This is a genomic window from Acinetobacter sp. AG3, assembly GCF_022343575.1.
In the GTDB taxonomy this organism is placed as follows: Bacteria; Pseudomonadota; Gammaproteobacteria; order Pseudomonadales; family Moraxellaceae; genus Acinetobacter; species Acinetobacter guillouiae.
Genome location: NZ_JAKQZD010000002.1, coordinates 57,672 through 106,768, shown reverse-complemented (window position 1 = coordinate 106,768; position 49,097 = coordinate 57,672). Strand labels below are relative to the sequence as shown.

Genomic DNA, 49,097 nt, shown 5'->3' with positions numbered 1-49,097 from the left:
AGACACCGCCAAACGTCTTGATGCTGAAATTCGGGAAGGTTTTGATTACTTCAAAGACCTCGTGAGCGGCATTGAATGTGATGCTCAAGATGGTGGACATCTTTATATTGCTCATCGCGCAAAAAAAATGGCTTTCCTCGAAAATGAAGGCCGAGTCATGAAAGAAGTGTTTGGCTATCAAACTCGTGTGTTGAGCCGTGAACAACTACATGAGGAATATGTTGCGGATCAGGAAGCTGCAGGTGCTTTGTTGGAACCCGATGGAGTTGGCGTACACCCATTAAAATTAGCTTTTGGCTATTTAAAACGTGCCCGTGCTGCTGGTGCCAAAGTACACACTTCAAGTCCGGTACTTGGATGGGAAACGCACAATGGCATCCATTATTTACGTACTCCAAATGGTATTGTCAAAGCAAAACGTGTGGCGGTTGCAACAGGTGGCTATACGCCTAACGGCTTACACCCGCATCTTTCTGGAAAAATCATGCCGATTTTATCCAACTCTATTGTGACACGCCCTTTAACAGAAGCGGAACGTGCTGAGTCAGGCTTACATAGCACCACATTTATTACAGATACTCGAACTTTACGTCACTATTATCGCCTACTCCCTGATGGATCTATGCAATGTGGTAGTCGAAGTTCCTTAACGGGTGCGGATGCGGATAATCCAGTCCATCTCGAACGTTTAAAAGAAGGCCTTTACCGCAAATTTCCAAGTCTACGTGGCATACCTATTGCTTATTCTTGGTGGGGTTGGGTCGATGTGAGTCATGACATGATGCCTCGTATCGTACAACCCAACTCTGAGGAAAGCATTTATTACGCTATTGGTTATGGTGGTAATGGTGTGTCTTTCTCCGCAATGGCAGGACGCCGTCTCGCAGAACGTGTGATGGGAATACAACGCCCTCAATTTGAGCTTCCGATTTATCAATCCCCTTTGCCTTCACATCTGTTTCGACCATTCCGTCGACTCGGGCAAGCATTGTTATATCGCTGGTACCACTTAAGAGATGAAGTGCTTTAAGCGCACATTCAATCATCTGTAATGATTCGGTTATAAAATTATAAGAGGGAATCCATCATGTATGATTCAGATTCAAATCAAAGTTTAAAAAGTGCTTTAAAACCTCGTCATGTCCAAATGATGGCACTCGGCGGTGTTATTGGAATGGGGTTATTTGTGGGTAGTTCTGTAGTGATTCAAGCTGCAGGTCCAGCCGCCATTTTGTCCTTTCTGATTACGGGTGTGTTGATTATTTTAGTGATGCGAATGCTTGGTGAACTTGCAACCGCCTCTCCTGTATCAGGCTCCTTCTATGCATATGCACGCCATGCTTTCCAAGATTCGCCTTATTTATCTCGACTCGCAGGCTTCATGACGGGATGGATGTATTGGTACTTCTGGGTCATCGTGATTGCATTAGAAGCGATTGTCGGTGCAAAACTCTTTGCTTATTGGTTACCTGATACACCGCAATGGATCGTCAGTCTGGTTTTACTCGCCCTATTAACAGCAACGAACTTATTCTCAGTCAAATCCTTTGGTGAATTCGAGTTTTGGTTCTCATCTATTAAAGTTGCTGCGATTGGTCTTTTCATTTTCCTTTGTTCTTTATATATGTTCGGTCTTTGGCCAAACCATCAAGCTGCTGGATTTGGTGAATTGTTAAAGCATGGTGGTTTTATGCCAAATGGTTGGGGACCAGTCTTATCGGGTGCTGTTGCCGCAACAGGATTTTACTTTGGTGCTGAGATCGTTACTATTGCTGCTGCAGAAACCAAAGACCCCGAAAAATCTGTTGCCAAAGCAACTCAATCTGTAATTTCACGTGTACTTATTTTCTATGTTTGCTCAATTTTATTAGTGGTATGTATCGTCCCTTGGAATAGTCCAGAAATTGCGACGCCTTATGTAAGTGCATTAAAAATTCTTAATATTCCGTTTGTTGCAGACATTATGAATGTCGTAATTCTCGTAGCGGTGCTTAGTTGTTTAAATTCTGGTGTTTATGCTGCGAGCCGTATGTTGTTTGCGTTAACCCAAAATGGTGATGCACCTCGTAGCTTAACTAAACTTTCAAAAAATGGTGTTCCAATTCGTGCCATCCTATTCAGCACATTGTTTGGTTATCTATCAATTCTAGCTTCATACTTCTCACCAGATGCTGTTTTCCCTTTCTTGGTCGAATCTTATGGAACTGTAGCCTTATTTGTCTATATCGTGATTGCATTCTCGCAAATCCGTTTGCGTCGCCACTTAGAGCGTGTAGCACCTGAATGTTTAAAAGTTCGTATGTGGTGTTTCCCATACCTCAGTTATTTTGCAATCATCGGCATGCTTTCCATCTTTACTGCCATGGCTTTTATTCCTGGTCTTCAAAAAGCGTTCTGGTTCGGTATCGCAAGTGCAGGCATCCTGTTCTGTATCTTCATTATTCGTGATTACATAGAGCTAATTAAATTACGTCATCAAAGTACACAACTGAATACGCTCATCCCTGCCAAACAAACCAAAATTTAATCCTCAAACACAATGACCTGTACCAAGTACAGGTCATCCACGTCTTTAGGAAATTACATATGCTTTTAAAAGATAAACTTGCTGCCTTCGCAGTCGTGTTCATCTGGGGTATTAACTTTTATTTTATGAAAGTTGGCGTCAGTGAGATACACCCTATGCTCCTCGGATGTTTACGCTATCTACTGGTTTTATTGCCTGCCCTCTTTTTCATTCGTATTCCAAGCATCGGGTGGAAATGGTTATTACTTTATGGCTTTATTAGTAACTTTTCTCAATTTGCATTTATGTTCAGTGCAATTGCGACTGGAATGCCTACAGGTTTAGTCGCTTTGGTGGTTCAATCCCAAGCATTTTTTACTGTCATGATTGCAGCATTTTTATTACGTGAACAAGCCTTCTGGAACCAGTGGTTGGCCATAGCGATTGCCTTTATGGGCTTAATGCTAATTGCATTCGGTCAACAACATAGTCATGTGCCATTAATGGGGCTGGCATTGGTTTTATGCTCTGCAATTTCATGGGCCTGTGGTAATATCGTAGTCAAAAAAATGGGGCCTGTTAACCCAATTGGTCTGGTCGTATGGGGCAATATTCTTACCCCTTTATGGTTTTTACTTTTAGCAGTACAAAATATTGGCTGGCAAGGCGTCATAGCCGATTGGCATGCGCTGACATGGAAAGGATTTGGTGCTGCAGCATTTCTCGCTTACTTTGCCACTATTGTCGGATATGGCTTATGGATCTACCTACTGACACGTTATCCTGCTGCTAAAATTAGCCCATTGTCACTCTGGGTGCCTGTTATAAGTATGATTTTTGCCTATTTATTTTTAGATGAACAATTAAATACTTTGCAGTGGCTGGGTTCTTGTATTGTTATGCTGGGTTTAATGGTGCATTTATTGGGGCAAAAAATTCAATCACACATCACTTCACGTAAACTTGTCCGAACAACATAAAATAATTAAATAAGAGGCTTAGGAAGTTAAGCATATAAAAAAGTATGGTAACTTCCTTAGGCTTTATTGCATAAATATTTTGAAAGTTACTGATTTTTAATGTTTTTGTTGAATTTCAATAAAAATAAACATAATAAAATTATAGTGTTAGGTATTTGTGCAACAAAGCCTTATGAAATGTCAACAGACCTAATTTTAAATAAAAATATATAGCTTAGGCTATTTCCCATAGATAATCGTTTTTTATAGCCTCTAACATCAAACCAAACACAACACATAGCGTAATATTTTTCTCATTTCCGTCACGAAAACTCACCTTAATTTCACGGCTTTTCTGCTTAATATTCACTGGATAATTATCCGTTTTCAACTTGACGTTATCTGGTAAAAGTTGCTGAATGCCGATGATAAAATCCCCCATAATCCATTTCATTTTTGGTTTGTTATTCTCATCAAAACGATATTGAAAATGAATATAGTTTTTTCTTAGCTTGGTATGTTGAATTAAGATTGCTAAAGCAGACAAGGCTTTAGCTTTTAAAGGTTGCTCTAGTTCTGTGAATAGAACCAGTGTTTTTGGATCAAAATTTCTTTTAAGAGCATCATCGTAAAATTCAAGTAAATATTGCTCATCCATCGATTCTGTACTGTTTTGCTCCCACTTAAGTTTACTAAGTTTGGGTGACTTCCATTTCGCAGCTAACCAGATACAACGCTGAAGCCAAATATGCTCTTTATATTCTAAACGTTCAATGTAACAACGTATAATTTCATATGATGATGCCGTCATATCTGACTGGGTTTTAATTATAGGGAATGGTTGTAACTTCTTTAATGCTAAAGACTGGTGATAGAAGTCAAAGCCCTTATTATTTTGAATATACTGACGCAGATCTATCTCATCTTTAGTCTGTTGCTCCCCTAGTAATGTATTTACTAAAGAGTGATGGACTAGACACGGCGTATTGTAAATCCGATCAATCGCTAGCAGATCAAGCGTATGTAAATAGTGAGATGCTGTTTGTTCAATTGAGCTATGCCCCATCCAATCTGCTAACAGACGCCACTTATGTTGAATCACACCCTCATGTTCTATTGCACATTCTCCAAATAAATATTTACGCATCAATTTGGCATGATTCCAAGTATAGTCCGTATAAGTCATAACCATTTCCTTTGAACCACACCATGCGATAGCTAAATGATTTGCAGCACTATGGCGGAAACTATGAAAGCTATAATTGTGATCTTTACCTATAATTTCATTAAAGAGTATTTGTGTCATTTGAGTTATATATAACTCGCTAAGAATTTCTCCTTTACTCGAAAAAACGAGCCGCTTATCAATCGGCTGAATTAGATTGATATGCGAAAAATAAGTATTTAGATATTGTTTAATAAATTCCATTTCGTCTTTGAGTAAGACCGCATTGAGGTCCAATTGACGATTTGCATTTTGGCTTTTTAGTCTTCGATATACATTATTTTTTAAGGTGATCCGAATTTGTATATCTTGATTATGCTGTGAATTTTTCCAGATGAGCTCAGGGCAGATAATTTCTGCGAATGTAAGTCCTCGAATTTCATTGAGACGAAGTCCCAGTCTGTAAGCCAATAAATACATCAGTTGCAGCTGCTGCATATACTCTTGCTCTTGTAACGTTGAACAGGCGTTGATTTTCAACATCAATTTTTGTTTCAATTGATTAAAAATTTGTGGACTGACTAACTTTGCGTGACACAACTGTACTCGCTGAAAAGTATTGTATTTAAAGTTACTCACTTGTGGAGTTCCATATTTTTGTATACAGAATGTATGAAATGACTTGAGCCGTCCAAATGCATACTGAGCGCGACCTTGACGCATGTTCGGTTTCGATGTGCGTTGAATTTCATCACGATCGTCGATACCATTTAGGACGGATTCATACAGCTCTTCATAGTCTTGAGTATTCATTGTTTCAATCGCGTCTTCATACATATATATATGAAATAAATAATCTTTCGCCATGCTACTGAGATAACGCTCGATTGAACTCACTTTATTATTTTTCTCTTTTAAATCAAAAATCCAACCTAACAATCTCAGCTGGGCCTCAATAAGATTTTGTTCTTTGCTATGCACTGCTGTTTTTTTCTTTTGTAAACTTTTTTGGATATGCTTCCAACGCATCAATTTAATACTTTCGCTTTTACGTTGTCGCTTCTTGTTCTGTTTTGATTTTTCTTCATCACGTTCAAATAACATTAGGGCGTGTCCTCATTTGAAAAATTGGTTTTAAATACTTAAAATCCTCCTTTAAGCTCTTTTGATTTCTATATTTTTTCAATGGCACGTACTCTTCTCACCGATGATATCTGGCAGCAAATTCAAGATACTATGCGATTACACGGTTGTTACTGTTCAAAGAATAGTAGAAATATCATGGAAGCGATCTTATGGAAACTGCGTACAGGCGCCACATGGCGTGATATTCCCCAAGAATTTTGTCCTTGGCAAACTGCTTACAATCGCTTTAATCGTTGGGCAAGCAAGGGATTGTGGGATAAATTTTTTTTAGATTACGAGGCGTCTTGGATCAAGAATGGGTATTCATTGACGGAAGTTACATACGCGTGCATCAACATGCAAGTGGAGCTCGGCATGGTTTCGAAAGAGCAATTGGACAATCACGTGGTGGACGAACAACAAAAATACATCTTGCAACCGACGCGAATGGATTACCGATTGATTTTAAAATCACTGGGGGTGACGTCCACGACAGTCAAGTTGCAAAACAACTGATTGATACGGTAGACGAGGCAACTTATCTCATTGCTGATAAGGGGTATGATGCTGAGCACATTAGAATATATGCCAAGAACAAGAATATGATTCCCATTATTCCATTGAGATCAAACAGTAAGAGATCGAATAAGGAATTTGATAAATATCTATATAAATTAAGACATTTAGTTGAAAATGCTTTTGCGAGATTAAAACATTTCCGTGCTATTGCAACTCGATTTGATAAACTGGCACGCAATTATAAATCTATGATTCGTATAGCCTGTATATTTATTTGGTGCAAAGCCAAATGAGGACACACCCTAGTTCAAACGGAATTTCCTTAAGTTGTTGATGTGCCGTGATCATTTCTAACTGAGCCACTTCAGTTTGTAATGAGGGTCTTTGAGATGATGAAGTAAACGCATCATCTTTTGTTAAGGCCTGTTCCTTAAACCAAGCGGCCTTTTGATCTTGCGGTGTTAGTGACACGGTCTTAAGACGATTTTGCAAGACCTCACTTAAACACATATCCAAGCTTAAATCTGGATGAATTTCTAAACCTAGATTTACATGTTTGAATGTTTTTAAAGCTCCCATATCTATAAGTGCTTGATCGGAACATCGTAATATTTTTTTTAATTCTTGTATTTGTTCAGATACATCGACTTGTACACTGATCACATCAAATACAGCAATAATGGCTTCAATGACACAACGCGGATTTTGTGCTAGTACTCCCTGCCGTTTAATTCCCTCCATAAACATTTGTGCATAAGGATTGAACCACACGTGACGCCACTGATAAATGTTCTTTTCTTCAATTTGGTTGCCGTAATACCGATGTTGGGTGCGGTAATGTAGAACAAGAGGATTAGTAATCTTTTTATAGTCTGCGCGGTATAATTTCGAGCACAATGACGTTCTCGACTGCTGCATCTCATCAATCAAAGTATTACCAATTGCCGTCAGCTGACTCAAATCATTACAACCAGAGCAGTAGATTAAGCTTAGATAAAAATTCCCCCATAACTGTTGCGGTGTTTTCGTATCTACAGTTCTGCTCCGCCAATAAGTTTTAAGCTCTGCATTAATGTGAAAATGCAGTCGTCCCAATTTAATTCGCTCCTCTGTGGTTAATATCTGACGCTGTGGCGGGTCAATAAATTGAGTTTTCGGACGAAGTTTGATTAGGTACGCATTTTCGGTGTTCCTTTCGTAATTCTCACGGTGTTTTAAGAAACATTTTTCACTATGTTGGATATATGGTTTTCTAAGTACATTTCTATTCAATTTCTTTTGATCTAAGAAGCAAATTAATCCATCATAAAAATCTGTCCAAATTTCTTTAATCTTTGCATCTACTACCCTCGGCTCTTGTCTATATTGGTTAATAAGATTCAATATTTCATCAAAGATAAATCCTACTTGTTGCGTAATTTCATCGTAAATAGCATCACTCTTTTTCATCATTATCTATCCTTTATTGAATGGTGCTCTATCACGATAAATGTTCGATATTAAGGGCTTTGATCATGTCATCAATACCATGAGTCACCTGAACCATGTACTGATGTACAGAAGCTGAGGAATAACGATAAAATAACTCTTGATCACGTTGATCATGGCCATACAGTGCTTGAATAACATTAAATGTAACGCCTTTTTCCACTAACATATTCATATCAAAATGACGATGCCAATTGTTATAAAAACAATGAGAGAGATAACGGTTAACCCAACTGCGATCAAGTGAACATATTTTTATTTTCTTGCTTGCCCATTCTTGAGCCGTCACTGGCAATTCTTTAGGATAAACAATTACCTGGCCAAAGAGATCCTCAAGCAAGATACTTTTACTGAATACAAATTTTAATAAATCCGCATAGTTGTCGACAACACTTTGTAAAAAATTGATATAACGGTTGAATGCTTGAATAAAAAACTTTGGTAAAGGAATAAAGCGACCATCCTTTCGAGAATTACTATTTTTCTTATCGTTTACATACAATAATTTCAATTTGAGATCATAGTCACTCAATTGACCAAGTAAGTTAGCTATCGGGCGTCGTGTTAAGCATAGTAAACTGACATGCCACATCCAAGCACTATATGCATTGACTCGCTCTATCACATGCTGATGTAATTGTATTTTCTCATCACAAAATTGTTTTAACTGAACAAAGAAATCGGTAACGAAACGAGGGTTAAGTGCCAATTGACTACCAAAACGTGCATCTTCAGATAGAGCATATGTTTTGAATTGTTGTTGTACGTCTTGCATCTCTGCAGCAATATCTGGCGTGGTGAGTGTTTTTAAATAAATTAAATAATGCTCATTGATAAGATGCTGTGCGACACCATTATAAAAACTGCTTGGCAAGTCATGATGACTATCTTTTCCCGACAGCACGTGTGCAATATACTCATTAAATGTGCGATGAAAAACATGAAAATACAACTGTGCTTGTAATTTTTCAACTGTGATTGAACCTATCTGCTGTTTTGAACTCCACTTTTTCAAGTATCTATTCACGTGATGGACAGTAATTACCTCACGGTTAACACGTAAGTTTAAATAGTCAAACCAGCTGCTAGAAAGATGAAGATCGTGTGAGACCGTATGATTAAGCTGATGTTGTTTTAAAATTTCAATCTTCTGTTTGGTGATATCTAAGTGTAGCCTGAGACGATACTCTGGCTTCTTAGAATTCTTATTTTTAATAAGCACACCCTCTTCAATCAATTGTGAATAATCAAGTAGTGCAACTGGCGAAAGACCTGTGGTGAGGCTTAGTAAACACGCTGCAGCAATTGCTGCTTCATTCGAATGGCCATTATTCAACTCAAGATTTAAAATATAAACCAAATGCCGAATCACATCTTCGCTCATATAATGAGCATTGGTCACAAACGGTTGTAGTCGACGCTGGCGGTGTCGCAGTAAATGCTCTACATGTTGATCAAGTACTTGATTAAACCGCGCAGTACTTAGATCTGTTGTATGTATTGTAATGCTGGAGTCTAATACATCCAGATCTCCTTCTTCATCTAATACAGTTTCTTGTGTAGCTATAATTTCAGCTGGATAATCGACTAAAACTTGTTGCCCTTTCTTCTTTCTGCGATAGCTGATGAGTTGTTTTTTAGACGGCCAGTCTTTCGTATGCTTTTTCTTTTTACGTTGTCTATGCACAATTTTTTTCTGTGTGAGTCTTTTCAAAATGATCGACAGTGCACGTAAATGTTTTAAAACTTTTTTCTCTTTAAAATTTCTACTCTCAATGTACTTGCCCCAGGCACGATAAACATCTTTATCAAAATCTGCTTGATTGAGCATAAAACTTAAATACAACTGTAATAATAATTCACTTTCTTCTACTAATTGCTGATCTTGATCTTGCTCGAGAATGGGTTTGGCAATATACCGCAATAAATCACAAATCTCTTTTTGCTTTGCGTGAGAACCAGACAACTGAGCCATGGCTTTATAATGTGCGTAAAAGAAATAACTTACTTTTAATACAAGATATTGTGTTTCGCGAAGCTCTGAAGATAAGTAAACACTGAAGTATGTGAATGCAGCATATAGATAATCGGCTCCAATTTGGCGTGATTCAACAATATTTTGATAGATCTTAGCTGCGCCACTTTTAAGCAAATTAATTTGCTTTAAATCATCCTCACTTAATCCAGCAAATTCTTTCAACATAGCAGTTTGCTGGAATTTCAAATAATCTTCTAAAAAGTTTTCTTTCATGTTTTATTAATCTCAGCTCAAATTTTCTGCTTCATCAAAGTGTTGAAGAAAAGATTATGATCGATATTTGAAAATTTCTAAGACTTGTTTTTTGATATCTTCATTACGAAAATCAAAGAAAATTATAAAAAAATGAGCATTTAATATTTTGTCGTCACCAAAAATTTCTTGATGGAATAGTGGATCGATAAATGTATCAAGTCTTAGGATTAACTGTAGCTGTGGGACATAATTCACACTTGCACGTACTTCTCGCTCATTTTTTAAAATAACTAAAATTTGCTTCCAGATCTTTATGTAGAGTTTTTTGAAACTGGACTGCTTACTTTTACTATTTCGCGGTTGAAGATTTTTTAAGCGCTTAAGCTGCGCTTTCACAGTAGTCAACTTGTCAATTTTAGCAGCGAATGGAAACATAAATTGATAAAGAAACACAGTTGTATTTGTTGCAAGCTGATCAAAAATCATACTCAAATAAATCTAAAATCATATACAAACTTTTATACCATTTTTTTTATTTAATTTTCTAAAACTTTAAATAAATTGAAAAATAAATCTCAAATTATTAATATTAAACATATTATTTTTTTTATTAATTAAAAATTCTTCCAAAAAAGTGGTGTTTATCGTTATTCCAACTGTATAACGCCCTTTCCCTTCAAGGGCATCTGAATGGAATCTTACGAAAATCCCATAAATATCACCAATAGCTATGCTTATTGCCCTTCTGCTTCTTCAAACACATCTTTTTTGTTTAAAAGCATATGTTTGATCGGCCGACCAGTTAACTGAGCAATATCCAACAGATCACAAACCATCTGTTGTCCTAGCTGTTCACGTCGAGCAGCTTCAACGATTTCCTGCATGTTTTTAAATTCTTCAAAGCTTAGAACAACAGCTTCGGGCGTATTGTTCGTACAAACAAAAACAGGTTTATGGCTATCTTTGACAGCTTGAACAATTTTACTCCAAGATTTGCGAACATCAGTCGCAGAAACAGTCGCACCATTAATAAAAGTTAATCCCTTCATATCTAAGACCTCATACTATATGGTAAGAATTGCATCATATTTGCCATATAATTTGACCATATTTCAAGCATGCAATATCAATATTAATATTAACTATGTAATTTAATTCTTGATAGCCTACTTGGAACAGGAATGACAGGTAGAGTGAAAATTGGAATAGTTCTTAGGCTTACACAGGGATAGGCTATTTCGGCAAATCTGCTGAAAGTAACTTTGCATACTCCTCAGGTGATAACTGATCTTTGATCGCTTTGATGATCTTATCATCCACAACATTTGGTCCTAAATAGTACAATGCAGAGATCGCCATACCTACTTTTTGTAAAGGGTATTGAAGCAGTCGTTGATCATCCGTGTGATTCAGTACCACATCTACACCCGCCAGTTTGAATCGCCTTGAACGGCCATTGGTATGCAAGACATGATATAGAGGCACTTGAGTACTTAACCCTAAACGATTGGCACAATAGCCGCCATCATATTGAAACGTCTCACCAGTTAATCGGGTTATCGCGGCTAATACTTTGGAGAGATCAGGAGATAAAGCTCTCGGCGGATTAAAAAGATTTGAGAATTTAACTTTATAGTAAATATTAGGGATAACCTGACTGACCTCCCCTTGATCCAGATAAGGAGATAAAAAGCTTAATAGCTGCTTCTTAGAAAGAGCAACACTGATATCTTGAACAGAAAACACGGAGCCTGCTGCTAAGTTTTTCAATTCAGCTTCTACTAAAAGTCTTTTAATATTGTCATCCATAGGCACAATCCGTCATCTTGATCTACTTATTTCAGACCAAATTTTTCTAATGCAGACTCATTAAAATCCTCATTAAACATCTGCTTCACCCGATGCTCTCTTTTTAACGTTGCGACAGTAGCGAAGAAGCATGCCTCACATAAATGCAGTTCATACTGTTCTCCAACATGCTTCGACCCCTTGCCCCATTTGGCAGACAGTATCCCATGGTTCAGCTGGGTGGCTTCCATGCAAACGCCACATAAAACATCTGCGGGTTGTTCTAGGTCTTTGTGTTGTTCTAAATCTTTGTGTTCTTTACTTTCCACATTGGTCTCCTTACTTTTGATCCATCTGAGATTTATATCAGTGCCTGAACCAAAGCAATCAGGATCTCTCCCTCTTGGCATTCACTGGGTGGAGGTAACAGACGATCCTCTTCACGATAAAAATCCACACTGGTGAACAGCGCATCTTTGGCCATCTGTAGCGCATCATCCCAATCATCACCACAAGTCATTGCCTCGGGAATATCCCGAAAAGAGACGTTGTACGCTTGCCCTTCTTGTTCAAATTTTGCTGGATAAAATACTGGACTGCACACCATGATCGAATTCCTATAAATACTGATTGAATCATTCATTTCTTGTTTTAAAGGCCCCTGCCTCAGCAAGGGCCTGTCTTGACCATTGTTTTAATGGTCTTATCTAAAATAATAACCCAGCGTATCGTCTTTTGAGTCTCCCCACCCTGTCCAGATCTGAGTGAGTTCTACATAGTGCTGATTGACGCTTTTGACTTTGTATAAAAAGCTACGGGGCGGCGAAGTCTCATTGAGGCGTACTTTTTCGATTAAAATAAAGGTCTTGTCATCCAACCATCTGACCCTAAACGGCATAGGATCCTGACACTGTCCCAGTTCTGCATACATCGCCGCATCTTTGCCATTTTTGGAGAAAGACAAACCGGCACATTGAACATCAGGGATGTCCATCACCAGACGTTTTCCCACAAGGTTTTCTTTGGCACCGGCACAAGCCCAACTTGAAAGGCTGAGACAGAGCCCTGCTAAAAATATTTTTTTCATGATGCTACCCTTTATTTATTCAGTTGAAGTGGTTTAGAACACATTGTCAATAAAGCCACACTGTAAAATGTGCTGTGATGGATTCATGGGATGGTCATACAGACTGATATAGGCAATCATGTCGGTCAGATCAGAAACATCCCGTTTATAGTTTTGGGTATAGATGTAAATCTGTTTAGGGCTGTAACGCTTTCCGTTTTGAAAAACCTCTCCGTTAAACACCTTTAAATGCGGATATTGTTGAAAGACCTGCTGGGTCTTGGTTCGTTTTTCATTGTCATGTGCTAAGGCTTGATCCCACTGCTGTTTAAAGCGTTTAAATTGCTGCCCGCTATAGTGACTGAACTGAATCTTTAAACCTTCCTCTAGCTTTCGCTTGGTTTGGGCCATATCATCATTGCGATAAATCGAGGTACTTGCCCCAGCCACACTGACCTGCATCAAAGCCTCGATGCGCTGGATCGGATTGCGTTTATCTTTGGGCAAATAGACCTCAATTTCAGGACAATCCTCACAGTAGTTTTCATCGTCTGGATCATCCACAACAGTTGATTTTTGCTGGGTGTATTGCTGCTTAAATTGTTGTTGCAGCGTTGTTCGCTTAGAGGCTGCGGTATGCGTCCAATCTCCCGTGGCCAATTGATTGCTAAACGACTGTTCTTGCTTGGCCCAATCCAAACAGTTTAAGCCCTGCGCTAATGTCACAGGCTGCACGGTCACTGCCTTGGCGGTCGAAACCGGCTGTGCCACCGCAGTCTGCAATGCCAATAATGAAGCGCTGGTGAGTAAAAATGGTTTTAGCTTAAATCTCATTGGATGATTCTCCTGCTGAGCGTTGTTCTCCTGATAAGTGCTGTTCAGCAGACTGATCATCGACTTTAAACCAGTAGACATAGTCCTCCGCTTTTCCATCTACCAACACGTTCTGCACCTGAACGTCATAGATCACGTTGTATTGCATTGCGCTAAAATGAAATTGCAGATTATTGGCGACTAAACCATAGCTGATATTGTCATACTGGATGTTGCTGATCGTTTGGATGTGCTGATTATCCCGTCTAGTCACGACCAGCTTCGCCTGTGAAAAATCCACCGTATTATTGGCATAGGCATTTTCTGGATTGACTAATATCGACAAGGATAAAGGTTCAGCTTTTGAAAAGAATTTCTTCGGATACACATGATAAGGATAAGCAATCACCCCTTTCGGCATCGTAGTGCTTAAGGTTTGCGATGCATAGGGATAGACCACTTTCATTGCAGCGCCTAAGATGGTCGATACGCTTTTAGCCTCAGTATTGGAGACTTCACCATAGACGGTTTTGCTCAGGAATGGACTCAAGATATGACGTCGATGTCCGATGCTGCTCGAGTTTTTTTCAATCAACCAATTGATCAGATGGGTATCTGCACCATAGCTGGCTAAAGGCTGATAGGCTTGAACAAAGTTCAAGTTCGATGTTGAAGCCCCTTGATAGCCAATATCACTAAAACAGCGCCATGTTCCATCTGGATAATGTGAAGTCTTTTCATTCACTGCCAACAGCATGGAGGCTTGCATCATCTGATCTTCATAGGCTTGGTCATAGCGAACTTTCGGCAGATGGTGTAAGGCACGGATCTCATTCAGGGTATTGATAAACAGCTGCCGCTCCGCCTCACTGGGTCTCCCTGCCTGACAGGCATTCAGATCTTTGTGCTGCTCTGCATCATTCTCAATGACATCCACCACCATCGTGCTATTCACAGGCAGAAGCTGTGAGGTTCCCGCCTGTGTCAGTTTTAAACTACATTTGCCTAAATCTAAGGCTTTTAACTCGCCTTGTTCGAAGTCACAAATACTCGGACTTTCACTGCTAAAACTGAGGGCCAGATCTTGATCCGTCTTTAGGTTCAACTGATAGGCCTGACCTTTGAGAAAGCGCTGGAGCTGTAAGGGTTCAAAGCGTTGTGCTGTCTTGTTTTTACAGATCCCTTCTTGGAGATATTGCGTTTCAGAACACGTGACAGGCTGAGGTGAAGTACCGCCATCGTTTGCTCCATCCGTTCCACCACTATTGGAACCAGTGCTTCCGCCTGAACCACCACCGCCACATCCGGCCATCGCCATACTGATGACCAGCATCAAGGTGCTGGTTCTAATCGATGCTATCCCCGTTTTTGAATGTTTTATCATTTTATTCGCCCTCTTATTCTTAGTTTTTATTGGTAATGATCAGCCGATAGTAATTGGCGGATTTCACTGGCCATTTTTGGGCTACGCCAAGGAAACAACACTTTAAGGCAGTAATGCGGTTTGAATGGGTCGCGTGTTCCAATATTGACTTGGTATTCTCTTTTGACTGGGCTGCGATGTTCGTGATGGTGGATATGCGTTCCCGTCATCGGATTGCTGGTGATTGTGCTGGAATAAGAGACTTTATCTTCAACTAAGTTGAAGTGGCCAACCGAAGTAATATAGTCAAATGGGTATTTCACTAAACGCTGTTCAGGTTCATCAAACAGAATAATGGTTTTATCCTGACTGTTAATCCAGACCCCACGATTGTGATAATTAAACTGTTCACCTTGACGGGTCAGTTGCTCCGTCATGCCTGCAAAGTAAGTATTGCCATATTCATAGAAGTAATAAGTGATCACAAACCACAACAGCCAGATGCCAAAGAATAGAGAGCCAAACCATCCAAAGGAAAAGACTTTAGCCATAATTAAAAAGATGACGATCGGCGCCACAATGCACTTTATAAAGACTTTGGACTTTTGTGGGCGATTTTCGATTGGAATGATTTTTGGTTGAGTGAATTCAGACATCATTGTTCCCCGCATGTTCAATGCAATTGACAATCACAAGGGGATATAAAAATAAGTATTTTTTATAGGCGTGATTGAGCCATCCACCTTAGAGATTGTTCGTGTAAAAATGTTTTTTTAATACCGCTTAAAAATTAAAATCAGTGCTGTATGCCTTGTTTAATGACACAACAAGGTTGAACGAGTGCGGAGGTACAGGGAAGAATAAATAGAAATGACATAAGAAATTCCTTTGTTTAGAACAAGAAATTCTGCCAGTTACTGCTAAATAATGGTGGCAGAACGAAAGAGGGTTAGCAGACTGGTAAACAAAGAAACCAGCACGTACAAAGACGTCCCCCTTCCGCCCTACCATAGAGAAAAGGGGGACGAGTGGGTACAGCAGAATATAAAGTCAAACTTTATATTCCTTCTTTGTTTACAGGGTCTGCTAAAACCCACTGGCAATGTAGGCCAGCGAGCTCATATTAGATTTATCCAGCGCTTTAGTCAATTTCGAAATACGATAAAATTCACATTATTCGATTAAATGAATTTAGTTGAGTTGCTGACTTCAGCGATAAACCCAAAATTAATACAATCCATTAAATGCTTTTGATATTCATATATTTTTTTCATTTCTTCTTGGGTAGTTATAAATATTACCGAAATCATGATCCATTCTTATAGATTAATTGTACCACACTCGACACACTATAACTTGATGATGGAGAAAACATACTAATCTTCGAATTCTCACCTAGAAAATGGTGATAGCCTTCGCCTACTAATGAATATAAAGCACTAGTACTCAATGTTTAAGGTGTCTTAATAAGTGCAAATTATAACTAAAAAGTACCAATCTAAATATCATCTCCAAGTTATAGGGGATTTGAAACAACACTCTTTAATCATAATAATGTGAAATTAAAAGCTTTCAAGATCAAAAGAAATGAATCACATGAAATTCATAAAAAATTCTTGGGAAGATCTATTTATAAAATATTCACTCTATCACCATCTCAAGAGGATTAAAGCTAAGTGTCATAGAATTAAATCATTTGTGATAAAGTTAAAACAAAGAACATTTGGAATCGAGTCAATCAAGTGCATACTCATATATCCCTTCTTAATAAACTTACAGAATGAACCAGTCCTTGCACTCAAGTTTATTTAGATAGAGTAACCCGAATTATCGTATTGATGAAAAAGTGTAGCAAATTGCTACACTTTTTCATTTCTCTCTACCAGCTCTTTCAATAAAATTTCAAGTTTATCTAGACTAGCATTGTCAATACTCGAAATATTTAGAGAAACCTTTAACTGCTTATCATTGAACTTGATATTACCAGCGACTTTTCCAGCGTACTCAATTTTTTTTACCACCGATGTTGATGCTGTTTCTTGATTACCCTGTGTAAGTATTTTTTCTGCATGAGATACGGCTTTCGTTTGTTCAAGCTTCCCAAGCTTAACTTTATTCCAAGCATTAATTAAAGCTTCTTCTGCCAATTCTTTTAAGTCTGCATGATCAGATAAAAATTTTTTAAACGCTGTAGCTGCAGTTCGACCAAGCAGTTGCGGATCTTGAGCTAAGTCCCCCAGAACTACCTCAGGCAATTTTTCAAATGCCAAATATTTATACATATCTTCACGATTTAGGCCTAAAGATTTGGCTAAACGTTGCTTATTCTTTTTTAAACTCTCATCCAAGCCATTCAGTCCGATATAAATTTCAAAATCGGTTAAATCTTGGCGTTTTAAATTTTCTGCTAATGTTAGCAAAGATGCTTCTTCGTCATTAGCATCTATGATAATCGCTTCAATTGTCGATTTTTTCAAAAGTTCATGAGCGCGTAATCGACGTTCACCAGCAATCAGTTCAAATTTTAAATTTTCAAGCTTTCTGACTGTAATAGGCTGGAGTAATCCAACTTCATCAATAGACTCAGATAGTTCTTTAATCTCCTGCGGATCAAATTTTTTTCGTGGCTGGTACGGACTCCGTGAAATGTCTTCTATAGGGACATTTCTTCTGAATTCCTTCAACTCTTTAATATTATCTTTTTGAGCTAGCTGATGTTTTTGAGTATTTTGTTTTAGCTTTTGAGCTAAAAGTTCTTTTGCAGTGGCCATAAATATCCCAATCAGTTAACTTTTTTTAATATTTCTTCTGCTAAACGTTCGAAAGCTTTGCGAACTTTCCCGCTTTTATCTAGTTTTAGAAGTGATTGTTGCATAATAGCTGCTTGATTCACTTTTGTGCTTTGTGGAATTGTTGTTTCCAGTATATGACCTACTTGTTTATATGCTTCATCACGGATCAACTTACAAACATTTTGGCGTTCATCATGTTTAATTAGTAAAGCTCCTAAAAGTTTAAGTTCAGGATTAATGCGTTTGATTTTTTCCAAATGATTTAACAGGTCGGTAACACCGTATAATCCATACTGTGATCCAGATTCAATTGGAATAACTACATGAGTAGATGATGCCAAAGCATTACTAGTCAAAAGTTTTAAACTTGGAGGACAATCAATTAAGATAAAATCATAAAGATCTTTTAAAAACTCAAGTTTAGTTGCTAATTCTTCTGAAGGTCTTGGCGCATCTTCTTTAAGTTGATCTTCCGTTTTACCTAAATTAAGTGAACCATAAATAAGTGATACATTTTCAAAATTTGTATCTTCTTCAAGGGCATCGGTAAGTAATGAAACATCACCTATTAATAGTTCCGCAGTTGTAACACCAACTTCACTTGGATGACGTAATCCTATATGCAAACTAGCATTAGCTTGAGGATCTAGATCTATAACTAATACTTTTTTACCAAAGTTTGCCAGTTCAGAAGCTAAATGAACAACTGTTGTTGTTTTACCACAGCCGCCTTTGTGATTTGCAACAGCAATAATTTTTGCAGACATACTTGTCAAGTCATTCTATATTTCAATAACTAACTAATATAAATAACTTTGCCCTAAGTTACTATACCTTTTGAATTTATAAAATTTGATTGTATGTATGCAATACAATTTTTAAATTTAAAATTTTACATAGCTAGCTTATTAATAATTAAAGTTAATTTATAATTAAGTTAATTTATAATTAGAGTATTTTTTATTATTATATTTCAATTGGTTATATCTGTAAAGGTGGAGGTTTTGTCATTGATAAGTGGAATACATGTCACTAATAAGTGGAGTATTAGTCATTGATAAGTGGAATACTTGTCACTAATAAGTGGAAACAAAATCACCTAAAAGTGCGGTGTATGTCACCACAGTGGAATACTTGTCACATATTTTTATTAATTTGCATAATTTTCATATTAACTTCCAGTAATTCAATATTTTATTTTGTGGATATTTTTTAAAATTCAGTCTTTATAGTGGAATATTTGTCACTTTGTAATATTTATCTGTGGGTAAAAAGAAGTGTTATTTAATTGTAAGATTCAGTTTTATTGGCTATTAGGGAAAAACGTGGAAAACTTATCATCTATGCTTATAACCTTGTCTAAAATTTAAGCTAAACAATTAAGTTTATTATCAATACTAAATTTCTAACATATTTAAAGGTGGAAAACTTGTCATACTATCGAACTTTAAGTGAATAATAAAAAATCATCTAGCAATCCTAGTGATTAAACTTTACCTAATTTGAAATCCTAAATCTATTAAAAGTGGAATGTTTGTCACTATCAGTATAATAAAATGACATTATGGTGGAATAGTATATATATTTTCCACTTTATGGTGACGATTATTCCACTTTAAAGTTTTAAGGTGAAAGTGTTGAAAATTTTTCCACTTTTGTATATAAAATTACCCATACACATTAAAACCGCTATTTTGATAGCGAATATGCTCTATGACTGAAGTACATCAAATCAATGAACAATTGGATTCAATCCCATATTGCATAGGCAATATTCGTCAAAACGGTGTTGTAAGCACAAGTAATCGCTTGATAAGGCCTATTGAGCTTTCAGCAAATGAATACAAAGCATTGCTTTATGCAATGGCTGTTGCAAATTATGGGGAAAAAAATAATGCGGATAAAGAAATCACTGAACAAACATATATCTATTTATATAAAGATGATTTAGCAGATCTATTAGGTTTGAGTAAGCGGAATTCTATAAATGTCGCAATTGACCGTATTTATAAAGAATTATCCTCAAGAGTAGCGCACTTCGTTATTGAGGAGCCCGTTGATGATGGGCGAAAAAAAACAAAAAAAGTGCATTCCGTTGTTCCAATAATACGCGAACTTCGATGGGAGGATGATTCTAAGAATGCACTTCAGATTCGATTCACAAGTGAGGTGCTTCCATACTTTACCCAACTGGCTGGAGGAAACTTTACAACATATCAGTTGAAGCATTTGTTTGCACTTGATTCTGTTGCTAGCATGAGTCTTTATACTTACTTTATTAAAAACGAATTTAAATTTAATACTCAGGAAACATACGAAGTGCCACTCCTCTTAGAAAATCTTAAGGCACTTATTGATATTAATGAAACTAAGTATGATCGCTGGGTAGACTTCAGAAGATATGTATTAGATAAAATTGTTGCAGAAATTAATGAAAATACTGACCTACAGTTGGAATATGAAACAGTAAAAAAAGGACGACCAATTGTAGGTGTTAAATTTAAACTGCATCATAGAGGTTTTGATAAGAGTGAAATTGAAGATAAGAAGACAGAAAAGCTTAAAATTTATTTAGATGTACCTTTCGAAGATAATGCAGAAGTTAAAGAATTAGGTGCTAAGTTTGATACTACGGTTCGTTCCTGGTATATCTCAAATGATGATGCTAACTGTATGCAATTAAAAAAATGGTTCAAAGCTATAGGCTGTTTAACGGACTCTCAAGCAAATGTTGTAATAAATGATTCATTATTTCAAATGGATTTTGCGGAAGTTGGTATGAGCTTGGCTGATTTCAAGCGAAAGATGAAACATAAGCTTAAAACAGATCGTATATTTGTTGAAAGTATCAAAGAACGTTTAAATGAAATCTTTGGTAAAAATGTTATTTGAAAGTGTAGCAAGTTGCTACACTTCTTTATGTTCAGGTTTATTGCAATATTTGGTGTAATGTGAAAAAAGGGGTTCCATTTATACTAGATTCACTGCACTATCGTATGAAATATTTATAATTGAGCATAAAGAAGTATATATTTTATTGAAAACTGAATAAGTACACTAACAAATAAAATGAATAGTTCTTTAACATATGAACGGTCTAAGTTTTTTAATTTACTAAATCAAGGTAAGTTCAAGCACTTATCGCTAAATTTTAATTTGCATTTTCGAAGGTACAATATATGAGCGTATTATCTTTTTTACAGTCCAATTTTTTGTAAAGGTAGGGTACTACACCTAAAGATGGATAAAAATTTTTAAGAACTCTAATTAACCCGAATAGTGGATAAGAAATGGACTTGAAAAACAGAAGGACTAGAGCCATCAGTTGAGTTACCACACAAAACTCACAACTCTAGTTCTGATGTTCAATAGTACCGAATTATTCTGTGTAATTGATGATTTCTTTCTTAAATTTTAAGCAACTTATTGGAAATTTCTCAAGCAAAACAATCACTGCTTAAGAATCCGAAAAGTGCAACTGAGTATCTCTGAAATCCTCTTTATCGCCATTTGGTATAAGTGTTCTCACTTCAATAATTTCAAAGCATTTTTTTCATGGCTGAAACAGCATAAAAGTCATTTATTTAAGAGCTTACCTTGTTATCAGCGCATGATTCACCTGATTAATATGCATCAATTAGCACTACATGCTTTACATGTAGTTGTAATGAAAGCTAGAGGTGGTCCCACATGTTTGAACAACTAAAAGCTTATTTATAAGTGATACTCTGCTCTAGTTAAGCTACCTTATTTTGTTGTGGTAGCTGGTCATAGTAAAACTCATCTGGAGTCATTTTGTCCAGACTCGAATGAGGTCGTTTCAAATTATAAAATTCAAAATATGCGTTTAATTGCTTCTTCGCATCCAAAACATTGCTGTAGGCTTTGAGATACACCTCTTCATATTTAACGCTCCGCCATAATCGTTCAACCATCACATTATCAACCCATCGACCTTTACCATCCATGCTGATTTGGATGTCATTTGATTTCAATACATCAATAAATGCATCACTGGTAAACTGACTGCCTTGGTCTGTATTAAATATTTCAGGTCGACCATATTTTTCAATAGCTTCATTTAATGTTTCTATGCAAAATGTAACCTCCATACTAATCGATACTCTATGCGCAAGTACCTTGCGGCTATGCCAATCAATCACAGCACATAAATAAACAAAGCCTTTTGCCATAGGGATATACGTTATATCCGTAGACCACACTTGATTACTGCGCTGAATAGCCAATCCTTTGAGCAGATATGGATATTTGCGGTGAGCTTGATTAGCCTGGCTTAAATTTGGTTTGCAATATAACGCATTAATGCCCATTTTCTTCATTAAAGTACGTGTATGACGTCGTCCTATATGATGTCCTTGACGATTCAACAAATCACGCATCATACGGCTACCTGCAAAAGGGTATTGCATATGTAACTCATCCATACACCGCATCAGCTTCAGATCTGATGCACTCACAGGTTTTGGGCGATAGTAATAACAACCACGGGAGACTTTCAGCAGCTGAGCTTGCTTAGATACTGAAATCTGAAGTGAGTCATCGATTAACTTTTGTGGTTGAAGCGGCCCAGTTTCTTCAACACACCTTCTAAAAAATCAATTTCTAATGCCTGCTCACCGATTTTTGCATGTAGTTTTTTTAGATCGATGGGTGGTTCTGTTGGAGCTTTTGATTGATCGAAAGCTTGCGAGGAAGCTGAAATCAGTTGATTTTTCCAGTCGATAATTTGGTTTTGATGAACATCAAATTCAGCACTCAATTCAGCAAGTGTTTTTTCTGCTTTAATCGCAGCAAGTGCTACCTTAGCTTTAAAATCATTTGAATGATTTCTTCTTGGTCTACGTGCCATAAAATACTCCATATATTGATGTTTATAACATCATTTGGGGAGCAAAATATCACTTATAAGTGTTGTTCAAATTTCCTGATCCACCTCTGCTCAACATAGCCAATATTTATGGATTGATTCAACGACTCTACCTGCCTGTAAAAATCAGCATATTCAGCGTCATAAATCATTAGCCAAGATCGCATCTCGAGGTAAAAGTTCAATGGGGTGGTTTTATGGCTTTAAAGTACATATCGTGATGAATCAATTCGGAGAGATCGTTAGCTCAGGCTTATCCAATGGGCATGTTGCTGACATTAAAATGGTTGAACAATTAGCTGAATGTTTACAGGGGCTTTGTTGCACAAACCTATCTGTAAAGGGTTTTTCAGCGATATAATTTTCAAATGAAGAAGCCTACACACAAAATCTACCGCACAACCAATTGGCCCGCATATAACCGAGCACTCATGAGTCGCGGAAATATTGCCATTTGGTTTGATCCTGCTACGCAATGGTATGCGCCATCAAAAGGCAAACAAGGGCGAAATCAAACCTACTCCGACGCAGCCATCCAATGCTGCTTAATGATTAAATCCTTATTCCGTCTGTCTTTACGTATGGTCACTGGCTTTGTGCAAAGTCTGATTAAACTTTGCGGATTAAATTGGATAGCTCCAGATTACACCACGCTTTGTAGAAGACAAAAGCATATTGATATTGTAATCAGCTACCAAAAAAGTAGCGATGGGCTGCATCTACTGATGGACTCTACAGGCATGAAGTTTCTAGGCGAGGGCGAATGGAAACGCAAGAAACATGGACCTGAATATCGTCGCCAATGGCGTAAACTTCATATTGGTATAGATGCTAAAACCCTACAAATACGAGCAGTTCAGCTTACAACCAATAATGTCAGTGATTCACAGGTGCTTGGTGATTTACTTAATCAGATTCCACAAGATGAGCAGATTAACTCTGTTTATACCGATGGAGCTTATGACACCAAGCAATGCCGTCAGGTCATTGCAGATCGGCAAGCGCATGCGGTGATTCCACCTAGAAAAAATGCGAAACCATGGAAAGATACAAAGAGTAGCTCGCTAGAGCGAAATGAATTACTTCGAACAATTATACGTTTAGGCAGGACACTATGGAAAAAATGGTCAGGCTATGATCGGCGAAGTTTGGTTGAAACTAAGATGCATTGCATCAAATTATTAGGAGATAAACTCAGTGCAAGGAGTTTTGATAGCCAAGTGAATGAGATCCATGCACGTGTAGCAGTCCTTAACAGATTTACGGAATTAGGTCGACCACTTACCCAAGTTACGCCTTAAATTTGGCTCAATTAGGGGCGCTTTGCATTTCAAATCTTTGTGCAACAAAGCCCTCAAGTTATATCAACTGAAGATTATGTTAGCTAAAGATTAAGATTTTAATATTGTACTTTATTTATAACTTTTATTATAATAATCAATATCATAAATCAAATCATGATAGAGTTAAGCGCTCTATCATGGTTTTTTGTTACTTTGACTCACCTAAAACAAGTTGCCTAACTTTAACTGCTTTCTCGAAGTGATCTAATTTGTGTTTCATAATCCACCACTGAGCAGCCTCCATCAATAGTTCTGGGTTATCGTTTTTGTTCTTGAAGAAAGCGTAAAATGATAGACCAACATTTTCCCCTTTCTTCTCAATTTTCTCGTTGCATCCACGAATAAAAATTTCTTTTAATTCATCTCTCATTCCCGATGTATCCTAATTTTTCAATATCTTTAAAAACCGCTTAACGCCAGATCGATTTAGTTCACCGTTCCCAACACTGGAATCATTCTAGGTCCAGCCTGTCTCGCCTTACCAATAATTTCCACCAGTTCATCATAAGTCAGCTCAAACTTATCCTCACTGTCAAAAACATAGACCATATTCTTGTCTTTGAATTCTTCAGGTGTAGGCGGTACAAAACGCTTTGGAATTAAAATCTGCGCCAATTGTTCATTTGAAAGTTTATAAATATGCATTGTCTTATCTCACTCTAACGAGTTCATTCCATTCGGTTAAGTAGTTCGGGGATTTGCGTTCTTGATTCATTTGCCAGTGCTCTTCTTTGCGCCCGCATAAACCCAAGGACAGCGTGTTCTTGCCATACTTGTGGGTGATGTGATTTAAGGCGTCGGAGAGCTTGGCTCGCTTAATCTGTAGCGAATAATCGGTAAATAGGTCAGGGGAGAATTTTGCTTTCGGGACAATCTCCATCAGGATGATTCCCGCCTTTTTATACTTAAAGCCGGGTTTGAATATTTCATCAATGGCCTGCATGGCTATACGGGTAATCTCTAAAACATCGTCGGAGTGCTCGGGCAGCTGCATAATCACGTAAGGTGTGTATTTTGCACATTTATCAAAGCGACCTGTCTGAATAAACACCCCAATCATCTTGCATAAGGACATATCATCACGAAGTCTTGAGACAGCTCTCTGCACGTATAAGCGCACTGAAGATTTGATGTTTTCAATGTCGTAAATGGGTTGGCCATAAGATTGGCTGCTGATGATTTGCTTTTTAGCAGGTGAATCGCTCTCTATATCGATGCATGAGATCCCATTCAATTCGCGTACGGTCTTTTCCATGATAATGCTGAACTGCATTTTAATTTCTGCCGGGTGCGCTTGAACTAAATCCAAAACTGTACGGATATTCATTGCATTAAGCTTTTTACAGTTCTGACGCCCAACACCCCAAACCTCGCCAACGTCGATCTGTGCAAGCATGGCCTCAGTAGAGCAAGGATCCATATCGACTAGATTGCATACCCCATTAAAAAACTTATTCTTCTTGGCTAGATGGTTGGCAATTTTTGCTTCAGTTTTTGAGCGTCCAATGCCCACACAGCAGGGTAAAGTGAGCCACTGCCAAGCAGTTTTACGAATGTCTTGGGCATAGTCGGTTAAATCAAATAAATGCTCATAGCTGGTGAGATCCAAGAAGCATTCATCAACTGAATAAATCTCTTGTTCTCCTGGTGCAACATACATCCCCAGTAAAGTCATAAAACGACGAGACATGGCTCCATAAAGGGCAAAGTTGCTGGAGAACACCTGAACATCATGCTTCTTGATGATGTCTTGAATTTGGAATACTGGCACACCCATTTTAATGCCAATATCTTTGGCTTCTTGGGAACGTGCCACGGCACAACCATCATTACTCGAGAGAACAATGACCGGACGATTATTAAGGGACGGATTAAAAATACGCTCACAACTGACGTAGCAGTTATTCACGTCAACTAACGCGAATATACGATTTTCAGCTTTCATTTTTTATACTTCTTATTTGCTGGTAGAGCGTCTATAAAATTGCTTGAGGTTGAAGGTCACAACCCCTTGGATGGAGATAGACTGACTGTCTTTCGGAATTATATGCTCGTAAGCTGGGTTTTCAGCTCTTAGCCAAATAGGGGGAAGTTCATAGTCTTCATCCCCAAACATTTCTTTGATTTCTTGTTTTGACATCTTAGCGGTCATCATTAACCGCTTAAGTGTTATTTCACGCTCATCGATGAGGGCTAAAACGATATCTCTATGCTGTGCTGTAATGCTCTTATCGACCAAGAAAGGGTCATCAATTTCAAAGCCAGCGTAAAGCATAGACTCACTATCAACCCGCCCCATGAACGTCGATATTGGGTTAAAAATAAGGAAGTCATTTAAGTCGATCGACTTATCGATATGGTCTTTGGTACCAAAAGCAGGACCAGCAGAAAAACGTTCAAGTGCAGACGGAATTTCGAGGCGGGTTTTGACTGAAATTTCTTTAAGATCAAACTTAGAACCTAGCTCATGCTCTTTTTGTATTTTTTCAAATACAGTATTGACTGTAGGACTTGGAGCGCCATCTGGGCCCATAAGTGTTTGAAGGAATGACCAGACGTCATCCGAGAAATAGATCGGTAGTTTCTTTGACATGTTTGACTCCTACGCTACGAGGCGTGTTTGGAACTGAACTCTTTTTTTAGGATAGTCGGTGGCAAATTAAATTTCAAATTTAAAAGCTGTGGATAATCAATGCACCTTCAAATTAAATTAGGTTGAGCACCATTTTCGGATAAGCGGGATTTAGGGAAGGAGATGTACTCATCCTGCATTTCAAAGAAGAATTCATGCGCCTCTTTAAAGCTGCAATTCAGCCATTCTTTGCGGTATTCATCAGGGATTACGATGATCGAACGCTTCTCATCTTTAGGCTTATGGAATTGCTTCATGAAAGGGTGTTTATCAGCATTGATAGTGAGCATACTCATCGATCGGATTTGCTCTCCATTGATGACAGCATTCTCGTATATGGCCGCCACTGTAAAGGGCATGCCATCTTCACGAGCAATCCCATACCAGTGAGATTTCCCGTCAATATATTTAGGTTCAAAGATGGTTTCGACTGGAATCAAGCCAAACTGAGACTTATGCCAAGCTTCCCTAAAACTGGGTTTCTCAGCGACCGTCTCAGTCCGGGCATTGTATGTGTACTTGCCGAAATTCTTTTCCTTGGCCCATTTGGGAATCATTCCAAAATTAACTGATCTCCATTCGATCTTGCCGTCATTGGAAAAGATCAAAGGTGAAGGATAGTTCGGGAAAATGTCTTCAGGGAACTCCAACTGATCAGGCTCAGGGAGATCTAGGAGAAATGCACGATTCTTTCTGATCGCTTCGAAATTTGCGCACATAGACTTATCCCTGTTTATTCTTTATGATCGTCGATCAAATAATAGCCCAAATAGAAATAAAAATTACTTTTAAAAAAAATCGTTAAAACAATATAGTAGCGGAAGTTTCAAAATTATTTTCTTATTGAAAAATACAGAGGAAAATGAAGAAGTTTTTAGAGGTATCTATTTGATGTGGTCACTGAAGAACAGCTTAATTAATTCATAATAAACTTAAAGTGCTAATTACTATAAAGGTAGGATTGCGTAACATATCTATTATTGATAGATAGAGCCTGATGTCATATCTATTATTATAGTATTTCACGTGATGGAACCGACATGATTAATAAGCAAAATCCAGAATCAAAACCTCAAAAAGAATCAAACGATGACAAGGGTGATCAGAAAACCTATCAGAATCCAGATCCTCAGAAAAAACCAAATGAAGAGCCTGAGAATCCACTTAAAGAGCAAAAGTAGATCAAAAAGCCCTCGTCGAGGGCTTTTTGAAATCAAATACTTACACTACTTTTAATCTCAAATAAATTCATGCTGGAATAGCTGCGACAACTTTTTCTCTATCCCACAAACGGTGATTTTGAATAGCTTGTTTGAATTGATCTTGGATCTCTTTAAAATTTTGAGTAGAGAATAGAGCTGCATCCTTCGTGAGCTGAAACTCATCTATTAAAGCGCATTTATCACCCAGGAAAACAATGGGCTTGAGATGTTTATATGTCTCTAATACATAATGTTTAGAAACTCCATCAGCCTTAAATACTTCTAAATTATTCCCATCAATCACGATTACGGCATCATAAGTCACTGAAGGCTCGCCATTTTGTCTTCCATCTACTGGTATTTCATTGCCATCACTAGATTTAACAGGGGCTGCGTTCGGTGCTAAAGTTTCCACAATAGCTTTTTCTGCTTCAGCCCATATTTTAATATCATCTATTGATGACGCATTTACACCGTTATGAACGAGCAAGGCAATTTTTCGCTGTTTAATATCAGATGCAGGAAAAGATGAGGTACTTAATCTTTTCGAAGATGCAATTACGGGTTGGTGCAGACTATCTTGCTGTTTAGGGGGAGTTTTAATACCTAACTCTTTCGCAACATATTCAGCTAAGTCCAAGTCAATATTAGCTAAGACAGCGTAAACTACACGTCTGCGGATATCTTCCGATTTAACCTTAGATAATTCAAAAGAATATGCATCCTTAATATGCTGTTGTTCATGTTTTTCCAAACTATGGTAGTGCATTGTGGCTTGCGAGAAATGATCAGCGAAACTTTCTGGTCGAACTCTTAGTTTGCTGCCTTGTACTTCTTCAGGATGTGTCTTGAAGGCACCACTGTCATTAGGTGATTCTCTTGGCCAATTTTCATCAACAGAATTAGGTTCATAATTTGCCTTTCCTTTATAAACTTCGTGATTAGCATAACCACCTCGTCTATTCGTATGAAAAGGACAAACGGGTTTGTTAATTGGAATTTGATTAAAATTTACCGTACCTAGTCTGTGTAAGTGAGTATCCGTATAGCTAAATAGCCGTCCTTGTAAAAGGGGGTCATTACTAAAATCTATACCTGAGACAATATTTGCAGGACTAAAAGCAACTTGTTCTGTCTCTGCGAAAAAATCATCTGTATTTTTGTTTAAAACAAATTTACCTAGTGGAGTGACTGGTACAAGTTCTTCTGGGATTAATTTTGTAGCATCTAAGACATCAAAGTCCCATTGTTTTGCATCTTCTTCAGAGAAAATTTGTGCGCCTAATTCCCATTCCGGGTAATTGCCACGCTCAATAGCATCCCACAGATCACGTCTGTGAAAATCGGGATCTTTGCCATTAATTTTTAGGGCTTCATCCCAGACGACTTGAGCTACCCCTTGCTTTGGAGTCCAATGGAATTTCACTAAGAATGCTTCATTATTCTTATTAATCAATCTAAATGTATGAACACCAAAACCTTGTATAGAGCGTAGATTTCTTGGAATTGCTCTATCTGACATTATCCAAGTAGTCATATGTGATGCTTCGGTGTTTAAAGAAATAAAATCCCAGAAAGTATCATGGGCAGATTGACCAGTTGGAACTTCATTGGCATCTTCTGGTTTTACTGCATGAACAAAGTCCGGAAATTTAATAGCATCCTGAATGAAGAAGACAGGGATATTATTCCCCACCAAATCATAATTTCCTTCTTCAGTATAAAATTTTATAGAAAAACCTCGTACATCTCGAACGACATCAGCCGAACCTCGCCCACCTTGAACTGTAGAAATACGGACAAAGATAGGGGTTTGATTATTTGTGTCCGTTAGGAACTTGGCTTTAGTCCATTTTTCATTACCGGTATAAGCTTGAAAGTAACCATGAGCACCGACCCCTCGAGCATGTACAACACGTTCTGGAATACGCTCACGATCAAAATGAATAAGTTTATCCCTTAGAAGAAAGTCCTCGAGAAGAGTAGGGCCTTTCTCATTAATTTTTAGACTATTTTGATTATCAGCTACGGGAACACCTAAAGAAGTGGTAAGAGTTTTACCTATAGGATCCACGTATGCTTCCTCAGAAAGCTGGTCGATTTTTGGTGTATTTGGTTCTTTCATATCACATTCTCTTATACATTTGCTTTATAACGTTTTATGAAAATAAGTATTTATTTTCACGTAAGTTAATGGCTTATTTGTTGACGGATATTTTGTGCTTATACAATTTAATAGGTTATCTACAATCGAATATGAGTTACTTGCCAGAAAACTCTTTTTTGGATCAAAGATACCCATATAAACTTTAAGTATTTACTCTTTGAGTAAGGTAAAGAAATGTGTATTTTTTGTTCGCTTAAACTATTCATTTTAAATAATGTTGAATTAATCTAAGTCAAAACAAAAGCTGATTAATTTTGATATTCCTCGCAATACAAACAGGATTTAGCCCATTTTGTATTTTGACAGCGTGGGCATTCTTCTTTTAAATGATTTAAAAGTTGGGTTTGGCCACATAACATACAAGAATAAAAGTGATCTACATTGTGATGATTTGCGATTTGGTATTCATCGGGAAACAAAGGAAGGCCCCATTTTATATTTTCTTTAGAATATGGGATCACGCTTAGGCAACCATCCGTCTCAAGCAGTGCCATTTTAACTTGTCCAAGATGCTCTATTTTCTTTTGGCGCATTTCGGCAAAGAACTCATCATATGAATACTTTTCTTGCTTAATATCCTCAACAATCAGTAAACCATTTTTGACGATGTATATTGGTCGACCTTCCAATAATGTCTCAATAGCATCGGATTTCATCATTAAGTAAGTTGTTAAGCGATATAAAGCCATAATTACTGCAAAAACGATGACAGCATGAATGATAGGAACTTCTTCATAGAACATAGCATCGCCAGCAGCAGATCCTAAACTAAGAATAATTGCGATTTCAAAGATGGAAAGTTGCCTAACACCACGTTTACCAGAAAATCTTAAAACTAAGATAATCAAGAAGTACATCAAGACACTACGAAGTACAATTTCTGCTGCAAAAGTAAATGTAGTATCAGCTAATAGTATTTTTATAAAGTCCATTTTACACCTATTTAATTATTATTTAGATGTGCTGATAATGAGCCTAAAAGGCTCATTATCATTATACTGGCTTACATTTTGTCCCATGCATCTTTAATCGCATGTTTGGCTTGTTCCCACTTTAAGCGTGATTCAGCCTTTAGTTCTTCCCATTTTACTTTTAGATCACTTTCTGAATCCTCAAATCGTGCATCAGTACCACGCTCATTTCGGGCATGCTGACCTAATTCATAGGCTGAACGAAGATCACGGTCATAATCTACATCAGGAAGTTCTCGTTGGATATCGCCGTAATATGGGCGGTTTGAATAATCCGTACGCCAATCATGCTTGATTGGGTTTTCGTCTTGATGGTCATTGATAGTCATAATGAACTCCAATTCTATCCAACTAAGAATTCAAAAAAAATTCTTAGTTGGATTTAATTAATGAATGAGTTTAAGAATTTAATAATATTATTCAACATGAAAAACTATTATTTCTGTTGAGCGTGTTGGTCATTTTTCTGGTTTTGGTTCGGTTGTTTTTGCTGATTCGGATTTTTTTGCGGTTGGTCTGGTTGCTGTTGCTGTTGTTGCTGATCTGGCTTTTTTTGCGGTTGATTTGGCTGCTGCTGTTGCTGATTTTTCTGCTGTTGATTTTGATTAGTCATTTTACTGAACCTCATAAGATTAGAATTAATCTACATTAATTAATCAGTAGATTTATTATTAATATCATAATTTGTGTTTTAAAAAACATCAGAGGTGTTACATTTTAATTTTTGAGTTAAATTGTGTTTGTTTTAAAAGTTTAGATGTTGATAATAAATGGAAATATATATTTTGTTTTTTACAAAAGGCTAACAATGTTAAATTTTATTCTTAATTCAGATTTATATCTATTTGATTGGATTTGTGTTTGTAATTTATTGATTTGTTTGAATTTAAAAAAACAAGAAAAATCCGTGTAGGATATCAACTGAATAACGACAGAAATAATAACAGTGCTTGTACTTTCAATAAATACAGTTAACAATTTTATAAATTAGATAAAATGCTTTTTCACTAATTTTAAACACCATATTTTTTTAACTTTAATGAATGTGATTGATATCTCATATAGTGAAATGTTTCTTTATTTCAAATATTATAATTATTTACTTAAATTTTTGTATTTTAAAACTAAATAAACTAAAGGATTACATTTGTTAACGTTTCTTTTCAAAGTTGTTAATTAATTAAGTACAAGTGTCAATTATGTTGGTATAAGTTATTTACCGCGAGAGAATTATAATGCCTACTGCAGTAAAAGAGAGAATTTTAAATTTAATAACCGATGCCCATCAGAAATATTTTGAAATAACACAATTTTTTTTAGATCCATCAATGTCACGTTCTGCAAAAGAGTTGAAAGCTTATCATTTCCTAGAAAACGAAATACTTCATTTGGATAGTGATTTCTCTGATTTTCCTACTAATGTTGATCAATTGGCAGTCTGGATGCAGAAACAAAATAAAACACAATGCTTGCATTACAAAGAGTACTTAGAAAGGCGTGAAAATGGGAGTGCAAGGGAGTTTTTTGGAACTACAAGTAAAGCTTATGAGTTTTTATACAAAGTAGCACCGACCAAACGAGTAGACGGGGCTTGGCTTTATAGCTTTACACAGTACTGGAATGATCCAGCTTTTAGAGACTTTATACAGATATATGTTGAGGAGTTAGGGTTAGGTTCTAGTCAAAGTAACCATGTAAAACTTTTCAATAAATTACTTCTATCACTTGGACTTCATCAATTTTCAATGAATTTACCTGATGAATATTATCACCAGTCAGCAATACAATTAGCTTTAGCTTATGCTCCATCAGATTTTATACCCGAGATTGCAGGTTTTAATTTTGGATACGAACAACTACCACTTCATTTACTGATTACAAATTATGAACTTAAAGAGTTAGGTATTGATTCCAAATATTTTAACCTACACATTACAATTGATAACTTTGATAATGGACATGCTCAATTAGCTACAAATGCGATCAAGTGTTTAGCCAAACGTTACCCAAATCAATCTGAATTTATTCGTAAATTAAAGATAGGTTTTTTATTGAATAATCGGGGAATTAGCTCAGTTCAAATAATAAAGAACTTAAATACTGAGCGAGTGGTCCTAGACATTTTCAAGAGCAAAGCCTTGGTTGGAAAGCACATGCATAATGAGAAATGCAAGTTTAATAATAAGTCTGTAAATTCATGGCTATCAGAAGAAGATCAGGTTGAGGAATTCATTATTGAGCTAATAAAAATAGGATGGATTACGCTTAACGAAGATCCGGAACGTAGCCGATTTTGGAAGCTGATCAATGAAGAAGATGGGAAAATGTTTGGAGTTTTCTCTGCTGCAGAAAAAACTTTTATTTATGATTGGATTGCTGGTGCTAATTTAAGTAGACGCATTAATCCAGTAAATTCAGAATATATAAAAAACTTTATAGAACTAAATGATTTTAGTTATTTGTCAGAAAAAGAATTATCGCTGTTACAGCAGCAAATTCAGATATCTACAAATACTGGGCATAAAATTAGCAAATTGATGCCATATTTAGCTCCACATCAACATCACCAAGAGATTGGTTTATGGGCTACGCAAAAAGTGGTTGAGTATATTTTCCCATTCTTAGGAAGTAATTTTAAATGATAGTAGGCTAACCTATTAATTTATATAAAATAGATGTAGTCTATGACAAATAGATTCCATCTACCTATTTTTACAAGTAAGAAATGAAACACCTTTGATTCAACGGACATTGCGACGGATTCGCGCTTCTTTGAAATTACTTACAAAGAAATAAAAGAGTACGACCAAAATCTAGTCGTACTCTTTATTTTAGAATAATTTAAATAGCTTGCCATTGTTGCTTAACTTCTTCTGAATTTTTAATCAGTACAACCTTGTCACCTTTTACTTCACCAATCCAGCCTGTTGGGATTAAATGATGTTGATCATTTTCATCTCTAGTAAGTTTTAATTGATTATCACCCTCAAGATGGTCAACTGTTCCGACTTTTGTACCACAAGAAGCAATAACATCTGAATGTTTTTTAATATCTGGAATATTTAAAGTACTCATTTCTTAAAACCTCTTTTATAAACATTACAATACGGAAGCCTTTAAGCTACTGCATATTTCCTCATAATTGTTGGATTTTAAATAATCCTTACATGATGATTTTATAGATTCACTTAAAAATACTGTTTAGTTAGCAATGAAACAAAACGAAATAAATAGTTAAATAAGTATGAATAATTATCTTTTCATTACAATTTATCTATTTAACTAAACGGATTGTTTCAATTATTATTTAAATAAACTCATTTGAATTAACATTTTAAGAATGAATAGCAAAATATTTATAAAAGGCTCAACTTTAGACATATTAAATCGCTTTGAGCAGTACTCAGCTGAAGAAAAATTAAGTCAACGTCCAATTGTGTTGAAACAGTTGATTCATTCTGTTGGACGATTGCCTGAACCTGCTTCGGGACAAACCTATCAGCGCTGGCAAATTTTTGCTCAGATAGCTGGCTTTGACCTAAGTTTAGCCAAGCTTTTTGAGTCCCATTTTGATGCTTTAAGTATTTTGCATGAACTCGGTTATCAACATGAAATCGATGAGGAGACATGGGCTGTTTGGGCTGCCGATGGTGGACCCGTGCCGTTACAGGTCGAAAATGGGCTTTGTCATGGAATTAAGCCGTGGTGTTCAGGCGCTGAATTTATTCATAAAGCATTAATCAGTTTTAAAGATCAACAGGGGCAATCTCAGCTCTGCATTATTGACCTCAACCAATCCTTGATCACCATTGATCTGGCTCACTGGCAAGCTGTAGGCATGCAGGGAACACAGACCGCAAGAGTCAATTTTCAGGAGATAGCAGTCAAACTCATTGGTCATCCCAATGACTACCTTGATCGGGTTGGTTTTTGGCATGGTGCTGCGGGTGTTGCAGCTTGCTGGTACGGTGCCGCGGTGCGGTTAGTGGATGAGCTACAACAAAGTTGCCTTAAAACCCCTAATCCTTTTAAGAAAATGTATTTAGGTCAGTTGGCAACTCGACTTGCTGTAACCCGACAATATTTCCAATATATCGCGCAACTGATTGATAGCCAACCCAAGCTTAGCCATGAACGGGATGTACGGATCTTGCGTGCGCAGGCAGAACAAAGCTGTTTGGAGGTTATTGAAGGGGTAGGAAAAGCGCTTGGAGCAAGGCCTTTTTGTGAACAAGCAACTTTTGCCAGCCTAATGGCTGATTTACCTGTATTTATTCGGCAAAGTCATGCGGCATTCGATGATGAGCAAATTGCTGAACGATGTTTACAGGAGCAAATATCATGGCAGCTCTAAAACATACTTTAGTCGAAGATCGTATTATTGAAGGGCAAGGGACCTCCCGAGAACAATGGCTGCATGCATTTGAGCAGCAGCCGCTTTCTCTACTCAATTTTAAAAAATTTCACTCTAAAAGAATCTTGATTGTCGCACCCCATCCAGATGATGAGATACTGGGGTGTGGCGGCTTGATGCAACAATTAATTATGTTGAATTGTCAGTTAGTGATCGTTGCCGTCAGTAATGGGACACAAAGCCATCCACATTCAACCAAATACAGCCCAGATCAATTAGATCAAATTCGCCCACAAGAAAGCTTGGCGGCTTTACAGTGTCTAGATATTTCTGAATATGTTCAACGTATTGCATTAAATTTACTAGACGGGCAGATTCATTTGCACAGGGAACATCTGTGGCAAGAATTAGACAAGTTGGTTAAAGCGGAAGATATTTTAATTTGTAGCTATGCACAGGATGGGCATCCAGATCATGAAGCGGTAGGAAAAACTGTACAGGCATTTGCTCTAGCTCATGACATGTCATATTTACACGTGCTGATCTGGGCTTGGCATTGGGCGCGACCACTAGATCCGCGTATCAACTGGCAAAAGGCTAGAGCTTATAACTTAACTCAGGCCCAATTAATCAAAAAACGTCAGGCCATCATGCAGTTTAAGAGTCAGATTGAAACTGATGAAAGTACAGGCAATGCTGCGATTTTATCTCCAGCAATCATCGAACGTTTGTTAATGCCTTGGGAGGTTTATCTTTGTGAATGATTCTAGTCAATATTTCGAAGCCTTATATCATCACAATAACGACCCTTGGGGCTATGATTTACATTGGTATGAAGCTCGTAAAAGGCAGATTTGTTTGGCATTGCTTACTCAACAGCATTATTCATCAGTGTTGGAAATCGGCTGTTCCAATGGCCATTTAAGTGTACATTTAGCCAAACGCGCTGATCAGCTTTTATGTCTAGATTTTTCTGAACATGCTGTTCATTGGGCCTCTAAACGTTTAGAGAATTTGAAGCATGTGAGCGTTCAACACCAAAAAATTCCTGAATATTTTCCTGAACAGAAATTTGATCTGATTGTCATCAGTGAAGTGGCCTATTACTTATCACGCACTGAACTGCATGAACTGATCGATCAGCTCAAAAACAGTTTAACGTCACAAGGTGAAATCCTGTGTTGTCACTGGCGTTACGCCATTCAGGATTTTGAACTAGATGCTTATCAAGTCCATCATTGTTTAAAACAATCTTTGTTGTTCACTCATTATTTAAGTTTGAATGATCCAGATTTCATCATTGATATCTGGACGGTAAATCCTTCATCTTTAGCAAAACAACAGGGCTTAGTATGAAAATAGGTATTGTTATCCCAGCCCATAATGAGGAACAAAATTTATCCGCTTGTTTGCAGTCAATTAAACACGCTATACAGCATATAGGTCACGGTCAGGTCGAGATTCTAGTGGTTTTAGACAGTTGTACTGACCAGTCCCTCATGATTGTAAAGTCACATCAGATGAATTGGCTTGAATGTAATTTTGCTTGTGTGGGCAAGGCCAGAGACCTTGGCATTAGGCAGCTAATCGATCAAGGAGTTACATGGGTCGCTTGCACGGATGCTGATACAATTGTAGATCCTGATTGGTTACTATACCAAATGCGACATCAACCAACAGATGCCATTTGTGGAATCGTTATACTGGATGATCTTAGTCACTTATCAATACAACAACAGCAAAAATATCTGACGCATTATCAGGACATGATGAATCATCAACATATACATGGGGCGAATTTAAGCTTTAGTGCCGAAGCCTATATTAAGGCGGGAGGCTTTGAACCTATTCCTTGTCATGAGGATGTCTCATTAATTGAAAAATTTATTAAGCAATGTTGCAAAATCACTTGGAGTAATTTGGTTCGCGTCACCACTAGCAGTAGATTAAATGGACGTGCACCTGAAGGTTTATCGTACTTTTTAAAACATTTATAAAATTGATCTGATTTGGTGGAGAAAGCTAATCCACAGCTATACCGAGTGAAATATATTATTCAGGTTTATAAATGAGCTGCTTAATTCAGTCATCCCTACAAAATTTAAGTAAATTCATATCTTTGCCTAATTTAATTGAAAAGCTAAGAATAAAAAGTGTTAAAAATAAACGCTTTAATTTTATTTGAATAAAAGAAGATAAATTATTGATATGTAGCGATTTTATTTTTTTCAAAAAATACTATTTTTATCTTGGTTTTGTGTATAATTTCGCCATAAAAGCCTCTGTGGATTTATAGAACTTCTCTATAGATTAGCAGGGGTTTTTCTATGGCGATTTATCCGAGATGGACGCTCTGAGTTAATTTGTGTGGATGGTATTAAATGATCCTTTTTTCCAGAACTGCTCTTATTGATCCTGAAATTCAATTAAGTGCTCAACGTCTTTCAACTCGTTTTAGCTTTTTCGGTCTTGGTTTCGCCACGGCTGCATGGGCGCCGCTGATTCCTTTTGCCCAGCAACGTTTGCATTTTAATCATGCCGATTTTGGTTTGTTGCTATTATGCAGCGGCTTAGGTGCAATGCTAGCTATGCCTGCAACAGGTAAAATTGTTCAGCGTATTGGTTGTCGTGTGCCGATCGGTTTCGCTTTACTCTTGCTTGCCGTTTTATTGCCAAGCCTAAGCTTATGGACCACGCCGTTAATGATGGCGATCACCTTATTCTTATTTGGTACAGCAGCGGGAAGTCTGGGCGTTGCACTCAATATTCAGGCCGTAGTGGTTGAGAAAAATAGCTTAAAATCATTGATGTCTGGCTTTCATGGTATGGCGAGTCTAGGCGGATTAGCTGGGGTACTGACGATTACTGCATTGCTTGCTTTAAGTATTTCGTCTGTTATGAGCGCATTTGCTGTGAGTTTACTGTTGGTAATTATTATTTTTCTTTCAGTGCCATACAGCATAAAATCTGTAGAAAACACCAGTCTTGAAGCATCCTCGAAAGTGAAAAATTCGATACGCCAGCGCCTGCCACAACCTTTGATTATATTAATTGGTATTGCCTGCTTCATCATTTTCATGACGGAAGGCGCTGCGATGGACTGGAGTGGTATTTATTTAACGCAACAATATGGAGTTAATACCGCTTTTGCGGGATTGGCGTATACCTTCTTCGCGATTGCCATGACCACAGGACGTTTTACGGGCCATTATCTGATCCGTTATTTTGGTGAAAAAAAGCTTTTAACCTATAGCGCGATTTGTGCAACTTTAGGTTTAGCTTTGGTCAGTATCGCGCCTCATTGGTGGCTGGTTTTAGTGGGTTATACACTGGTTGGGACAGGTTGTTCTAACATCGTCCCGATCATGTTTTCCCGTGCTGGACGTCAGACGGTGATGCCGAGCGCAGTTGCACTGTCCTGTGTTTCGACTTTGGCTTATACAGGTATTCTGGTTGGACCTGCTTTCATTGGAATGATTGGTGAGCTGATTGGTCTAAAGACAGTATTTATGGCGTTATCTGGTCTATTATTATTGATTGTGGCTTTAAATCGGTTTACTTATGTGAAATAAGCATCATAGTAAATTGAACTGGCAATACTGGATATTATTGCCAGTTCCTTACAAATCGAAGTACTATAAATTTTGATAAATAGGGTTAACGTTACGCATTCCCAGGAATCTGAAATCCTGCATAGCGGTTTTGTTCTGTAAGTCGTTAAGAAATGCATTGCGCCAGTCATTAATATCAAAATTTTTTAAACCTTTCATTAGTTGTTTGTAGCGTGAAATACGTTCATGTCGTGGCATTTCCAGTGCTTTTTTTAAGGCATTGACCATCGCCATTTTGTCGGTGGGATCAACCAGAAGTGCTTCTGACATATGCTCTGCAGCACCTGCATATTTGGATAGAATAAGTACACCAGGATTGGATGGATTTTGCGCGGCAATATATTCTTTCGCGACCAGATTCATCCCGTCTCGTATTGAACTGATCCAGCACACATCGGCTTGACGATAGATTTGCATCAAATGATGATGTTTTATTGCATCATAAATACATTCCACGGGTTGCCACTCTTCCTGTGCAAATTCCTGATTAATCATCTCGATCTTAATCTTGAAACGCTCAAATAAACGTTGATAAGCTGGAACTTCCAAACGACATGGGCAAGCAATTTGTAAATGTTGAATATGCTGCTGATACTCAGGATATTTCTCTAAGAACTCTGCATAGGACAAAAAGCGTTCCAGTAAACCTTTTGAATAATCAATCCGATCTACGCCGATAATAGTTTTTGCAGCATTCAGCTCTACTGGACGGGTAAGGAAGTCTTGTACATCAATAAACTTATGGGCCGCTTTTTGAATCGCTGTTGGATTTACACCAATTGGGTAGCATTTAATTATGGTTAAACGTTGATGGTAGCTTAACAAAGTTTGTTGAATTTTCTGTGCGTTCAATAAAGATGTGCATACTTGCATACACACTTTTTGATCTTTATCTGTTTGTAGCCCCACCACATCGTATTGGCATAGATCCTCAATCAATTGTTGAGCACATGGAATTTTTTGCCAGATAAATAAAGGTGCAAAAGGAATGTGCAGGAAAAATCCAATTTTATTCTGCATACCGAGTTCACGGCAATATTTCGCCACACTTAAAAAATGATAATCATGGACCCAAATGGTATCGTCTGGATCTGCAATTTCGGCAAGTTTTTGAGCGAATAAATAATTTACTTTTTGATATCCTTCGTATTCTGATGTTTTAAACTCGATCAGGTCTGAACGATAATGCATGGCAGGCCAAAGTGAATTGTTGGCAAACCCCGCATAATAATCTGAATATTGAGAATTTGTTAAAGGGCAGGTGACATAATCAACTTTATCCTTCCGAAGAATATTAAAATGTACTTCCTCTTGCTTATGAACTCGTTCGCCATTCCATCCGAGCCATACACCACCAATATCATCTAATGCATCTTGTATAGCGACTGCAAGCCCACCTGCTGTAGTTTTTTGCCCATTGGGAATACTGACTCGATTCGATAAAATAATTAATTTAGACATGTTTTCTCTCCATCTAAGTTTTTGTTACCCTTAACATTGTGGTCATAGTTTCGAATGTATTCTAAAAATAATTCCAAAAAATCATGTACTTGCTTTGTGTCTTTAAGCTGGTATTTGGCATGGGTAAGCCCTTGACCGACTTTGATTGAGATGCCATCTTCCACCTGATTCACAAAATAAAAACCATCTTCGTCCGTGACGTCATCGCCAATGAAAATTGGTGTGTAAACCTCATACTGGTTTAAATGAGCTAAAACTTCCTTGATTGCTAAGCCTTTATTGGCTTGAGCGGGTATTAATTCATAAACGAATTTCCCTTGAATTAATCTTAGGTTGGGGAATACCTTTTGACCTTCTAATATTATTTTTTTTGCTATATCTTCTAGCTCTGGAGCTTTCCTATAATGCAACGCAATTGATGATTTCTTGTTTTCAATCAGTAAACTTGGATAGGCGATACATGCTCGAGCTAAAATTTTGTAAATATGTGAAATTTCTAAGAAACTCTTTGGTGTACGTAATTCTTTTTCATTTCCTAGATATATTTCTAATCCATGCAATGCAGCAATTGGAAGATCAAGGGATTCAAATAATTTACGTGCAGAATCAATGTCTCGTCCTGTCACAGCTATAACAGGAATTTTATTTGAAATAATTTGTCTTAAAATATTTAAAGTCTTAGTCGGAATATAACTGTTAGTAGGATCTAATTGAAAATCAGATAAAGTTCCATCTATATCTAAGAATAGACAGGGCTTATTGTAATTTGAGTTAAGCTTATCTCTTAAAGAGTTCAAGTATTCTAATTGTGAAATTGATTTATCTATTATATTTCTCAATTTTAATATCTCATATTGCAATTATATTTTATTATAGGTTGATATTTTTTTTATAATACTTAAGTTGTCAATAAGCAAACACAAGCAGAACGTAATTTACATTATTAATGCTTATAATACATCGTAAACCTTTCTTACATGTTTAATAAGAATTCATTTTTTATATTTATTATGGCTTTGTTACACAAAGATGTATAAGTTGAAGTCGCTTTATTGCATAAATTTCTTCTTGAATATTTTTCAACAATATAAATTCCAAATGAAGAAGCCTGTACCTAAAATCTATCGTACAGTGAATTGGTCCACCAATAACCGAGCATTAATAAATCGAGGAAATATCTCGATTGGTTTTGATCTTACAACTTAATGGTAGACTCCTCCCAAAGGCAAACATGGTCGAAATTAAACTTATTCGAACACATTCATCCAATGTTGTTTAATGATCAAATCCTTATTTAATCTAATGTAGACCAAAAAAGTAAAATCAAATTTTCCCATATTATTAACTTATTGTTCCTTAAATGTCTCATTCAAAGCCTGTTGAACTGCATCTACACGTGTTTTACAGGCTCTGTATGCCACCATAGACTCTTCAACGATTTTCATTAAATTGTCGATGTCGGGCTCTTCCTGTGATTCCAATAGTTCAGCATTCTTTTTAAGGACTTCATAACCTTTCTTGAAAGAGAGTTCTTTTTTACTCATTCCTATATACCTTCGTTACATTTGCTTGAATGGTACCATCCAGTAATTCGACCTGGATGTTATCACCTGAGATTTGTTGAATAGAGCGAATAGCTTTTCCTTCACTACGAACAATTCCGTAGCCTTTAGCCATCACGTTTCTTGGATTCTGAATTAAGGTTTCACGCATCAGTGATTCGACTTGATTCGTTGCTAGTTTGATCTGTTGCTGGGCTAAGTAATGCAGGGTGCTTCGCAGCAAATCTACGCTTTTATTAGCTTCATTGATTTGCCCATGTGCAAGCGTCTTAATCACTCTCATGTATTGATCATTTTGACTTTGGTACGCCGTGATTTGATGTTGAGATAAGAGCTTTATGGTTTGGAATGAATCTAAGACGTCCTGCGTCCGTTCAGCGATAAGATTACGAATACCACCAATCACTTTACTTGGTGTATCAAATGAACGGTTTGCAACTTCATCTAGTATTGTGCGGTCTTTCTCGTGACCAATGCCGACCCAAATCGGAACAGTTCGTTTAGCCAACAATGCTGCCAGTTCGTAATCATTTAAATAGGCAAGGTCGTTCACAGCACCACCGCCGCGGATAATCACAATGAGATCAGGTGGGATATTGAAATCGGTAGCCCATTGTCTCAGACCATTACTTAGAGAAGTGATGATACTCTGTGCTGCCGTGTTCCCTTGAAATGTGGCTGAATAGTATTTGAAATGACATACACCAGATTTTTCTAAAGCATCAGCATCTTTTTTGAAGTCACCTAAACCTGCCGCATTCTCAGGAGCAATTACCAGGACATTCTGAATATCAAACGGAGTAGGAATGAGCTTATTTTTATTTAACAGACCTTCAGTGGTTAGTCTTTCTAATATTTGTTGATAACGCCGTGCAATGTCTCCAAGGGTATAGCTTGAATCAATATCTTCAACATTAACTGAAAAGCCATACTGTGGATCAAACTTGGCTCTGACTTTTACCAGGACATTTAAATCTTTTGAAAGCTCTACACCGCTTTCCCTTTCAAACTTAAGCACCATTTTCTGAGCTGTAAATTTCCAGATGGTTCCTTTACAACTCGCTATAACTTTGTCGGTACTTTCATCCTTTTCAGCTAACTCAAGATAGTAATGTCCGCCCTTAATAAGAGGTGGTCCCACATGTTTGAACAACTAAAAGCTTATTTATAAGTGATACTCTGCTCTAGTTAAGCTACCTTATTTTGTTGTGGTAGCTGGTCATAGTAAAACTCATCTGGAGTCATTTTGTCCAGACTCGAATGAGGTCGTTTCAAATTATAAAATTCAAAATATGCGTTTAATTGCTTCTTCGCATCCAAAACATTGCTGTAGGCTTTGAGATACACCTCTTCATATTTAACGCTCCGCCATAATCGTTCAACCATCACATTATCAACCCATCGACCTTTACCATCCATGCTGATTTGGATGTCATTTGATTTCAATACATCAATAAATGCATCACTGGTAAACTGACTGCCTTGGTCTGTATTAAATATTTCAGGTCGACCATATTTTTCAATAGCTTCATTTAATGTTTCTATGCAAAATGTAACCTCCATACTAATCGATACTCTATGCGCAAGTACCTTGCGGCTATGCCAATCAATCACAGCACATAAATAAACAAAGCCTTTTGCCATAGGGATATACGTTATATCCGTAGACCACACTTGATTACTGCGCTGAATAGCCAATCCTTTGAGCAGATATGGATATTTGCGGTGAGCTTGATTAGCCTGGCTTAAATTTGGTTTGCAATATAACGCATTAATGCCCATTTTCTTCATTAAAGTACGTGTATGACGTCGTCCTATATGATGTCCTTGACGATTCAACAAATCACGCATCATACGGCTACCTGCAAAAGGGTATTGCATATGTAACTCATCCATACACCGCATCAGCTTCAGATCTGATGCACTCACAGGTTTTGGGCGATAGTAATAACAACCACGGGAGACTTTCAGCAGCTGAGCTTGCTTAGATACTGAAATCTGAAGTGAGTCATCGATTAACTTTTGTGGTTGAAGCGGCCCAGTTTCTTCAACACACCTTCTAAAAAATCAATTTCTAATGCCTGCTCACCGATTTTTGCATGTAGTTTTTTTAGATCGATGGGTGGTTCTGTTGGAGCTTTTGATTGATCGAAAGCTTGCGAGGAAGCTGAAATCAGTTGATTTTTCCAGTCGATAATTTGGTTTTGATGAACATCAAATTCAGCACTCAATTCAGCAAGTGTTTTTTCTGCTTTAATCGCAGCAAGTGCTACCTTAGCTTTAAAATCATTTGAATGATTTCTTCTTGGTCTACGTGCCATAAAATACTCCATATATTGATGTTTATAACATCATTTGGGGAGCAAAATATCACTTATAAGTGTTGTTCAAATTTCCTGATCCACCTCTAATATTTAGATTACGGATCTCAGCTTTCACCCATACAGGCTCATTGAAAGTAATTTGAATTACTTCCTGTACGGTTGATAGATAATCACTGAGAGAAAACTGAGGTTCAGACATTAGATCAATTATTTGAAGTGCTTAGATGAATAGTATTAAAGCAAAGCTAGAAGTGCAAATTGAGAATATGCTCACTTGACCCTGATCAAGGTATATGGCATATTTCTGCTATAGTGGACGTACATATGGAAATTCACTTAATTACCGTAAAAAGCTCATCATTTGATGGGCTTTTTTTGTTGCTAGATAATTTGGAATAAAATGTGAATGAGGTCTCAATATAAACCAAGTATATTAGTTGGTATTAAGTTCTCCATGATAGTTAATATCAGTTTATACCTGCACCTTCCCCAAGTTGCAGGTTTTTTTTCTTCATTTTTTATTCGATTAATGATTTAATTATTTTGTTGTAAATAAAAACAACGATTCCTTGTTTCGGCGCAAAAGACCAAGGGGAAAAGCCTTACAGAAATGTAGGGCTTTTTTAATAGGAGCTTAACTTAAATTGTATTGGTATAAATTTTAATTTTTTATCAGATGCTTAGTCGATAAAGTGCGTTCAAATAATTGCGCTTTTTTGTTTGTGATATAGTTTAATCATTGCTTACAACAAGAAGAATAGAAATGAATATTTGTATCGGTGGTGATTTAGATGGCAGGGTAATAGTGCTTGATAAACCATGTTTTAATGCTAAAGAAGTAAACAAGACAAAATCAACAAACTACATTAAGCAAATGTATGTCATAGATGGTGACGTCTACTATTTTTGGCGTGATGCTGAGCTTAAATTGTGGGAAGTTACTCAACGAATAGAGATCTTACTGGCAAAGGCTAAGCGAAAATCTATTTAAATGTCCCTGAGAGTAGGTTTATTATTGTCTTTATCCGTAAAAGAAATTAGTTTAAATTAAACCAATTGTTAAAATAATTATGAGAACGGAAGACAATGAATAGAAAATTTGGGTGGTGTTTCAAAAAGTATGCTGACATTAAATGAAGCCATTATTGATGTAAAAAAAGGTTAAGTCGAAAGCTTTAAAATGGTTTTCAATCTTTTTTGAAAAATTACAACTCCTTCTAAAACCGCGCCTAATTCGATGCCTTATTTTGCAATTATTACCTTCAATACCTACAGTAAAAAATTTACCAATACTTTGCTTGCAGTTTTTAAAAGCAGTTATGAAACTGTCCCAATGATCACTTGCAATTCGGGTGTAGTGAATACCTAATTGTTTAAGCTTTGTCTTCAATCGTTGAACTGTAGCTAAGTCTCTTTTACCCCAAACATAAGCAACAATCTCACCTGTTTCTCGATGGTAGGCGTAAATAAGCCATTGTTTATTATTTTTATTTCCCACAAAAGTCCAAAACTCATCAACTTCAAGAGACTCATAATGACTTTGTTTAGGCTGAATTTGGTAGGTCGATTCGGTTAAAGTACGTAAAACTTTACCGATACTGATTCGCTCAACTTCAGCGATATCTCGTATACCACTACCTCTGACCATCAACTGTAATATTTTTCGAGTAATGCCTGAATTACATCCTAGATAGCTCAGAGCATGGTCACCAATAAACTGACGTTTACAGTCTTTGCACTGATAGTTTTGTTTCCCATCTACTTTGATGCCATTTTTCTTTATACTGTCACTGAGGCAGGTTGGACATTTGATTTCTAGAGTTATTCGCATTTCTCTATTTTATCAAAATTCAACCTGCTTTGTTTCAGCATACTTTTTGAAACACCACCAAAATTTGAACTACATGTGATTAGCCAGATCTATGACTTTTTAGTTGAAAGAGAGGCGTTTACCTCACTAAACCTTGATCGGAAAGTTACGGAGTTTTTTCGGGAAGTACATGTAGGGCAAGAAGAAGATTTTACAATTCTTGAATCAAATAAAATCTCAGGAAACTTTGGTGAAGTTTCCTATATCAATTTATTGAATGTCCCTAATTTCAACGATAAAGATAAATTTCTGAAATGGGCACATAAAGCTTTAAATTTATAAGTTGTAATAACTTAGTGTAATTTGATAGGAGTTATTTCATTATTTAATAAATTCAATTACATAAATAATAATGTGGTTACATTGTGAACAGTAATTCATCAGAAAGCGGTTAGATAAATACAAATCACAGTGATATGTTTGAATCAAAAGTTCTACATGGATGGAATTAAAGATGAAATTATTAACTTTGGTGAGCATAGGTGCGGTAGCAAGTTTCTGTTTATTGTCAAAGCGTCACACTACTGAAAATTTATTTCATTCAAACTTCGATAATGTTGTTCGAAATGCTGTCTTACAGGGATTCATATAAATATAGATGCCTAAGATATATAGCTTTTAAGTACTTAAAGGAGGAATAAGATGATCAGATTATTAATGTGTATATTTGGCCTTCATGGTGCTAGAGAGATCGATTACACCAATGACCAAAAAGAAATTTGTGTATGCCGAGAGTGCTTGAAGAAAGTCAAGAGTCCTCATGATTAGGTATAAGTTCTTTTTATGAAAAGACAGTCTAAAAAATCTGAGCATATAACCTCAAATTGGACAACCGAACAAGATAGTTTCTTAATTGAAAATAGTTTTATGGTGATTGAGCAGCTTATCAATCATCTGCCTTTTACTGAAGATGAAATTATTAAGCGTAAAGAGGTACTAGGTCTCACTAGAAGACATAGACAGATGCGTAAATTTTTAAGCAATCCCTCTTAAGAGAGTTCTAAGCCTATATTTTTTTAAAACGGATCAGAAATAAAAGACCCCGTTCGATATCTATTATTCGCGGAGGTTTTTTTCTCTTATGGATGTTGTTATACAACTTTATACACTTAATTAACGTCACAGTTACTTTTGGCTTTGTTGCACAAAGATTTCATAACTATATGATTTTAAAAGTTTTGATTATTTTTTGATCTAAAATTAAATTTATTTAAATCAGATGCTTACATATTTATGCAACAAAGCCGTTACTTTTATAAAATCTCTTACAAGTCAATCCCTAAAATTTGTGATAATCGTTTGCATTTAGAGTCAAATGCCTTCTTAATGATTAGAGGATTAAATAGAACAATTGAAGGAGATGGATATGACCTCGCAAGAAGTACTCGTATTTTCAGCCTCAGCATTTGGTCTCACATTACTCATTTATGAGTTTGGACAGATGTCCATGATGTTTAGTTAAACCACCTTCGGGTGGTTTTTTATTGCAAGATATAACTACATCACAATATGGATAGAATATGTAAACTGGTTAAATTTTAGTGTAATTATGAATTTACAATATTTACTGGAAGTTTCGTTTACGTAACAAACGAGTAATTAATTATTGATTATTTATTCACATAATAGTTTAGGTATGATTTATATAAAGGAAATTATCATGCCACAATATCTAGCTTTGGCTGAAAAAGTCATAAAAGACATTAAGGAAGAGGTTGGTATTGAAAGGGATCCAAAAGGCCTTTTCACATTGATAATCCTCAAAGTTAGAGAGTATACCCACTCAAGTAATTTAAAAGTTGATCATGAAATTTGAGAGGTGGATCAGGAAATTTGAACAACACTTATAAGTGATATTTTGCTCCCCAAATGATGTTATAAACATCAATATATGGAGTATTTTATGGCACGTAGACCAAGAAGAAATCATTCAAATGATTTTAAAGCTAAGGTAGCACTTGCTGCGATTAAAGCAGAAAAAACACTTGCTGAATTGAGTGCTGAATTTGATGTTCATCAAAACCAAATTATCGACTGGAAAAATCAACTGATTTCAGCTTCCTCGCAAGCTTTCGATCAATCAAAAGCTCCAACAGAACCACCCATCGATCTAAAAAAACTACATGCAAAAATCGGTGAGCAGGCATTAGAAATTGATTTTTTAGAAGGTGTGTTGAAGAAACTGGGCCGCTTCAACCACAAAAGTTAATCGATGACTCACTTCAGATTTCAGTATCTAAGCAAGCTCAGCTGCTGAAAGTCTCCCGTGGTTGTTATTACTATCGCCCAAAACCTGTGAGTGCATCAGATCTGAAGCTGATGCGGTGTATGGATGAGTTACATATGCAATACCCTTTTGCAGGTAGCCGTATGATGCGTGATTTGTTGAATCGTCAAGGACATCATATAGGACGACGTCATACACGTACTTTAATGAAGAAAATGGGCATTAATGCGTTATATTGCAAACCAAATTTAAGCCAGGCTAATCAAGCTCACCGCAAATATCCATATCTGCTCAAAGGATTGGCTATTCAGCGCAGTAATCAAGTGTGGTCTACGGATATAACGTATATCCCTATGGCAAAAGGCTTTGTTTATTTATGTGCTGTGATTGATTGGCATAGCCGCAAGGTACTTGCGCATAGAGTATCGATTAGTATGGAGGTTACATTTTGCATAGAAACATTAAATGAAGCTATTGAAAAATATGGTCGACCTGAAATATTTAATACAGACCAAGGCAGTCAGTTTACCAGTGATGCATTTATTGATGTATTGAAATCAAATGACATCCAAATCAGCATGGATGGTAAAGGTCGATGGGTTGATAATGTGATGGTTGAACGATTATGGCGGAGCGTTAAATATGAAGAGGTGTATCTCAAAGCCTAC

General features: G+C 36.8%; 47 protein-coding genes and 6 pseudogenes (1 of these 53 only partly in view). 21 read left to right on the top strand and 32 right to left on the bottom strand.

The window, feature by feature from the left end:
- The 3 genes from L3V46_RS22475 to L3V46_RS22465 form a co-directional block, all read left to right on the top strand.
- Positions 1-1,030: FAD-dependent oxidoreductase (locus tag L3V46_RS22475; RefSeq protein WP_239046815.1), on the top strand; the 1,030-nt coding region annotated here is incomplete at its 5' end.
- A gap of 57 nt (positions 1,031-1,087) precedes the next feature.
- Complete coding sequence (locus L3V46_RS22470; protein ID WP_034616928.1) at positions 1,088-2,527, top strand: amino acid permease; 1,440 nt, start codon at positions 1,088-1,090, stop codon at positions 2,525-2,527.
- A gap of 59 nt (positions 2,528-2,586) precedes the next feature.
- Positions 2,587-3,486: an EamA family transporter gene (locus tag L3V46_RS22465; RefSeq protein ID WP_034616931.1), complete on the top strand. Its 900-nt coding sequence runs from the start codon at positions 2,587-2,589 to the stop codon at positions 3,484-3,486.
- A gap of 214 nt (positions 3,487-3,700) precedes the next feature.
- Here L3V46_RS22465 and L3V46_RS22460 read toward each other — a convergent pair whose 3' ends face one another.
- The gene (locus L3V46_RS22460) at positions 3,701-5,734 is read right to left on the bottom strand and encodes a hypothetical protein (RefSeq protein WP_239046814.1); all 2,034 of its coding nucleotides are present in this window, start codon (positions 5,732-5,734) and stop codon (positions 3,701-3,703) included.
- Between the two features lie 81 nt (positions 5,735-5,815).
- Here L3V46_RS22460 and L3V46_RS22455 point away from each other — a divergent pair.
- Positions 5,816-6,567, top strand: a pseudogene (locus tag L3V46_RS22455) (IS5 family transposase).
- Here L3V46_RS22455 and L3V46_RS22450 read toward each other — a convergent pair.
- The 13 genes from L3V46_RS22450 to L3V46_RS22390 form a co-directional block, all read right to left on the bottom strand.
- On the bottom strand, positions 6,545-7,723 hold the full coding sequence (locus L3V46_RS22450) for a hypothetical protein (protein WP_239046813.1): 1,179 nt from the start codon (positions 7,721-7,723) through the stop codon (positions 6,545-6,547). The pseudogene L3V46_RS22455 and the gene L3V46_RS22450 sit on opposite strands and share 23 nt — an antisense overlap.
- Before the next feature lie 31 nt (positions 7,724-7,754).
- Positions 7,755-10,013 carry a hypothetical protein gene (locus L3V46_RS22445; RefSeq protein ID WP_034616934.1) on the bottom strand — a complete coding sequence of 753 codons (2,259 nt, stop codon included), beginning with the start codon at positions 10,011-10,013 and terminating at the stop codon, positions 7,755-7,757.
- Between the two features lie 54 nt (positions 10,014-10,067).
- Complete coding sequence (locus L3V46_RS22440; protein WP_034616937.1) at positions 10,068-10,481, bottom strand: hypothetical protein; 414 nt, start codon at positions 10,479-10,481, stop codon at positions 10,068-10,070.
- A gap of 248 nt (positions 10,482-10,729) precedes the next feature.
- The gene (locus tag L3V46_RS22435) at positions 10,730-11,044 is read right to left on the bottom strand and encodes a type II toxin-antitoxin system Phd/YefM family antitoxin (RefSeq protein ID WP_034616940.1); all 315 of its coding nucleotides are present in this window, start codon (positions 11,042-11,044) and stop codon (positions 10,730-10,732) included.
- A gap of 184 nt (positions 11,045-11,228) precedes the next feature.
- Positions 11,229-11,804: a DUF6088 family protein gene (locus L3V46_RS22430; protein WP_034616943.1), complete on the bottom strand. Its 576-nt coding sequence runs from the start codon at positions 11,802-11,804 to the stop codon at positions 11,229-11,231.
- Positions 11,805-11,830: 26 nt separating this feature from the next.
- Positions 11,831-12,112, bottom strand: coding sequence for a hypothetical protein (locus L3V46_RS22425; protein ID WP_034616945.1), 282 nt, complete (start codon positions 12,110-12,112; stop codon positions 11,831-11,833).
- Between the two features lie 32 nt (positions 12,113-12,144).
- Entirely contained in the window at positions 12,145-12,390 is a 246-nt protein-coding gene (locus L3V46_RS22420) for a type II toxin-antitoxin system HicB family antitoxin (protein ID WP_034616947.1), read from the bottom strand.
- A 96-nt stretch (positions 12,391-12,486) separates the two neighbouring features.
- Complete coding sequence (locus L3V46_RS22415; protein WP_199994066.1) at positions 12,487-12,870, bottom strand: hypothetical protein; 384 nt, start codon at positions 12,868-12,870, stop codon at positions 12,487-12,489.
- A gap of 33 nt (positions 12,871-12,903) precedes the next feature.
- The gene (locus L3V46_RS22410) at positions 12,904-13,683 is read right to left on the bottom strand and encodes a hypothetical protein (RefSeq protein WP_034616950.1); all 780 of its coding nucleotides are present in this window, start codon (positions 13,681-13,683) and stop codon (positions 12,904-12,906) included.
- On the bottom strand, positions 13,673-15,046 hold the full coding sequence (locus L3V46_RS22405) for a CAP domain-containing protein (protein ID WP_034616953.1): 1,374 nt from the start codon (positions 15,044-15,046) through the stop codon (positions 13,673-13,675). Before L3V46_RS22405 ends, L3V46_RS22410 begins: the two co-directional genes overlap by 11 nt.
- A 26-nt stretch (positions 15,047-15,072) precedes the next feature.
- Positions 15,073-15,681, bottom strand: coding sequence for a hypothetical protein (locus L3V46_RS22400; RefSeq protein ID WP_034616974.1), 609 nt, complete (start codon positions 15,679-15,681; stop codon positions 15,073-15,075).
- A gap of 1,203 nt (positions 15,682-16,884) precedes the next feature.
- Complete coding sequence (locus tag L3V46_RS22395) at positions 16,885-17,796, bottom strand: ParB/RepB/Spo0J family partition protein (protein WP_005331533.1); 912 nt, start codon at positions 17,794-17,796, stop codon at positions 16,885-16,887.
- Between the two features lie 11 nt (positions 17,797-17,807).
- Entirely contained in the window at positions 17,808-18,584 is a 777-nt protein-coding gene (locus L3V46_RS22390; RefSeq protein WP_005401940.1) for an AAA family ATPase, read from the bottom strand.
- Between the two features lie 946 nt (positions 18,585-19,530).
- On the opposite strand from L3V46_RS22390, the gene L3V46_RS22385 reads away from it, so the two are divergent.
- Positions 19,531-20,709: a replication initiation protein gene (locus L3V46_RS22385; RefSeq protein WP_005324312.1), complete on the top strand. Its 1,179-nt coding sequence runs from the start codon at positions 19,531-19,533 to the stop codon at positions 20,707-20,709.
- Positions 20,710-21,178: 469 nt separating this feature from the next.
- Positions 21,179-21,490: pseudogene (locus tag L3V46_RS22380) on the top strand (IS982 family transposase); the annotation flags it as partial.
- Positions 21,491-21,554: 64 nt separating this feature from the next.
- On the opposite strand, the gene L3V46_RS22375 reads toward L3V46_RS22380, so the two are convergent.
- A protein-coding gene (locus L3V46_RS22375) for an IS3 family transposase (protein WP_225367773.1) occupies positions 21,555-22,687 on the bottom strand; the annotation gives its coding sequence in 2 pieces (ribosomal slippage) (positions 21,555-22,435 and positions 22,435-22,687; 1,134 coding nt in all).
- Between the two features lie 97 nt (positions 22,688-22,784).
- On the opposite strand from L3V46_RS22375, the pseudogene L3V46_RS22370 reads away from it, so the two are divergent.
- Both L3V46_RS22370 and L3V46_RS22365 read left to right on the top strand, forming a co-directional pair.
- A pseudogene (locus tag L3V46_RS22370) lies at positions 22,785-23,003 on the top strand (transposase); the annotation flags it as partial.
- Positions 23,004-23,073: 70 nt separating this feature from the next.
- Positions 23,074-24,006: an IS5-like element ISAba12 family transposase gene (locus L3V46_RS22365; RefSeq protein ID WP_121774697.1), complete on the top strand. Its 933-nt coding sequence runs from the start codon at positions 23,074-23,076 to the stop codon at positions 24,004-24,006.
- A gap of 190 nt (positions 24,007-24,196) precedes the next feature.
- Here L3V46_RS22365 and L3V46_RS22360 read toward each other — a convergent pair whose 3' ends face one another.
- From L3V46_RS22360 to L3V46_RS22340, 5 genes are all read right to left on the bottom strand, one after another.
- Entirely contained in the window at positions 24,197-24,418 is a 222-nt protein-coding gene (locus tag L3V46_RS22360) for a DUF6500 family protein (RefSeq protein WP_005324298.1), read from the bottom strand.
- Between the two features lie 56 nt (positions 24,419-24,474).
- A complete protein-coding gene (locus L3V46_RS22355; protein ID WP_005324296.1) occupies positions 24,475-24,693 on the bottom strand; it encodes a hypothetical protein in 219 nt (72 codons plus the stop codon).
- Positions 24,694-24,697: 4 nt separating this feature from the next.
- Positions 24,698-25,993 carry a Y-family DNA polymerase gene (locus L3V46_RS22350; protein WP_034617038.1) on the bottom strand — a complete coding sequence of 432 codons (1,296 nt, stop codon included), beginning with the start codon at positions 25,991-25,993 and terminating at the stop codon, positions 24,698-24,700.
- A gap of 12 nt (positions 25,994-26,005) precedes the next feature.
- A complete protein-coding gene (locus L3V46_RS22345; RefSeq protein ID WP_005324292.1) occupies positions 26,006-26,641 on the bottom strand; it encodes a S24 family peptidase in 636 nt (211 codons plus the stop codon).
- A 107-nt stretch (positions 26,642-26,748) separates the two neighbouring features.
- The gene (locus L3V46_RS22340; protein WP_005324289.1) at positions 26,749-27,399 is read right to left on the bottom strand and encodes an SOS response-associated peptidase family protein; all 651 of its coding nucleotides are present in this window, start codon (positions 27,397-27,399) and stop codon (positions 26,749-26,751) included.
- A gap of 321 nt (positions 27,400-27,720) precedes the next feature.
- On the opposite strand from L3V46_RS22340, the gene L3V46_RS22335 reads away from it, so the two are divergent.
- Positions 27,721-27,861 carry a hypothetical protein gene (locus tag L3V46_RS22335; protein ID WP_004986534.1) on the top strand — a complete coding sequence of 47 codons (141 nt, stop codon included), beginning with the start codon at positions 27,721-27,723 and terminating at the stop codon, positions 27,859-27,861.
- Positions 27,862-27,928: 67 nt separating this feature from the next.
- Here the strand turns inward: L3V46_RS22335 and L3V46_RS22330 are convergent, their stop codons facing one another.
- From L3V46_RS22330 to L3V46_RS22315, 4 genes are all read right to left on the bottom strand, one after another.
- Positions 27,929-30,007 (bottom strand): catalase, encoded by a 2,079-nt coding sequence (locus L3V46_RS22330; protein ID WP_239046812.1) that lies wholly within the window; start codon positions 30,005-30,007, stop codon positions 27,929-27,931.
- 290 nt (positions 30,008-30,297) lie between these two features.
- Complete coding sequence (locus tag L3V46_RS22325) at positions 30,298-30,981, bottom strand: DUF421 domain-containing protein (protein WP_034617030.1); 684 nt, start codon at positions 30,979-30,981, stop codon at positions 30,298-30,300.
- 71 nt (positions 30,982-31,052) lie between these two features.
- Entirely contained in the window at positions 31,053-31,349 is a 297-nt protein-coding gene (locus L3V46_RS22320; RefSeq protein WP_004981674.1) for a hypothetical protein, read from the bottom strand.
- A gap of 107 nt (positions 31,350-31,456) precedes the next feature.
- On the bottom strand, positions 31,457-31,633 hold the full coding sequence (locus tag L3V46_RS22315; protein ID WP_004986537.1) for a hypothetical protein: 177 nt from the start codon (positions 31,631-31,633) through the stop codon (positions 31,457-31,459).
- A gap of 622 nt (positions 31,634-32,255) precedes the next feature.
- On the opposite strand from L3V46_RS22315, the gene L3V46_RS22310 reads away from it, so the two are divergent.
- On the top strand, positions 32,256-33,662 hold the full coding sequence (locus L3V46_RS22310; RefSeq protein WP_034617026.1) for an iron-containing redox enzyme family protein: 1,407 nt from the start codon (positions 32,256-32,258) through the stop codon (positions 33,660-33,662).
- Between the two features lie 199 nt (positions 33,663-33,861).
- On the opposite strand, the gene L3V46_RS22305 is transcribed toward L3V46_RS22310, so the two are convergent.
- On the bottom strand, positions 33,862-34,095 hold the full coding sequence (locus L3V46_RS22305) for a DUF2171 domain-containing protein (protein ID WP_034617023.1): 234 nt from the start codon (positions 34,093-34,095) through the stop codon (positions 33,862-33,864).
- A 265-nt stretch (positions 34,096-34,360) separates the two neighbouring features.
- Between L3V46_RS22305 and L3V46_RS22300 the strand changes: the two genes are divergently transcribed.
- The 5 genes from L3V46_RS22300 (at position 34,361) to L3V46_RS22280 (ending at position 38,946) form a co-directional block, all read left to right on the top strand.
- Positions 34,361-35,374: an acyl-CoA/acyl-ACP dehydrogenase gene (locus tag L3V46_RS22300; protein WP_034617021.1), complete on the top strand. Its 1,014-nt coding sequence runs from the start codon at positions 34,361-34,363 to the stop codon at positions 35,372-35,374.
- A complete protein-coding gene (locus L3V46_RS22295; protein WP_034617018.1) occupies positions 35,362-36,138 on the top strand; it encodes a PIG-L family deacetylase in 777 nt (258 codons plus the stop codon). The genes L3V46_RS22300 and L3V46_RS22295 overlap by 13 nt, the downstream gene beginning before the upstream one ends.
- On the top strand, positions 36,131-36,730 hold the full coding sequence (locus tag L3V46_RS22290; protein WP_034617015.1) for a class I SAM-dependent methyltransferase: 600 nt from the start codon (positions 36,131-36,133) through the stop codon (positions 36,728-36,730). The genes L3V46_RS22295 and L3V46_RS22290 overlap by 8 nt, the downstream gene beginning before the upstream one ends.
- Entirely contained in the window at positions 36,727-37,371 is a 645-nt protein-coding gene (locus L3V46_RS22285) for a glycosyltransferase (RefSeq protein WP_034617013.1), read from the top strand. The genes L3V46_RS22290 and L3V46_RS22285 overlap by 4 nt, the downstream gene beginning before the upstream one ends.
- A 384-nt stretch (positions 37,372-37,755) precedes the next feature.
- Positions 37,756-38,946: an MFS transporter gene (locus tag L3V46_RS22280; protein ID WP_034617010.1), complete on the top strand. Its 1,191-nt coding sequence runs from the start codon at positions 37,756-37,758 to the stop codon at positions 38,944-38,946.
- Between the two features lie 63 nt (positions 38,947-39,009).
- On the opposite strand, the gene L3V46_RS22275 is transcribed toward L3V46_RS22280, so the two are convergent.
- Positions 39,010-40,446: a trehalose-6-phosphate synthase gene (locus L3V46_RS22275; RefSeq protein WP_034617007.1), complete on the bottom strand. Its 1,437-nt coding sequence runs from the start codon at positions 40,444-40,446 to the stop codon at positions 39,010-39,012.
- Positions 40,434-41,285: a trehalose-phosphatase gene (otsB, locus tag L3V46_RS22270; RefSeq protein ID WP_034617004.1), complete on the bottom strand. Its 852-nt coding sequence runs from the start codon at positions 41,283-41,285 to the stop codon at positions 40,434-40,436. The genes L3V46_RS22275 and otsB overlap by 13 nt, the downstream gene beginning before the upstream one ends.
- Positions 41,286-41,544: 259 nt before the next feature.
- On the opposite strand from otsB, the pseudogene L3V46_RS22265 reads away from it, so the two are divergent.
- Positions 41,545-41,688: pseudogene (locus L3V46_RS22265) on the top strand (IS5/IS1182 family transposase); the annotation flags it as partial.
- Between the two features lie 104 nt (positions 41,689-41,792).
- Here the strand turns inward: L3V46_RS22265 and xseB are convergent.
- From xseB to L3V46_RS22245, 4 genes and pseudogenes are all read right to left on the bottom strand, one after another.
- Positions 41,793-41,990, bottom strand: coding sequence for an exodeoxyribonuclease VII small subunit (xseB, locus tag L3V46_RS22260; protein WP_004984989.1), 198 nt, complete (start codon positions 41,988-41,990; stop codon positions 41,793-41,795).
- Positions 41,983-43,134, bottom strand: a pseudogene (gene xseA, locus L3V46_RS22255) (exodeoxyribonuclease VII large subunit); the annotation flags it as partial. The gene xseB and the pseudogene xseA, both read right to left, overlap by 8 nt.
- Before the next feature lie 62 nt (positions 43,135-43,196).
- Positions 43,197-44,329 (bottom strand): IS3 family transposase gene (locus L3V46_RS22250; protein ID WP_225367773.1). Its coding sequence is split into 2 segments (ribosomal slippage): positions 43,197-44,077 and positions 44,077-44,329, totalling 1,134 coding nucleotides; the frame shifts between segments, so codons are not numbered across the junction.
- A gap of 79 nt (positions 44,330-44,408) precedes the next feature.
- Positions 44,409-44,531: pseudogene (locus L3V46_RS22245) on the bottom strand (hypothetical protein); the annotation flags it as partial.
- Positions 44,532-45,095: 564 nt separating this feature from the next.
- Between L3V46_RS22245 and L3V46_RS22240 the strand changes: the two are divergent.
- The gene (locus L3V46_RS22240) at positions 45,096-45,323 is read left to right on the top strand and encodes a hypothetical protein (protein WP_034616997.1); all 228 of its coding nucleotides are present in this window, start codon (positions 45,096-45,098) and stop codon (positions 45,321-45,323) included.
- Between the two features lie 138 nt (positions 45,324-45,461).
- Here the strand turns inward: L3V46_RS22240 and L3V46_RS22235 are convergent, their stop codons facing one another.
- Positions 45,462-46,163 (bottom strand): IS1-like element ISPa14 family transposase, encoded by a 702-nt coding sequence (locus tag L3V46_RS22235; protein ID WP_001223318.1) that lies wholly within the window; start codon positions 46,161-46,163, stop codon positions 45,462-45,464.
- A gap of 75 nt (positions 46,164-46,238) precedes the next feature.
- On the opposite strand from L3V46_RS22235, the gene L3V46_RS22230 reads away from it, so the two are divergent.
- From L3V46_RS22230 to L3V46_RS22215, 4 genes are all read left to right on the top strand, one after another.
- On the top strand, positions 46,239-46,484 hold the full coding sequence (locus tag L3V46_RS22230; protein WP_239046811.1) for a hypothetical protein: 246 nt from the start codon (positions 46,239-46,241) through the stop codon (positions 46,482-46,484).
- A gap of 501 nt (positions 46,485-46,985) precedes the next feature.
- A complete protein-coding gene (locus tag L3V46_RS22225; protein WP_004676710.1) occupies positions 46,986-47,195 on the top strand; it encodes a hypothetical protein in 210 nt (69 codons plus the stop codon).
- 667 nt (positions 47,196-47,862) lie between these two features.
- The gene (locus L3V46_RS22220; protein ID WP_239046810.1) at positions 47,863-48,018 is read left to right on the top strand and encodes a hypothetical protein; all 156 of its coding nucleotides are present in this window, start codon (positions 47,863-47,865) and stop codon (positions 48,016-48,018) included.
- An 87-nt stretch (positions 48,019-48,105) separates the two neighbouring features.
- Positions 48,106-49,097 (top strand): IS3 family transposase gene (locus tag L3V46_RS22215; protein WP_225367773.1). Its coding sequence is split into 2 segments (ribosomal slippage): positions 48,106-48,358 and positions 48,358-49,097, totalling 1,134 coding nucleotides (it continues 141 nt past the right edge of the window); the frame shifts between segments, so codons are not numbered across the junction.

Coding starts and splice junctions, on each gene's coding strand:
- L3V46_RS22470 (WP_034616928.1), top strand. CDS start 1,088: ATGTATGATTCAGATTCAAATCAAAGTTTAAAAAGTGCTTTAAAACCT.
- L3V46_RS22465 (WP_034616931.1), top strand. CDS start 2,587: ATGCTTTTAAAAGATAAACTTGCTGCCTTCGCAGTCGTGTTCATCTGG.
- L3V46_RS22460 (WP_239046814.1), bottom strand. CDS start 5,734: ATGTTATTTGAACGTGATGAAGAAAAATCAAAACAGAACAAGAAGCGA.
- L3V46_RS22450 (WP_239046813.1), bottom strand. CDS start 7,723: ATGAAAAAGAGTGATGCTATTTACGATGAAATTACGCAACAAGTAGGA.
- L3V46_RS22445 (WP_034616934.1), bottom strand. CDS start 10,013: ATGAAAGAAAACTTTTTAGAAGATTATTTGAAATTCCAGCAAACTGCT.
- L3V46_RS22440 (WP_034616937.1), bottom strand. CDS start 10,481: ATGATTTTTGATCAGCTTGCAACAAATACAACTGTGTTTCTTTATCAA.
- L3V46_RS22435 (WP_034616940.1), bottom strand. CDS start 11,044: ATGAAGGGATTAACTTTTATTAATGGTGCGACTGTTTCTGCGACTGAT.
- L3V46_RS22430 (WP_034616943.1), bottom strand. CDS start 11,804: ATGGATGACAATATTAAAAGACTTTTAGTAGAAGCTGAATTGAAAAAC.
- L3V46_RS22420 (WP_034616947.1), bottom strand. CDS start 12,390: ATGGTGTGCAGTCCAGTATTTTATCCAGCAAAATTTGAACAAGAAGGG.
- L3V46_RS22415 (WP_199994066.1), bottom strand. CDS start 12,870: ATGAAAAAAATATTTTTAGCAGGGCTCTGTCTCAGCCTTTCAAGTTGG.
- L3V46_RS22410 (WP_034616950.1), bottom strand. CDS start 13,683: ATGAGATTTAAGCTAAAACCATTTTTACTCACCAGCGCTTCATTATTG.
- L3V46_RS22405 (WP_034616953.1), bottom strand. CDS start 15,046: ATGATAAAACATTCAAAAACGGGGATAGCATCGATTAGAACCAGCACC.
- L3V46_RS22400 (WP_034616974.1), bottom strand. CDS start 15,681: ATGTCTGAATTCACTCAACCAAAAATCATTCCAATCGAAAATCGCCCA.
- L3V46_RS22395 (WP_005331533.1), bottom strand. CDS start 17,796: ATGGCCACTGCAAAAGAACTTTTAGCTCAAAAGCTAAAACAAAATACT.
- L3V46_RS22390 (WP_005401940.1), bottom strand. CDS start 18,584: ATGTCTGCAAAAATTATTGCTGTTGCAAATCACAAAGGCGGCTGTGGT.
- L3V46_RS22385 (WP_005324312.1), top strand. CDS start 19,531: ATGACTGAAGTACATCAAATCAATGAACAATTGGATTCAATCCCATAT.
- L3V46_RS22365 (WP_121774697.1), top strand. CDS start 23,074: ATGAAGAAGCCTACACACAAAATCTACCGCACAACCAATTGGCCCGCA.
- L3V46_RS22360 (WP_005324298.1), bottom strand. CDS start 24,418: ATGAGAGATGAATTAAAAGAAATTTTTATTCGTGGATGCAACGAGAAA.
- L3V46_RS22355 (WP_005324296.1), bottom strand. CDS start 24,693: ATGCATATTTATAAACTTTCAAATGAACAATTGGCGCAGATTTTAATT.
- L3V46_RS22350 (WP_034617038.1), bottom strand. CDS start 25,993: ATGAAAGCTGAAAATCGTATATTCGCGTTAGTTGACGTGAATAACTGC.
- L3V46_RS22345 (WP_005324292.1), bottom strand. CDS start 26,641: ATGTCAAAGAAACTACCGATCTATTTCTCGGATGACGTCTGGTCATTC.
- L3V46_RS22340 (WP_005324289.1), bottom strand. CDS start 27,399: ATGTGCGCAAATTTCGAAGCGATCAGAAAGAATCGTGCATTTCTCCTA.
- L3V46_RS22335 (WP_004986534.1), top strand. CDS start 27,721: ATGATTAATAAGCAAAATCCAGAATCAAAACCTCAAAAAGAATCAAAC.
- L3V46_RS22330 (WP_239046812.1), bottom strand. CDS start 30,007: ATGAAAGAACCAAATACACCAAAAATCGACCAGCTTTCTGAGGAAGCA.
- L3V46_RS22325 (WP_034617030.1), bottom strand. CDS start 30,981: ATGGACTTTATAAAAATACTATTAGCTGATACTACATTTACTTTTGCA.
- L3V46_RS22320 (WP_004981674.1), bottom strand. CDS start 31,349: ATGACTATCAATGACCATCAAGACGAAAACCCAATCAAGCATGATTGG.
- L3V46_RS22315 (WP_004986537.1), bottom strand. CDS start 31,633: ATGACTAATCAAAATCAACAGCAGAAAAATCAGCAACAGCAGCAGCCA.
- L3V46_RS22310 (WP_034617026.1), top strand. CDS start 32,256: ATGCCTACTGCAGTAAAAGAGAGAATTTTAAATTTAATAACCGATGCC.
- L3V46_RS22305 (WP_034617023.1), bottom strand. CDS start 34,095: ATGAGTACTTTAAATATTCCAGATATTAAAAAACATTCAGATGTTATT.
- L3V46_RS22300 (WP_034617021.1), top strand. CDS start 34,361: ATGAATAGCAAAATATTTATAAAAGGCTCAACTTTAGACATATTAAAT.
- L3V46_RS22295 (WP_034617018.1), top strand. CDS start 35,362: ATGGCAGCTCTAAAACATACTTTAGTCGAAGATCGTATTATTGAAGGG.
- L3V46_RS22285 (WP_034617013.1), top strand. CDS start 36,727: ATGAAAATAGGTATTGTTATCCCAGCCCATAATGAGGAACAAAATTTA.
- L3V46_RS22280 (WP_034617010.1), top strand. CDS start 37,756: ATGATCCTTTTTTCCAGAACTGCTCTTATTGATCCTGAAATTCAATTA.
- L3V46_RS22275 (WP_034617007.1), bottom strand. CDS start 40,446: ATGTCTAAATTAATTATTTTATCGAATCGAGTCAGTATTCCCAATGGG.
- xseB (WP_004984989.1), bottom strand. CDS start 41,990: ATGAGTAAAAAAGAACTCTCTTTCAAGAAAGGTTATGAAGTCCTTAAA.
- L3V46_RS22240 (WP_034616997.1), top strand. CDS start 45,096: ATGAATATTTGTATCGGTGGTGATTTAGATGGCAGGGTAATAGTGCTT.
- L3V46_RS22235 (WP_001223318.1), bottom strand. CDS start 46,163: ATGCGAATAACTCTAGAAATCAAATGTCCAACCTGCCTCAGTGACAGT.
- L3V46_RS22225 (WP_004676710.1), top strand. CDS start 46,986: ATGAAAAGACAGTCTAAAAAATCTGAGCATATAACCTCAAATTGGACA.
- L3V46_RS22220 (WP_239046810.1), top strand. CDS start 47,863: ATGCCACAATATCTAGCTTTGGCTGAAAAAGTCATAAAAGACATTAAG.